50 protein-coding genes and 5 tRNA genes (1 of these 55 only partly in view) are annotated in these 56889 nt (G+C 70.9%); 17 read left to right on the top strand and 38 right to left on the bottom strand.

Translation table 11 applies throughout. The features are described 5' to 3' along the window. The 4 genes from ABZ453_RS11210 to ABZ453_RS11195 all read right to left on the bottom strand — a co-directional run. Positions 1–2337: the 5' portion of a [protein-PII] uridylyltransferase gene (locus ABZ453_RS11210; RefSeq protein ID WP_359013843.1), read on the bottom strand. It extends 111 nt beyond the left edge of the window; the window shows 2337 of its 2448 coding nt (coding positions 1–2337); its start codon is at positions 2335–2337; the stop codon falls past the left edge of the window. A 25-nt stretch (positions 2338–2362) separates the two neighbouring features. Then, entirely contained in the window at positions 2363–2701 is a 339-nt protein-coding gene (locus ABZ453_RS11205) for a P-II family nitrogen regulator (protein WP_133046785.1), read from the bottom strand. Beyond that, positions 2698–4038 (bottom strand): ammonium transporter, encoded by a 1341-nt coding sequence (locus ABZ453_RS11200; protein ID WP_359013841.1) that lies wholly within the window; start codon positions 4036–4038, stop codon positions 2698–2700. Before ABZ453_RS11200 ends, ABZ453_RS11205 begins: the two co-directional genes overlap by 4 nt. 333 nt (positions 4039–4371) lie before the next feature. Then, positions 4372–5850, bottom strand: a complete 1479-nt coding sequence (locus ABZ453_RS11195) for a hypothetical protein (RefSeq protein WP_359013839.1) — start codon at positions 5848–5850, stop codon at positions 4372–4374. 446 nt (positions 5851–6296) lie between these two features. On the opposite strand from ABZ453_RS11195, the gene ABZ453_RS11190 reads away from it, so the two are divergent. Beyond that, positions 6297–6953 (top strand): bifunctional DNA primase/polymerase, encoded by a 657-nt coding sequence (locus ABZ453_RS11190; RefSeq protein ID WP_359013837.1) that lies wholly within the window; start codon positions 6297–6299, stop codon positions 6951–6953. Positions 6954–7067: 114 nt separating this feature from the next. Here ABZ453_RS11190 and ftsY read toward each other — a convergent pair whose 3' ends face one another. Next, positions 7068–8270, bottom strand: a complete 1203-nt coding sequence (gene ftsY, locus ABZ453_RS11185) for a signal recognition particle-docking protein FtsY (RefSeq protein ID WP_356772026.1) — start codon at positions 8268–8270, stop codon at positions 7068–7070. 105 nt (positions 8271–8375) lie between these two features. Here ftsY and ABZ453_RS11180 point away from each other — a divergent pair, with 105 nt between their 5' ends. Then, on the top strand, positions 8376–9347 hold the full coding sequence (locus ABZ453_RS11180) for an LLM class flavin-dependent oxidoreductase (RefSeq protein ID WP_359013835.1): 972 nt from the start codon (positions 8376–8378) through the stop codon (positions 9345–9347). A gap of 117 nt (positions 9348–9464) precedes the next feature. Here ABZ453_RS11180 and ABZ453_RS11175 read toward each other — a convergent pair whose 3' ends face one another. The 4 genes from ABZ453_RS11175 to ABZ453_RS11160 form a co-directional block, all read right to left on the bottom strand. Next, positions 9465–10886 carry a sugar porter family MFS transporter gene (locus ABZ453_RS11175; RefSeq protein ID WP_359013833.1) on the bottom strand — a complete coding sequence of 474 codons (1422 nt, stop codon included), beginning with the start codon at positions 10884–10886 and terminating at the stop codon, positions 9465–9467. A 185-nt stretch (positions 10887–11071) separates the two neighbouring features. Then, complete coding sequence (gene smc / locus ABZ453_RS11170) at positions 11072–14659, bottom strand: chromosome segregation protein SMC (RefSeq protein ID WP_359013831.1); 3588 nt, start codon at positions 14657–14659, stop codon at positions 11072–11074. Positions 14660–14879: 220 nt separating this feature from the next. Continuing rightward, complete coding sequence (locus ABZ453_RS11165; protein ID WP_016432419.1) at positions 14880–15083, bottom strand: hypothetical protein; 204 nt, start codon at positions 15081–15083, stop codon at positions 14880–14882. Positions 15084–15466: 383 nt separating this feature from the next. Beyond that, positions 15467–15748, bottom strand: coding sequence for an acylphosphatase (locus ABZ453_RS11160; RefSeq protein ID WP_133046777.1), 282 nt, complete (start codon positions 15746–15748; stop codon positions 15467–15469). 169 nt (positions 15749–15917) lie between these two features. Here ABZ453_RS11160 and ABZ453_RS11155 point away from each other — a divergent pair, with 169 nt between their 5' ends. After that, positions 15918–17042, top strand: coding sequence for a CAP domain-containing protein (locus tag ABZ453_RS11155; RefSeq protein ID WP_359013827.1), 1125 nt, complete (start codon positions 15918–15920; stop codon positions 17040–17042). Positions 17043–17054: 12 nt separating this feature from the next. On the opposite strand, the gene ABZ453_RS11150 is transcribed toward ABZ453_RS11155, so the two are convergent. Continuing rightward, entirely contained in the window at positions 17055–17636 is a 582-nt protein-coding gene (locus ABZ453_RS11150) for a flavodoxin family protein (protein ID WP_359013825.1), read from the bottom strand. Between the two features lie 135 nt (positions 17637–17771). Between ABZ453_RS11150 and ABZ453_RS11145 the strand changes: the two genes are divergently transcribed. After that, the gene (locus tag ABZ453_RS11145) at positions 17772–18173 is read left to right on the top strand and encodes a helix-turn-helix domain-containing protein (RefSeq protein ID WP_133046774.1); all 402 of its coding nucleotides are present in this window, start codon (positions 17772–17774) and stop codon (positions 18171–18173) included. Here ABZ453_RS11145 and mutM read toward each other — a convergent pair. The 8 genes from mutM to recG all read right to left on the bottom strand — a co-directional run bounded on the left by mutM (position 18146) and on the right by recG (position 25340). Beyond that, positions 18146–19006, bottom strand: coding sequence for a bifunctional DNA-formamidopyrimidine glycosylase/DNA-(apurinic or apyrimidinic site) lyase (mutM, locus tag ABZ453_RS11140; protein WP_359013823.1), 861 nt, complete (start codon positions 19004–19006; stop codon positions 18146–18148). The two genes, ABZ453_RS11145 and mutM, sit on opposite strands and share 28 nt — an antisense overlap. Positions 19007–19086: 80 nt before the next feature. Beyond that, a complete protein-coding gene (gene rnc, locus ABZ453_RS11135) occupies positions 19087–19926 on the bottom strand; it encodes a ribonuclease III (protein ID WP_359013821.1) in 840 nt (279 codons plus the stop codon). 7 nt (positions 19927–19933) lie between these two features. After that, positions 19934–20107: a 50S ribosomal protein L32 gene (rpmF, locus tag ABZ453_RS11130; RefSeq protein ID WP_003951102.1), complete on the bottom strand. Its 174-nt coding sequence runs from the start codon at positions 20105–20107 to the stop codon at positions 19934–19936. A gap of 2 nt (positions 20108–20109) precedes the next feature. Then, entirely contained in the window at positions 20110–20754 is a 645-nt protein-coding gene (locus tag ABZ453_RS11125) for a YceD family protein (RefSeq protein WP_359013819.1), read from the bottom strand. A 132-nt stretch (positions 20755–20886) separates the two neighbouring features. Then, complete coding sequence (locus ABZ453_RS11120) at positions 20887–21945, bottom strand: ATP synthase F0 subunit B (RefSeq protein ID WP_359013817.1); 1059 nt, start codon at positions 21943–21945, stop codon at positions 20887–20889. 58 nt (positions 21946–22003) lie between these two features. Continuing rightward, positions 22004–22483: a pantetheine-phosphate adenylyltransferase gene (gene coaD, locus ABZ453_RS11115; RefSeq protein ID WP_356772047.1), complete on the bottom strand. Its 480-nt coding sequence runs from the start codon at positions 22481–22483 to the stop codon at positions 22004–22006. A gap of 26 nt (positions 22484–22509) precedes the next feature. Continuing rightward, positions 22510–23094: a 16S rRNA (guanine(966)-N(2))-methyltransferase RsmD gene (gene rsmD, locus ABZ453_RS11110; protein ID WP_359013815.1), complete on the bottom strand. Its 585-nt coding sequence runs from the start codon at positions 23092–23094 to the stop codon at positions 22510–22512. 38 nt (positions 23095–23132) lie between these two features. Continuing rightward, positions 23133–25340 (bottom strand): ATP-dependent DNA helicase RecG, encoded by a 2208-nt coding sequence (gene recG / locus ABZ453_RS11105; protein WP_359013813.1) that lies wholly within the window; start codon positions 25338–25340, stop codon positions 23133–23135. Positions 25341–25506: 166 nt separating this feature from the next. Between recG and ABZ453_RS11100 the strand changes: the two genes are divergently transcribed. After that, positions 25507–27375: an HSP90 family protein gene (locus ABZ453_RS11100; protein ID WP_359013811.1), complete on the top strand. Its 1869-nt coding sequence runs from the start codon at positions 25507–25509 to the stop codon at positions 27373–27375. Next, entirely contained in the window at positions 27375–30383 is a 3009-nt protein-coding gene (locus ABZ453_RS11095) for a tetratricopeptide repeat protein (RefSeq protein WP_359013809.1), read from the top strand. The genes ABZ453_RS11100 and ABZ453_RS11095 overlap by 1 nt, the downstream gene beginning before the upstream one ends. A gap of 232 nt (positions 30384–30615) precedes the next feature. Here the strand turns inward: ABZ453_RS11095 and ABZ453_RS11090 are convergent, their stop codons facing one another. Beyond that, positions 30616–32463, bottom strand: coding sequence for a DAK2 domain-containing protein (locus ABZ453_RS11090; RefSeq protein WP_359013807.1), 1848 nt, complete (start codon positions 32461–32463; stop codon positions 30616–30618). 251 nt (positions 32464–32714) lie between these two features. On the opposite strand from ABZ453_RS11090, the gene rpmB reads away from it, so the two are divergent. From rpmB to ABZ453_RS11075, 3 genes are all read left to right on the top strand, one after another. Then, on the top strand, positions 32715–32900 hold the full coding sequence (rpmB, locus tag ABZ453_RS11085; protein WP_003993230.1) for a 50S ribosomal protein L28: 186 nt from the start codon (positions 32715–32717) through the stop codon (positions 32898–32900). Positions 32901–32996: 96 nt separating this feature from the next. After that, positions 32997–36053 carry a BTAD domain-containing putative transcriptional regulator gene (locus tag ABZ453_RS11080; protein ID WP_359013805.1) on the top strand — a complete coding sequence of 1019 codons (3057 nt, stop codon included), beginning with the start codon at positions 32997–32999 and terminating at the stop codon, positions 36051–36053. Between the two features lie 34 nt (positions 36054–36087). Continuing rightward, complete coding sequence (locus ABZ453_RS11075; RefSeq protein ID WP_359013803.1) at positions 36088–37284, top strand: FAD-dependent monooxygenase; 1197 nt, start codon at positions 36088–36090, stop codon at positions 37282–37284. On the opposite strand, the gene thiD is transcribed toward ABZ453_RS11075, so the two are convergent. Beyond that, entirely contained in the window at positions 37259–38065 is an 807-nt protein-coding gene (gene thiD, locus ABZ453_RS11070; protein WP_359013801.1) for a bifunctional hydroxymethylpyrimidine kinase/phosphomethylpyrimidine kinase, read from the bottom strand. The genes ABZ453_RS11075 and thiD overlap by 26 nt on opposite strands. After that, positions 38062–39027 (bottom strand): thiamine-phosphate kinase, encoded by a 966-nt coding sequence (locus ABZ453_RS11065; protein WP_133046760.1) that lies wholly within the window; start codon positions 39025–39027, stop codon positions 38062–38064. The genes thiD and ABZ453_RS11065 overlap by 4 nt, the downstream gene beginning before the upstream one ends. 206 nt (positions 39028–39233) lie before the next feature. Between ABZ453_RS11065 and ABZ453_RS11060 the strand changes: the two genes are divergently transcribed. Further along, on the top strand, positions 39234–39467 hold the full coding sequence (locus ABZ453_RS11060) for an Lrp/AsnC ligand binding domain-containing protein (protein WP_057616476.1): 234 nt from the start codon (positions 39234–39236) through the stop codon (positions 39465–39467). 20 nt (positions 39468–39487) lie between these two features. After that, on the top strand, positions 39488–39970 hold the full coding sequence (locus ABZ453_RS11055; RefSeq protein ID WP_359013798.1) for a DUF3515 domain-containing protein: 483 nt from the start codon (positions 39488–39490) through the stop codon (positions 39968–39970). A gap of 52 nt (positions 39971–40022) precedes the next feature. On the opposite strand, the gene ABZ453_RS11050 is transcribed toward ABZ453_RS11055, so the two are convergent. Genes ABZ453_RS11050 through ABZ453_RS11040 form a run of 3 tightly spaced genes read right to left on the bottom strand, consistent with a single transcriptional unit; the run spans position 40023 to position 43008 of the window. Continuing rightward, on the bottom strand, positions 40023–41177 hold the full coding sequence (locus tag ABZ453_RS11050) for a D-alanine--D-alanine ligase family protein (RefSeq protein WP_359013796.1): 1155 nt from the start codon (positions 41175–41177) through the stop codon (positions 40023–40025). Positions 41178–41236: 59 nt separating this feature from the next. Next, positions 41237–42247: an NAD(P)H-dependent glycerol-3-phosphate dehydrogenase gene (locus ABZ453_RS11045; RefSeq protein WP_359013794.1), complete on the bottom strand. Its 1011-nt coding sequence runs from the start codon at positions 42245–42247 to the stop codon at positions 41237–41239. Beyond that, positions 42244–43008, bottom strand: coding sequence for a 1-acyl-sn-glycerol-3-phosphate acyltransferase (locus ABZ453_RS11040; RefSeq protein ID WP_359013793.1), 765 nt, complete (start codon positions 43006–43008; stop codon positions 42244–42246). The genes ABZ453_RS11045 and ABZ453_RS11040 overlap by 4 nt, the downstream gene beginning before the upstream one ends. A 182-nt stretch (positions 43009–43190) precedes the next feature. On the opposite strand from ABZ453_RS11040, the gene cofC reads away from it, so the two are divergent. Together cofC and ABZ453_RS11030 are read left to right on the top strand one after the other, a co-directional pair. Next, positions 43191–43829 carry a 2-phospho-L-lactate guanylyltransferase gene (cofC, locus tag ABZ453_RS11035; protein ID WP_359013791.1) on the top strand — a complete coding sequence of 213 codons (639 nt, stop codon included), beginning with the start codon at positions 43191–43193 and terminating at the stop codon, positions 43827–43829. Positions 43830–43839: 10 nt separating this feature from the next. Continuing rightward, on the top strand, positions 43840–44043 hold the full coding sequence (locus ABZ453_RS11030) for a hypothetical protein (protein ID WP_359013789.1): 204 nt from the start codon (positions 43840–43842) through the stop codon (positions 44041–44043). A gap of 75 nt (positions 44044–44118) precedes the next feature. Here the strand turns inward: ABZ453_RS11030 and ABZ453_RS11025 are convergent, their stop codons facing one another. The 4 genes from ABZ453_RS11025 to leuC all read right to left on the bottom strand — a co-directional run bounded on the left by ABZ453_RS11025 (position 44119) and on the right by leuC (position 47410). After that, positions 44119–44748, bottom strand: coding sequence for an HU family DNA-binding protein (locus ABZ453_RS11025; protein ID WP_359013787.1), 630 nt, complete (start codon positions 44746–44748; stop codon positions 44119–44121). A 137-nt stretch (positions 44749–44885) separates the two neighbouring features. Beyond that, the gene (locus ABZ453_RS11020) at positions 44886–45116 is read right to left on the bottom strand and encodes a hypothetical protein (RefSeq protein ID WP_356772077.1); all 231 of its coding nucleotides are present in this window, start codon (positions 45114–45116) and stop codon (positions 44886–44888) included. A gap of 264 nt (positions 45117–45380) precedes the next feature. Next, positions 45381–45974, bottom strand: coding sequence for a 3-isopropylmalate dehydratase small subunit (gene leuD / locus ABZ453_RS11015; RefSeq protein ID WP_359013785.1), 594 nt, complete (start codon positions 45972–45974; stop codon positions 45381–45383). Between the two features lie 5 nt (positions 45975–45979). Further along, positions 45980–47410 (bottom strand): 3-isopropylmalate dehydratase large subunit, encoded by a 1431-nt coding sequence (leuC, locus tag ABZ453_RS11010; protein WP_359013783.1) that lies wholly within the window; start codon positions 47408–47410, stop codon positions 45980–45982. 189 nt (positions 47411–47599) lie between these two features. Between leuC and ndgR the strand changes: the two genes are divergently transcribed. Further along, the gene (ndgR, locus tag ABZ453_RS11005) at positions 47600–48316 is read left to right on the top strand and encodes an IclR family transcriptional regulator NdgR (RefSeq protein WP_015036427.1); all 717 of its coding nucleotides are present in this window, start codon (positions 47600–47602) and stop codon (positions 48314–48316) included. Positions 48317–48412: 96 nt separating this feature from the next. Here the strand turns inward: ndgR and ABZ453_RS11000 are convergent, their stop codons facing one another. Then, positions 48413–48922 carry a DUF4188 domain-containing protein gene (locus ABZ453_RS11000; protein ID WP_359013781.1) on the bottom strand — a complete coding sequence of 170 codons (510 nt, stop codon included), beginning with the start codon at positions 48920–48922 and terminating at the stop codon, positions 48413–48415. A 115-nt stretch (positions 48923–49037) separates the two neighbouring features. Here ABZ453_RS11000 and ABZ453_RS10995 point away from each other — a divergent pair, with 115 nt between their 5' ends. After that, on the top strand, positions 49038–49682 hold the full coding sequence (locus ABZ453_RS10995) for a MerR family transcriptional regulator (protein WP_359013779.1): 645 nt from the start codon (positions 49038–49040) through the stop codon (positions 49680–49682). A gap of 60 nt (positions 49683–49742) precedes the next feature. Here ABZ453_RS10995 and ABZ453_RS10990 read toward each other — a convergent pair. The 6 genes from ABZ453_RS10990 to ABZ453_RS10965 form a co-directional block, all read right to left on the bottom strand. Continuing rightward, positions 49743–49815, bottom strand: a tRNA-Glu gene (locus ABZ453_RS10990). 43 nt (positions 49816–49858) lie between these two features. Next, positions 49859–49930: transfer RNA gene (locus ABZ453_RS10985), tRNA-Gln, on the bottom strand. A gap of 20 nt (positions 49931–49950) precedes the next feature. After that, positions 49951–50023: transfer RNA gene (locus tag ABZ453_RS10980), tRNA-Glu, on the bottom strand. A 29-nt stretch (positions 50024–50052) separates the two neighbouring features. Continuing rightward, positions 50053–50125 (bottom strand) — tRNA-Glu (locus ABZ453_RS10975). A 37-nt stretch (positions 50126–50162) separates the two neighbouring features. Further along, positions 50163–50234, bottom strand: a tRNA-Gln gene (locus ABZ453_RS10970). Between the two features lie 91 nt (positions 50235–50325). Beyond that, complete coding sequence (locus ABZ453_RS10965; RefSeq protein ID WP_359013777.1) at positions 50326–51054, bottom strand: HAD family hydrolase; 729 nt, start codon at positions 51052–51054, stop codon at positions 50326–50328. 25 nt (positions 51055–51079) lie between these two features. Here ABZ453_RS10965 and ABZ453_RS10960 point away from each other — a divergent pair, with 25 nt between their 5' ends. Beyond that, positions 51080–51364, top strand: a complete 285-nt coding sequence (locus ABZ453_RS10960) for a hypothetical protein (protein WP_359013775.1) — start codon at positions 51080–51082, stop codon at positions 51362–51364. Positions 51365–51424: 60 nt separating this feature from the next. Here the strand turns inward: ABZ453_RS10960 and gltX are convergent, their stop codons facing one another. The 3 genes from gltX to ABZ453_RS10945 form a co-directional block, all read right to left on the bottom strand. Next, the gene (gene gltX / locus ABZ453_RS10955; protein WP_359013773.1) at positions 51425–52909 is read right to left on the bottom strand and encodes a glutamate--tRNA ligase; all 1485 of its coding nucleotides are present in this window, start codon (positions 52907–52909) and stop codon (positions 51425–51427) included. Continuing rightward, the gene (locus ABZ453_RS10950; RefSeq protein ID WP_208784304.1) at positions 52902–53687 is read right to left on the bottom strand and encodes a fumarylacetoacetate hydrolase family protein; all 786 of its coding nucleotides are present in this window, start codon (positions 53685–53687) and stop codon (positions 52902–52904) included. The genes gltX and ABZ453_RS10950 overlap by 8 nt, the downstream gene beginning before the upstream one ends. Before the next feature lie 146 nt (positions 53688–53833). Next, a complete protein-coding gene (locus ABZ453_RS10945; RefSeq protein ID WP_359013771.1) occupies positions 53834–54022 on the bottom strand; it encodes a hypothetical protein in 189 nt (62 codons plus the stop codon). A gap of 576 nt (positions 54023–54598) precedes the next feature. On the opposite strand from ABZ453_RS10945, the gene ABZ453_RS10940 reads away from it, so the two are divergent. Continuing rightward, positions 54599–56889, top strand: a 2291-nt coding sequence (locus tag ABZ453_RS10940) for a nitrate- and nitrite sensing domain-containing protein (protein ID WP_359013769.1), incomplete at its 3' end; no start/stop codon positions are given.

Here is a 56889-nt window from a genome sequence, read left to right as displayed (position 1 = left end):
CAGGGTCGACACATGCATGCTGCGCACCCGTACCTTCGCGTCGTCCAGCGCCCGTCCGATCCGGTGCAGCAGTCCTGGGGCGTCCTGGGCGCGCACCTCGATCACCGTGGCGTGCCGGGACGCGGCCGGGGCGACCGTCACCCGGGGCGGCGGGGCCACGACTCCTCGGCGGCGCGGATAGGCGGCGTCCCGCTCGGCCAGGCGTCCCGCGATGTCCAGGGAGCCGTCCAGGGCCCGGACGAGGTCCGCCCGCAGCCGCGCGGCCTGCGGCAGGGAGCCGTACTCGGCGGCCACCCGCCAGTCCAGCAGCAGCACCGAGCCCTCGACGCCGTCCGGCAGCTCCAGGGTCCGCAGTCCCGCCGTGCGCACGGTCAGCCGGTGCACGGCGAGGACGCCGGCGACCGCGGGCAGCACGCCCGGCTGGTCCGGCACGGCGATCAGCAGCTCCACGCCGAGCGGTTCGGGGTCCCCGGTGGGCTGGTCCTCGGCCGGCGGCTCGGTCTGCGCACGCAGGGACAGCACGGGAGAGCCCGTGGCGACCGCCTCGATGGCGAGCCGTTCCTGCTCGGCGGTGGGCGCGGCGGCCTCGGGCTCGTCGGGGACGTCCCCGGCGAGGACCGCGGAGACCCGCTTCACGAGCTCGGCGACGAGCGAGGCGCGCCAGGACGACCAGGCGGCCGGGCCGGTGGCCAGCGCGTCCGCCTCGGTCAGCGCGTGCAGCAGCTCCAGCGTCCCCTGCGAGCCGACCGCGTCGGCGACCGACCGTACGGTGGCCGGGTCCTCCAGGTCACGCCGGGTGGCGGTGTCGACGAGCAGCAGATGGTGCCGTACCAGGGTCGCGAGCACGGCGACCTCGTCTCGGTCGAAGCCGATCCGCGCCGCCACGTCGCGCGCGATGATCTCGCCGGCCACCGAGTGGTCGCCGGGCCAGCCCTTGCCGATGTCGTGCAGCAGCGCGGCGACCAGGAGAAGGTCGGGGCGGTGGACGCGGCGGGTGAAGTCGGAGGCGCGCACGGCCGTTTCGATGAGGTGCCGGTCGACGGTCCAGATGTGCACGGCGTTGCGCTGCGGCCGGCAGCGCACCCGCTCCCAGTCCGGCAGCAGCCGGGTGATCAGCCCCTCCGCCTCCAGGGCCTCCCAGACGTCGATCGTCGGATGACCGGAGCCGAGCAGGGTCACCAGCTGCTCGCGCGCCTCGGCGGGCCAGGGCGCGGGCAGGGGGCGCGCGATGGCCGCCATGCGCCGCACGGCGTGCAAGGAGAGCGGGAGTCCGGCCTGTGCGGCGGCGGCCGCGGCGCGCAGCGGCAGGACGGGATCGCGCTCGGGGCGCGCTGCACGGGCGAGCACCACCTCGCCGTCCTGCTCCACCACGCCCTCGGCCAGCGGGGAGCGCTCGGGGACCGGTTTGCCGCCGCCCAGCATGGCGCGCAGCCGCGGCCGCACGGCGCGCGATCTGAGCACGCGCCCCACCTCGCGCCAGGTGACGTCACTGGCGTACGAGATCACGCGTGCCGCCTCGTAGACCTGGCGCAGCAGCGTGTCCGCGTCGAGCAGGCCGAGTTCGGCGGCGACCTGGTCCTGCTCCTGGAGCGCGAGCCGGTCCGTCGCGCGCCCCGTCGTGAGGTGGAGCGCGTCACGGACGTCCAGGAGCCGGCGCCGGGCGTCGTCGAGGCCCTCGCGCGGGGCGTCGGCCAGCCAGGAGGCGGCGACGGCGCGCAGGGTGGTGGCGTCGCGCAGCCCGCCGCGCGCCTCCTTCAGATCCGGTTCCAGCAGGTACTGCAGCTCGCCCTGGCGTTCGGCCCGCTCGGCACACAGTTCCTGCAGTTCGGGCAGGCGCTTGGGTGCCTGGTTGCGCCAGTCGGCGAGGACGGCGGTGCGCAGACCGGCGGTGAGACCGAGGTCGCCGGCGATGTGACGGGCGTCGAGGAGACCGAGTTGGACTTTCAAATCCTCCCCGGCGGTCCTGCGGGCCTCCCCCGGCGTGCGCACCGAGTGGTCCAGGGAGAGACCGAGGTCCCAGACGGGGTACCAGAGGCGGTCGGCGAGCGCGGCGACCGCCTTGCTTTCGCTGCCGTCATGGAGGAGCAGCAGGTCCAGGTCGCTGCGCGGGGACAGCTCGCCGCGTCCGTAGCCGCCGACGGCGACCAGGGAGACCCCGCGCAGCCCCTCGGCTCCGGCGGCGAAGAGTCCCGTCAGCCAGTCGTCCGTCAGCGCGGACAGGGCCGAACGGCGCGGCGGCCCGGACCGCTCCCCCTCGGTGAGGAGGTGCAGCCGGGCCGCCGCGTAGCCGCTGGGTCCCGAGTCTTCTGCTTCGTTGTGCACGTCCGTACTCGACACCCAGGAGCTCCTGTTCTTTTTTCTGTCAGAGCGCGTCGGGGCCGCGCTCGCCGGTCCGCACCCGGACCGCCGTCTCGACCGGGATCGACCAGACCTTGCCGTCACCGATCTTGCCGGTGCGGGCCGCCTTGACAACGACCTCGATCAGCTGCTCGGCGTCGTCGTCCTCGGCCAGCACCTCGATACGGATCTTGGGCACCAGGTCGACGGTGTACTCGGCACCGCGGTAGACCTCGGTGTGGCCCCGCTGACGACCGTAACCGCTCGCCTCGGTGACCGTCAGGCCGTGGACGCCGAACGCCTGGAGGGCTTCCTTGATCTCGTCGAGCCGGTGCGGCTTGACGACGGCGGTGATGAGCTTCATGCGTCCACCTTCTTGCTCTCCGTGGCGGCCAGGACCGAGGCGGCGGATCCGGCGATGCCACCGCCCGCGCCGCTGAAGTCGTATGCGGTCTCGGCGTGCTCGGCCTGGTCGATACCACCGACCTCCTCGTCCTCGGTGACCCGCATTCCGATGGTCTTGTCGAGGAGGAAGGCGAGGACCGCGGAGGCGATCAGGGAGTAGGCGAGGACCGCGCCGACACCGGCGAACTGCTTCCACAGCTGGGTGAAGGAGTGGTCGCCGTAGAAGACGCCGGTCGCGGCGGACTGGCCCTTGCCGGTGGCGAAGAAGCCGATGAGCAGGGAGCCGATGATGCCGCCGACCATGTGGACGCCGACCACGTCGAGGGAGTCGTCGTAGCCGAACTTGAACTTCAGGCCGACCGCGGCGGCGCAGGCGACACCGGCGATGGCACCGACGGCGATCGCGCCGATCGGGGAGACCGCGCCACCGGACGGGGTGATCGCGACCAGACCCGCGACCGCGCCGGAGGCGGCGCCCAGCGTGGTGAACGCGCCGTGGCGGATCTTCTCGTAGGCGAGCCAGGCGAGCATGGCGGCGGCGGTGGCGACCTGCGTGTTGACGAACATCAGCGCGCCGACGCCGTCGTCGTTGCCGAGCCAGGAGCCCGCGTTGAAGCCGAACCAGCCGAACCACAGCAGACCGGCACCGAGCATCACCAGCGGGAGGCTGTGCGGGCGCATCGGGTCCTTCTTGAAGCCGACGCGCTTGCCGATGACCAGGATGACGCCGAGGGCGCCGGCACCGGCGTTGATGTGGACCGCGGTACCACCGGCGAAGTCGATCACACCGAGCTTGAAGGCCCAGCCGTCGGCGCCCCACACCCAGTGGGCGACCGGGACGTAGACGACCGTCAGCCACAGGGCGACGAACAGCGACCAGGCGGAGAACTTGACACGGTCCGCGAGGGCGCCGCTTATCAGGGCCGGCGTGATGATCGCGAACATCATCTGGAAGACCATGAACACGAAGATCGGGATGGTGTAGCCGGGCCAGAGCTCGGTGAGGCCGACCTTGTGGAGTCCGAACCAGTCGGTGTCCCAGCCGATCAGGCTGTTGTTCGTGCCGAAGGCGAGGGAGAAACCGTAGAGCACCCACAGAATGGTGACGATGCCGATACTGATGAAGCTCATCATCAGCATGTTCAGGGTGCTCTTGACCCGGACCATGCCTCCGTAGAAGAAGGCGAGCCCGGGGGTCATGATCAGCACCAGGGCGGATGCGATCAGCATGAAGCCTGTGTTGGCGGATGACAGCTTGGGTGCCTCCGCGGCAAGCGTGATGGCGGCTGATGCCATCGGCGTCTCCTCGTCGGTTGTACGGCCCCGTGCGGGTCGGAGCGTGTGAGCGGTCCGGTCAAGAGGGGTGGGCCGGTTATGCGCCATGAGATTGGCGCAGCGCGGTTTCGGTCGAAGCCCCTGGTTGTTTCACCGGAGTGACGAAGACGCCCTGCGTGTTACGCGTCGATGAACTGCCGGATGTCCGGCCGCGCGATCGTTATCGTGGCGCAACCTTCGCGAAGGACGGGAACCGGCCGCGGTCGGCCTTCCGACGACCTGGCATGGGGGGAGCCGAGTCGGGCAGTTCGGGAGGGCCGGCCGCGGCCGGGGTTCAGGTGTTTTCCGGTCGGGTCAGACCGCTTCGGCGTTCTCCGGGAGCTCGATGGCGAGCTTCTCGGTGAGGTCGACGACCTCGGCCAGCTCTCCGAAGTCGCGTACGGCCGTGTCGACCGTCTTTCGGATACGAGTGTTCACGCGCTCGGAGCGGACCTTCTTGGCAATGTGCATGGCCCGCTCGGCCAGCACCGCGCTCTGCTCGGGTTCACGCCGCAGCAGGTGCACGGTGGCCATGCCGATGAGGTTGAGTGCGTACGACCGCTGGTGCTCGCTGTCCGCCGCGAACAACTCGACCGCCCGCTGCATCAGCGGCTCGGCCAGCGAGGCGTAGGTCGGGCTGCGGCCGGCGACATAGGCGAGGTCGCGGAAGGAGTGGCTGTTCTCCCCGAACAGCTCGGCCTCGGAGAAGAAGCGGATCCAGTCGGGATCCGGGTCGTCCCACTCGTCGACGTCGGCGAAGGTGTCCTCGGCCATCCGCACGGCCCGCTTGCACTTGCCGGGCTGGCCCATGTTGGCGTACGCGCGGGCCTCCATCGCATACAGCATCGACTGGGTGCGCGGGCTCGCGCAGTCCCGGCTGCCGTACTGCGCGAGGTGGATCAGCTCCAGTGCGTCGTCGGGCCGGCCGAGGTGGATCATCTGACGGCTCATGCTGGACAGGACGTAGGAGCCGAGGGGCTTGTCGCCGGCCTCCTTGGCCGCGTGCAGGGCGAGCACGAAGTACTTCTGGGCGGTGGGCTGCAGCCCGACGTCGTACGACATCCAGCCGGCCAGCTCGGCCAGCTCGGCGGCGACCTTGAACAGCTTGCGGGTGGTCTCCTCGGGCTGGGGCTCCTGGAGCAGGTCGGTCACCTCGTGCAGCTGGCCGACGACCGCCTTGCGGCGCAGGCCGCCGCCGCACTGGGCGTCCCACTGGCGGAACATGATCGTGGTGGACTCGAGGAGGTCCAGTTCGGGCCTGGAGAGCCGGCCGCGGGCCCGGCTGACGGGCTCGGGCTCCGGCTGCGGGGTCTGCGGCGCGGGCACCAGCCAGCGCTGCATCGGCTCGATGAGGGACGGGCCCGCCGACAGCACCAGCGAGCTCCCGAGGAAGCCGCGCCGCGCCAGCATCAGGTCGCTGCGCGAGAACTCGCTGAGCAGAGCGACTGTCTGCGGGCCCGTCCAGGGCAGGTCGACGCCGGACACGGACGGTGACTGGCGTGCCGCGCGCAGGCCGAGGTCCTCGACGGAGACCACGCATCCGAAGCGCTCGGAGAACAGCTCGGACAGGATTCTGGGGATGGGTTCGCGGGGGTTCTCGCCGTCCAGCCAGCGGCGCACCCGGGAGGTGTCGGTGGAGATGTGGTTGGCGCCCAACTGGCGGGCCCTGCGGTTGACCTGACGGGCCAGCTCGCCCTTCGACCAGCCGCTGCGGACGAACCACGACGTGAGCAGCTCGTTCGGGCGCTTGTCCGTGCTGGTCGCGGTCGTCCCGCCTCCGCCGTTGCCGCTCACTGGAACGCCCCCATCCCTGAGACCACTTGTCGCTGAGTGCGCCAAGCCCTATCAGAATGCCGGTAAATACGGCCGCCCGTCCGCCGGTTCTCATCCTTCGAACGCGATGCCGAGTTGCCTCCGGCATACCCACGAGTGCATGTGCCCCCAGGACTCGTGCACTCAAAGTAATCCTACGATCACGCGTCCAGCCATGGCGATCCCTGAAACGCCACCATTCGCCACCCCTTCGAATGAACTCACGGTCGCCTCCACGCGATTCACTTGACAGAGGATGGCCGGGAGTAGGCGGAGCGATGCACTCGGGGGCGCACACGGTCGAGTTCACCACCCGGGGCACTTCCGAGCGCCGCTCGGGGCCGAGCGGAACGGGGCATCCGAACACAGAGGGTCACGTTCCGCATTCGCGCCGTAACCACCGACGCGTCGGAAACGTTGGAGGGGGCATGGGGTTCACGATCGGCGGCATCCGGGAGATCCGGTCCGGCACGCGCAGGCGCGGTCGCTCCTCGGAGTGCACCGCCGTCGCCGAGTACACCGGACTGTGGGGCTGGGATGTCGTGGCGGGCGCGCGGGCCGCGGGCGGCCAGTGTTCCTGCGGCCGTGCCGACTGCCCCGCGCCGGGCGCGCACCCGCTGGACTTCGCACCCCCTGTGCCGGCCGGCGCCACCCTCGACGAAGTGACCAAGATCTGGGGCGAGTTCCCCGGCGCCGCGGTGATGCTCGTGGTCGGTCGGGCGTTCGACGTCATCGAGGTGGCAGCGCCCGCCGGGCACCGCGCCCTCGTCCGCCTCGAGCGCATGGGCCTCCCCCTCGGCCCGGTCGCCGCCACCCCCGAGGGCCGCGCCCACTTCTTCGTCGCCCCGGGCGGCGCCGCCGAACTCCCCGCGCTTCTCTACCGCATGGGCTGGGACGACCCGACCTCCCTGGACCTGCGCGGCCTGGGCCCCGGCACCCACATCACCGCTCCCCCGTCGGACCGGGCCGGACTGGGCCCCGTCCGCTGGCTGCGCCCCCCGGCCCTGGACTCCGCGACGAGGCCACCGGCGGCCCGCCTCCTGCTGGGCACCCTGGCGTACGTGGCGCACCGGTCGCGGGCATAGCCGTACCTGCCACACCGGTCGCGGGCGTAGCCGTACTCCCTGCGCCGTACACAGCGAAGCGCCCGCTCCCGACTGCACCTCGGGGCGGGCGCTTCTTCGTGTGGTGGGGGCCGGTCAGTCACCGATAAGGGCATCCACGAACGCCTCCGCCTCGAACGGGGCCAGGTCGTCCACGCCCTCGCCGAGACCGATCAGCTTGACCGGTACGCCCAGCTCGCGCTGGACCGCGACCACGATGCCGCCCTTGGCCGTGCCGTCGAGCTTGGTCAGGACGATGCCGGTGATGTCGACGACCTCGGCGAAGACCCGGGCCTGGACCAGGCCGTTCTGCCCGGTGGTCGCGTCCAGCACCAGCAGCACCTCGTCCAGCGGGGCCTGCTTCTCCACGACGCGCTTGACCTTGCCGAGCTCGTCCATGAGGCCGGTCTTGGTGTGGAGACGGCCGGCGGTGTCGATGAGCACGACGTCCACGCCCATCTCCTTGCCCTCCTTCACCGCGTCGAAGGCGACGGAGGCGGGGTCGCCGCCCTCGGGCCCGCGCACGGTGTAGGCGCCGACGCGCTCACCCCAGGTCTGCAACTGGTCGGCGGCGGCGGCCCGGAAGGTGTCGGCGGCGCCCAGCACCACGCTGCGCCCGTCGGCGACGAGGACCCGGGCGAGCTTGCCGGTGGTGGTGGTCTTGCCGGTGCCGTTGACGCCGACGACCATCACGATGCCGGGCTTGCTGGTCTCCGGCTCGGTCTTCACCGTGCGGTCCATGCCGGGGTCGACCAGCTTGAGCAGCTCCGCGCGCAGCAGGCCGCGCAGCTCCTCGGGGGTGCGGGTGCCGAGCACCTTCACGCGCTCGCGCAGGCCGTCCACCAGTTCCTGCGTGGGCTGCACTCCGACGTCGGCGGTGAGCAGGAGGTCCTCGATCTCCTCCCAGGTGTCCTCGTCCAGATGCTCCCGGGACAGGAGCGCGAGCAGCCCCTTGCCGAGCGCGTTCTGGGAGCGGGAGAGGCGGGCGCGGAGGCGGACGAGCCGGCCGGCGGTCGGCTCGGGCACCTCGATCTCGGGGACTTCCAGAGCCGGCGGTTCCTCGACGGTGACCGGCGCCGAGCCGTCCGGAAGATCCACCTCCTCTATCGTCCGGCGCGGTTCGTCGCGGGGCGTCTCGGCCTCGTCGCCGACGTGCGGCTCGGCCGGAGGGGCGGTGATGTCGGGCGCGGAGGGGGGCGGCGGGGGCAGCGACTTCCTGCGCCGACTGCCGACGACGAGCCCACCGAGCGCGCCGAGCACGACCACGGCGATGACTACAGCAAGGATGACGGTTTCCATAACCTGTCCAGTATCGGCCATGGAGTCCTGCGACACCGCTCTGGATGTCTGACACACCGTCAGCTAACGTCCCCCTCCACACCCGCTCTGTGAAGGGGGACCCCCATGCCCGTCACGGTCGTCCGCTTCAACCTCGTCGAGCCCGGCGCCACCCCCGCCACGCTCTCCGCCCGCTACCGGGCGGCCCTGGAGATGGCCGCCTACGCCGACGAGCACGGGATCACCACCGTGCAGACCGAGGAGCACCACGGTGCCGACAACAACTGGCTGCCGTCGCCGTTCACCTTCGCGGGCGCGGTCTTCGGCGCGACCCGGCGGATCGCGGTGACCGTGTCGGCGATCATCGGCCCGCTGCACGATCCACTGCGACTGGCCGAGGAGATCGCCGTGCTGGACCTGCTCAGCGGCGGCCGGCTGGTGACGGTCGCGGGCATCGGGTACCGCCCGGAGGAGTACGCGCTGTTCGACGTGGAGTGGAAGCGCCGCGGTCGGATCCAGGACGAGGTGCTTGAGACGCTCCTGAAGGCCTGGACCGGCGAGGCGTTCGAGTACCGGGGCCGTACGGTGCGGATCACCCCGCGCCCCTTCACCGACCCGCACCCCCTGCTGCTGGTCGGCGGCTCCTCGAAGGCCGCCGCCCGCCGGGCCGCCCGCCTCGGTCTCCCCTTCTTCCCGAGTGCGCATCTGCCGGAGCTGGAGGCCTACTACAAGGAACGGCTCGTGGAGTACGGTACCGAGGGCTGGACCATGATGCCGACCGCCGAGACCCCGCTGCTGCACATCGCCGAGGACCCGGACCGGGCCTGGGCCTCCTACGGCTCGCACTTCCTGCACGAGGCCCGGACCTACGCCTCCTGGCAGTCCGGGGACATTCGCTCAGCGGTGAAGTCGGCGGCCACGAGCGTGGAGGAACTGCGCGCCGAAGGGGTCTACCGGATTCTGACGCCGGACCAGTGCGTGGAGCAGGGACTCGACAACCTCGTCCTGCATCCGCTGTCCGGTGGCATGCCGGTGGAGGAGGGATGGCGCAGCCTGCGATTGTTCTGCGAGGACGTACTGCCCCGGCTCGGTGAGTGAGCCGGGGCAGTACGTCCGGCGGCTACGGGGAGAGGGGCGGCGGGGACTTGGCCCTTCTCCCCGAGCCGGGGGGGCCTAATCCCCGAGCCGGGGGCTCTTCTTCCCGAGCCGGGGGCCTCAGCCCATCTCCTCCAGCGCCTTGCCCTTCGTCTCCTTGACGAACTTCAGCACGAACGGGATGGAGAGCGCCGCGAAGACCGTGTAGATCACGTAGGTCGCGGAGAGGTTCCAGTCGGACAGCGACGGGAAGCTCGCGGTGATGGCCCAGTTGGCGATCCACTGCGCGGAGGCGGCCACACCCAGGGCGGCGGCGCGCAGCTTGTTCGGGAACATCTCGCCGAGCATGACCCAGACGACCACACCCCAGGACAGGGCGAAGAAGAGGACGAAGACATGGGCGGCGACCAGGGCGGTCCAGCCCTGCGCGGCCGGCAGCTTGCCGTCGATGAGGTGGTACGAGAACGCCCAGGCCTCCAGCGCCAGACCGACGACCATGCCGACGGAGCCGATCAGGGCCAGCGGCTTACGGCCGATCCGGTCCACGAAGATCATCGCGATCACGGTGCCGACGATGTTGATGATCGACGTCGTGAAGGAGTAGAAGAACGAGTCCGTCGGGTCGACGCCGACCGACTGCCACAGCGTCGAGGAGTAGTAGAACGCGACGTTGATGCCGACGAACTGCTGGAAGACCGACAGGCCGATACCGACCCAGACGATCGGCTTGAAGAAGAAGCCGCCGCCGAGCAGGTCCCTGAACGACGACTTGTGCTCGCTCCGCATGGCCTGCTCGATCTCGGCGACCCGGGCGTCGAGGACCGCGCTGTCGCCCCCCTCGACCTCCGCGAGGATCTCGCGGGCGCGCTCGTGCCTGCCGACGGAGATCAGGAAGCGCGGCGACTCGGGGATGGCGAAGGAGAGCAGGCCGTACAGGACGGCCGGGATCACCATGACGCCGAGCATGACCTGCCAGGCCTCCAGGCCCATCAGCTTGCCGCGCTGGTCGCCGCCGGCCGCGTTGAGCAGGCCCCAGTTGACCAGCTGGGAGATGGCGATGCCGACGACGATCGCGGCCTGCTGGAAGGAGCCGAGCCGGCCGCGGTACGCCGGCGGGGCGACCTCGGCGATGTAGGCGGGGCCGATGACGGAGGCCATGCCGATGGCGAAGCCGCCGACGACGCGCCACAGGGCGAGGTCCCACAGGGCGAAGGGCAGCGCGGAGCCGACGGCGCTGATGGTGAACAGCACGGCGGCTATCTGCATGCAGCGGATCCGGCCGATGCGGTCGGCGATCCGGCCCGCGGTCGCGGCGCCGATGGCGCAGCCGATCAGGGCGATGGCGATGACCTGGGCGAGGGCCGCGGAGCCGATGCCGTAGCGGCCCCGGATGGCCTCGACGGCGCCGTTGATCACGGAACTGTCGTAGCCGAAGAGGAAACCGCCCATCGCGGCCGCCGCCGCGATGAAGATGACATGCCCGAGATGATCGGGATGAGCCGTACCGGCTCCTGACTTCTGTGCCTGCGCTGTGCTGGTCACGTTCAACTCCTCGGGCCACCGGCAACGCCGCCGGTGCGGTCAGCTCTCCAGATAGGTGGTATCTGAAGCTAAATCCAACTCTGCTGACCTTATGCCTTCAACTCCCAAAATCAAACACGGCAAAATGTGAGGGATGAGACAGGATTCCGTGACTTACGTTCACTTCTTGAAGGGATGAGGTCAGGTCAGCGCAGTCGCTGGCTGATGACCTTCGAGACACCGTCGCCCTGCATGGAGACGCCGTACAGCGCGTCGGCGACCTCCATCGTGCGCTTCTGGTGCGTGATCACGATGAGCTGCGAGGCCTCCTGCAGCTCCTGCATGATGCGGATGAGCCGCTGGAGGTTGGTGTCGTCGAGGGCGGCCTCGACCTCGTCCATGACGTAGAACGGGCTCGGACGGGCCTTGAAGATCGACACCAGCAGCGCCACGGCGGTCAGCGACCGCTCGCCACCGGAGAGCAGGCTCAGCCGCTTGACCTTCTTGCCGGGCGGCCGGGCCTCGACGTCGACGCCCGTGGCGAGCATGTTGTCGGGATCGGTCAGCACGAGCCGTCCCTCGCCGCCGGGGAAGAGACGGCTGAAGACGCCCTCGAACTCCCGGGCGGTGTCCCGGTAGGCCTCGGTGAAGACCTGCTCGACCCGCTCGTCGACCTCCTTCACGACCTGAAGCAGGTCGGCGCGGGTTTTCTTCAGGTCCTCCAGCTGCTCGCTGAGGAACTTGTGCCGCTCCTCCAGCGCGGCGAACTCCTCCAGCGCCAGCGGATTGACCTTGCCCAGCTGCTGGTAGGCGCGCTCGGCCGCCTTCAGCCGCCGCTCCTGTTCGGCCCGGTGGAACGGCTTCGGCCGGTTGCGCGGATGCTCCGGGTCCTCGGGCAGCTCCTCGCCCTCGGCGGGCGGGGAGGGGGGTACGAGCTGGTGGGGGCCGTACTCGGAGACGAGCCCGGCGGGTTCGACGCCCAGTTCCTCCAGCGCCTTGGTCTCCAACTGCTCGATGCGCAGCCGCTTCTCGGCGCCGAGGACCTCACCGCGGTGTACTGAGTCGGTGAGCTTGTCGAGCTCCGCCTTGAGGTCACGGCCGGCGTTGCGGGCGGCGGTCAGCTCCTGCTCACGCCGGGCCTTGGCGGCCTCCGCGGCGGTGCGCTCCTCGTCGGCGCGGGTGAGCGAGACCTCGACGTGCGCGAGCAGCTGGCGGGCACCGGAAGCGACGGCTTCCGCGACGGCCGCCTCGTGACGCAGCCGGGCCCGCCGCTGCTCGGCACGCGCGCGTGCCTCGCGCTCCGCGCGGGCGGCGCGGTCGAGGGAGTCGGCGCGGCCGGCCAGGCCCTTGACGCGTTCCTCGTGCGTACGGACCTGGAGGCGGGCCTCCATCTCGGTCTGGCGGGCGTTGGCGCCGTCGGCGGCGAGACGGTCCCGGACGGAGGTGTCGGGCTCCTCCTCGACGGGCATCTCCTCGGCCACGGCCAGCCGTTCGGCGAGTTCCTCGACGTCCTGGAGTGCCTTGTCGAGGGCGTCCTGGGCGCGGGCCGCCGCCGCGACGGACCGCTCGGCCTCGCCCGCGGCGCCTCTGGCCTGCCCCGCGAGACGGCCGAGCTGCTGGGCCACGGTCGACTTCTCGCGGTCGGCGGCTCGGCGGCGGTCGGCCAGTTCCTCGGCTCGGGCGGCGCATTCCTTGCGTCGCTCCTGGGCCGCGTGCTGGGCCTCGGTGAGTTCCTCGCAACGGACGGCCAGCTCTTCGAGTTCGGCGGCGGCCTCGTCGACGGAGGCCTGTACTTCGAGGAGGCTGGGGGCACCCGCGGAGCCGCCGTGGGCGAAGTGGGCGCCGAGGAGGTCGCCTTCGGCGGTCACGGCGGTGAGGTGGGGCTGGGAGTAGACCAGTTCCTCGGCGTCTTCGAGGGTGGGGACGACGACGATGCCGTGCAGGAGGCGACGGACCGCCGGCATCAGGTCGGAAGGGCCGCGGACGAGATCAGCCGCGTGCTGATGTGTGGCGTCTGCGGGTGCGTCGGGGCTGGTCGCACCATTCGCCGCGCCCCTGAGGGGCGGGTCTTCGGAGCCCCCAGCCACCATCAGTGCCGCCCTCCCCCCGTCCTGCTTGCGCAGCAAGCGGATCGCGTCCGCCGCCGCCGCCGGTGACGTCACCGCCAGTGCGTCCGCCGCCGCGCCGAAAGCCGCCGCCAGGGGCACCTCGTAGCCCGGGGTGATGGTCAGGAGTTCGGCCGCCGGGCCCAGCAGGCCGGAGAGACGATCCTTCGCCCCCAGCAGGGCGCCCGTGCCGTCCTTTCTGCGCAGGCCAAGTGCCAGCGCCTCATGGCGGGCCTGTGTCGCCGCGCGCCTGCGTTCCGCCGCCGTCGCCGCCTCACGGGCCGCCGACAGGGCGGTCTCCGCCTCCGTCAGCTGCTGTCTGGCCGACTCGTGCCGCTCCGCCAGTTCGACGTCGCCGGCGTCCAGGCCGTCGACCTCGGCCTTGAGCGCCTCGTACTCCTCCTGGGCGGCGACCGCGCGCTCCTGTGCCTCGTCCCTCGCCGCGGCCAGCCGGTCGATCTCGGCCTGGGCCGAGGCGGCGCGTGAACGGGCCGCGTTGACCTGGCCGTTGAGGCGGGCGAGGCCCTCACGGCGGTCGGCGATGGCGCGGGCCACGTCCTTCAGGCGCCGTTCCTCCTGCGTGAGTTCGCGTTCGAGCTCGGCGCGGTGGGCGACCGTGTCCTCCAGGGCGCGTTCGGCCGCCTCCAGGGCCGCCTCCAGCTCGGCCTCCTGCTCCCTGATCCGGGCGGCCTCGCGCTCCATGTCCTCCGGGTCGCGTCCGCGCCGCTCCTCGGGGGGCGCGGAGGTGGCGCTCTTCACGCGGGCGTCGGCCAGCGAGATCGTGCCGCGCACGCGCTCGGCCAGCTGGGAGAGCTCGTACCAGGTCTGCTGGGCGCGCTGCAGGCGCGGGGTGAGCTGCCGTACCTCGTCCTCCAGGAGGGCCTCGCGCTGGAGGGCCTTCTTCAGTTCCTGCTCGGCGGCTTCCTTGCGCTCCTTCAGCGCGGCCTCGTCGGCGACCTCGGCCTGCAGTGCCTGGCGCAGTCGTACGAGATCGTCGGCCAGCAGACGCAGCCGGGCGTCGCGGAGGTCGGCCTGGATGACGGCGGCCCGGCGGGCGACGGCGGCCTGCCGGCCCAGGGGCTTGAGCTGGCGGCGGAGTTCGTCGGTCAGGTCCTGCACGCGCGCGAGGTTGGCCTGCATCGCGTCGAGCTTGCGGAGGGCCTTCTCCTTGCGCTTGCGGTGCTTGAGGACGCCCGCCGCCTCCTCGATGAAGGCGCGGCGGCCCATGGGGTCGGCGTGCAGGACGGAGTCGAGCTGGCCCTGGCCGACGATGACGTGCATCTCGCGGCCGATGCCGGAGTCGGAGAGGAGTTCCTGGATGTCCAGCAGACGGCAGGTGTCGCCGTTGATCTGGTACTCGCTGCCGCCGTTGCGGAACATGATCCGCGTGATGGTGACCTCGGCGTACTCGATGGGCAGCGCGCCGTCGGAGTTGTCGATGGTCAGGGACACCTCGGCGCGGCCCAGCGGCGGTCGGCCGGTGGTGCCGGCGAAGATGACGTCCTCCATCTTGCCGCCGCGCAGCGACTTGGCGCCCTGCTCGCCCATCACCCAGCTGAGGGCGTCGACGACGTTGGACTTGCCCGAGCCGTTCGGTCCGACGACGCACGTGATCCCCGGTTCGAACCGGAGCGTGGTCGCCGAGGCGAACGACTTGAACCCGCGGAGGGTCAGGGCCTTGAGGTGCACGCCGCTGGACTCTACCTTCCGGGGGTGTCTCACTCCATGAACGTGCTGTCTCCCGCGGTTTCACCTTTGAACATGCAGGGCACATCAAACGTTGTAGAAGGTGAAAGGATGCGCGGGGGCAGGTAAGAAAGAAGGGACGCCGAAGCGTCCCTTGCAAATCTGACAACTTAGCGGTTGATACGGGCGGCCCAACCACTGCTGTCGTGGTGCGATGCAGTGATCAGGTGAGCGCAGGCTCCGCCTGGTGTGCGTCGATGCTCTCCATGATCCTGTCGTGAGAAGCGGCAGCCGCGAGCGCGTCGTTCTCGGCCTGGATCCGTACGAGCTCGGATTCCAGGTCCTGGACACGCTGCTGAAGCCGTCGCATCTCGGCGAGGAGTCGAGGGTCGGAGCCGCCGACGTAACCGAGAAGCGCCTTTGCCATGATGGATGGTCCTCCACACTGAGTGACCGACCGAAGCGGTGTGGGTCGTGAGGGAATCGCACCCGGGGTGCTTGACACTATGGAGTTCATGCTGCCGTTCATCCATGCCAAACAGCTAAGGTGCGCGGGGTGCTTTCAGCGTCTCACCAAAAAGTTTGACGGTCAACACGATCACGCCCCGTATTGGCGGGCATCCCGGGGGCGCGCGGCCTGAGAGCGGCTGCGCTGCGACTCCTGCGGGCCCCTCGGGGCGTGGCGATCATCTTTGCGTGCGCAGCCTGCCAGAGCAAGCGGTTCTTGGCAACCACCAGCGTCTTTCCGCTCCCGGCAGCTGCCGGTGGCATGTCCGTCCGCTTCCGCCTGGGCCTCTTTACAGAAAGCGGTCAGCGGATGGCGAAGCCGTCGTAACCCCCGCGAGGTGTGTCCCAGATCTCGGTGACGCCCTCCACGCGCCCGGGCGTGTCGTCACCCTGGAGCCAGTCCAGAAGTCCTTCACAGGACTCCCGCGAGCCCTCCGCGACCACCTGGACCCGGCCGTCGCCCAAATTGAGAGCAAAACCACTCAGGCCGCCGAGCTCCAGCGCCTTGGCCCGCGTGAACCAGCGGAAACCCACACCTTGGACGCGTCCGCGCACCCAGGCGACCAGTCGTACATCCTCGCTCATGGGGGCAACCTAACCGGCCAATGTCTCTCCGGACACTTCCTCCTCTGGCGCCATGCGGTACCGTCCCCACCCAATGAATCTCAGATAAAACTCACTCGAAGGAGTGAGCTGGGTCACCCGCAAGATCGTATCCGGCGGGTTGACCGCCAGGACGAGGAAGGCCAGAAACATGGGACGCCACCGACGCTCCGCCGCCGGCCGCGCCGCCACGGGCCGCGCCACGGGGGTCACAGCGAGGAACGGCTCGCACGCCGGCAGTTACGACCCCCGGCAGTACTCGTACAGCTATGACCCGCCGGAGGCCTTCGGGTCCGAGGACCCGACCACGCTGGGCACGGCCCCGTATCTGAGCACGGACGAGTACGCCGAGGTCTCCGCTCGCAGTGCCGCCTACCTGTTCGCCAACGAGGCCGACTACCGCACCGTCTTCCCGGACGACGGCTTCACGCCCGACGGCGGACGCGGCGGGTCGCACCGGCGCCGGAAGCGGACCGTGACGCCGGTGAAGACCGGGCTGCTCGGGGTCTCCGCGGCGGTCGCGATCGGCACGGTCGCGGTCGCCACGGGTGCGGTGCCCGGGCTGGACAACTACAAGCTGGGTGGCGGTGGCGGCGGCGGAAAGGTGCAGGCCGCGAGCACGCCGAGCAACTCGGCGGCCGAGCAGGGCGGCACCTCCGGCAGCGTCCAGGGCCGGGACGACGGCTCCTCGACGAGTCGCGACGCCGACCGCTCGCCCACGCCCTCCGCGGTTGCCTCCACTCCGGCCGCCTCCGCGGCCGCCCCGACCGAGGTGCCGACGAAGAAGCCGAAGGCGCCGCCGAGCAAGAAGCCGAAGACGAGGCCCACGAAGCCCTCGCAGAAGGAGACCGCGCCGCCGAAGCAGTCCGCGACCGCCCCCGCGGTGACGGTCTCCGCCCAGGCCGCGGCCGAGGCGGAAGTGCTCAAGCTCGTCAACGAGGAGCGGGCCAAGGTCGGCTGCAGCGCGGTGTCCGCGAACAGCACCCTGTCGGAGCTGGCGGAGAGCTTCAGCGACGCCATGGCCGCGCTGAACTTCTTCGACCACACCGACCCCAGCGGCGCGACGCCGTGGGACCGGGCCGCCAAGCTCGGCATCACCAACCTCGGCGGCGAGAACATCGCCCGGGGGCAGGCCGACGCGGCCGCGGTGATGGAGGCCTGGATGAACAGCCCCGGCCACCGGGCGAACATCCTGAACTGCGACTTCAAGACCCTGGGGGTCGGTGTCCACTTCGGCACCGGGGGCCCCTGGTGGACGCAGGACTTCGGCTACTAGAGGTCACGAGGCTCAGGCGGCGCGGCCCCGGAGGAACACCCGCGCCGTCTCCGTCACCCGGCGCCCCAGGTGCTCGGCGGTCTTGACGTCCGCCTTGTGGACGGCGTCCGGGCCCTCGTCGACGTTGGTCTGGGCGGCGGCGCCCGCGAAGACACCGAGGCGGTTGAGGTCGTGCTCGCTGCCCTCGCTGTTGTTCCAGCCGGGGTGCAGCCCGAGGTTGACCCAGTGCATGCCGTGCTGGCCGGCGAGGATCTGGAAGAACTGCAGGGTGTGCAGCTTGTCGCCGCTCTTGGAGCCGGAGTTGGTGAAGCCGGCCGCCAGCTTGTCCTTCCAGTCCTGCCCGAACCAGCGCTTCGAGGACGCCTCGGCGAAGACGTGGAAGGCGCCGGACGCGGTGCCCATGTAGGTCGGCGAGCCGAAGACGATGGCGTCCGAGCCGTCCAGCAGCGCCCACTGCTCGTCGGTGATCTCGTCGACGTTGATCAGGTGCACCTCGGCACCCGCCTCGAGGGCACCGGCGCGGACGGCCTCGGCGAGCACGGTGGTGTGACCGTAGCCGGAGTGGTAGGCGATGGAGACAACAGGGGTGGTCACGATGAGTACTCCCGAGATGAGCATGGATGAGCGTTCACAGCCAATGACCAGCTCACTGGCGGTAACGAAAGGAAAGCACTAACTTCAAGTTAGTGCAACCTGTTGGTTAGCGCTGTGTTCGAGTACGCTTGTGCTATGGACAGCACGCAGGAGCGCCCGTCGGCGCACGACCTCCCGTTCAATGTGTTCGCCAAGGCGTGTCCCTCGCGCGGCACCCTCGAACACGTCACGGGACGCTGGGGCTCGCTCACGCTGGGCGCGCTGTACGAGGGTTCGCTGCGCTTCAACGAGCTGCGCCGTCGGGTCGACGGCGTGAGCGAGAAGATGCTCTCCCAGACCCTGCACGCACTGGAGCGCGACGGCCTGGTGCACCGCGAGGCCCAGCCGACCAACCCGCCCCGCGTGGACTACGAACTGACCCCGCTCGGCCGCCAGGTCGCCGAGCGACTGCTGGACCTGATCCACCTGGTGGAGGGCCGCATGAACGACGTCCTCACGGCCCGCGAGCGTTACGACGCCACGCGCGGCGCCCTCTGACACTTCGGGCAGAAGTAGCTGGACCGGTTCATCCAGGGGCGCCTGCGCATGGGCGTACCGCACCTCTTGCACGGCAGACCCGCACGGCCGTACGCGTCGAGGGACCGGTCGAAGTAGCCGGACTCCCCGTTGACGTTGACGTACAGGCTGTCGAAGCTGGTGCCGCCGACGGCGAGGGCCGCGCTCATCACGTCCCGTACGTGGCCAAGCAGTTCGGCCGTGCGCGGGCGGGTGAAGCCGGCGGTGGGGCGTTCGTAGTGGACGCGGGCCCGCCAAAGGGCCTCGTCCGCATAGATGTTGCCGACCCCGCTGATCAACGACTGGTCCAGCAGGGCCCGTTTGATGGTGGTCCGCTTGCGGCGCAGCGCCTGGTGGAAGGCGTCCTCGTCGAACAGCGGGTCGAGGGGGTCGCGGGCGATGTGCGCGATGACGTCGGGCAGACCCTCGGGGGTGTTGTCGTGCAACGACAGCCCGCCGAAGGTGCGTTGGTCGACGAAGCGGAGTTCCGTCGCGAGGGCGTCGGCGAAGCGGACGCGGATGCGCAGATGCTTCTCGTCGGGGGCCGTGTTCGGCTGGACCAGCAGCTGGCCGCTCATCCCGAGGTGCGCCAGGATCGACTGGCGGGTGTCCTCCAGGGGCAGCCACAGATACTTGCCGCGGCGGCTCGGGACGCCGACGCGGTGGCCCTTGAGACGGTGCGCGAAATCGTCGGCGCCCGCGATGTGGCGCCGTACGGCACGCGGGTGCAGCACCTCGGCGTCGGCGACGACACGGTGGGCGACCCACCGCTCCAGGCCGCGCCGGACGACCTCGACCTCGGGCAACTCGGGCATGACGACTCCCGTACCGGACTGTGGATGAGCCGAGCGCCCGCCCCGGTGGTGCGGGACAGGCGCTCGGGACGCGCTGTTCGTCAGGCAGAGACGGACGTCGGGCCTTCGTCGCCGTCCAGGGCGGCCTTCTCGGCCGCCGCCTTCTCGGCGCGCTCGTCCGCGGCGGCCCGGATGGACCGCCAGGCGGACTCGGCGGCCTGCTGCTCCGCCTCCTTCTTGCTGCGGCCGGTGCCGGTGCCGTACGAGACGCCTCCGACGCGGGCGGCAGCAGTGAAGGTCTTCTCGTGGTCGGGGCCGGTCTCCGTGACCAGGTACTCGGGGACACCGAGCCCCTCGGTCGCGGTGAGCTCCTGGAGACTGGTCTTCCAGTCCAGGCCGGCACCGAGGTTCGAGGACTTCTCGATCAGCGGGTCGAACAGGCGGTGCACCAGTTCGGAGGCCGCGTCGAGGCCCTGATCGAGATAGACCGCGCCGATCACCGCTTCCAGGGTGTCGGCGAGGATGGACGCCTTGTCCCGGCCGCCCGTGCCCTCTTCACCGCGGCCCAGCCGGATGAAGGAGCCGAGTTCCAGACCGCGACCGACCTCCGCCAGCGCACGCGAGTTGACCACCGCGGCCCGCAGCTTGGCCAGTTGGCCCTCGGGCAGGTCGGGGTGGGTGTTGTACAGCGTGTCCGTGACCACGAGACCGAGCACGGAGTCCCCGAGGAACTCCAGCCGCTCGTTGGTCGGCAGACCGCCGTTCTCGTACGCGTAGGAACGGTGGGTCAGCGCACGCACCAGAAGGGCGGACTCGAGCTTGTACCCGAGCCGCCCTTCCAGAAGCGTGTGGGACGAGGCCGTGCTGTCCGCTTTCTTCTTGCCGGACAGGTCCGCCTTGGCGTCATCCGCCTTCTTGGCAGTGGACACGGTGCCTCTCACCAGCCGCTCAGACCTCGAGGACCTGGCGCTTGTTGTAGGTGCCGCAAGACGGGCACGCGATGTGCTGCTGCTTGGGCTCGTGGCAGCGCTCGCACGCAACCAGGGTGGGGACCGCAGCCTTCCACTGCGACCGGCGGTGGCGCGTGTTGCTGCGCGACATCTTCCGCTTCGGAACAGCCACGGCTACTTCTCCTGCTTCTCGTCGACGCCCGCTTCGGCGCCGCTCATCTCGTCCTTCTCGCCGTCCGTCATGGTTTCGGCGAGTCCCTGCAGTGCCGCCCAACGGATGTCGACGGCGTCGTGGTGGTGGTCCGGGTCGTCCGCCAGCCGCGCTCCGCACTCGGAGCACAGACCCGGGCAGTCTTCCTGGCACACCGGCTGCATCGGCAGTGCGAGCACCACCGCATCGCGCAGCACGGGCTCGAGGTCGAACAGGCCGTCCTCGATGAAGAGCCTGTCCTCGTCTTCCTCGGCGTCGTCGGCCGGCTCCGCCTTGGGGCGGCCCCGGTCGTCGGCGTCAGGGTACGAGAACATCTCCTGGAATTCCGCTTCGACGTCGAGCTGAAGCGGCTCCAGACACCTTACGCACTCCCCCTCGGCCTGTGCACGGGCGGTGCCTGTGACAAGCACCCCTTCCATGACCGACTCGAGCCGGAGTTCGAGCTGCACCGGAGCGCCTTCCGGCACTCCGACGACCCCCTGGACACCGAAGTCCTTGGGGGCGTCGACCGTGCGGGACAGCCGCTGCAGCGCACCGGGACGTCGACCCAGCTCGTGCGTGTCGAACACGAGGGGGTTGCGGTGGTCGAGGCGAGCGTTGGGAGCCATCCTGCTTTCGATCTTCTGAGCTCAGAGGGACGCCGCCCTGCGGTGTCCCCGGGCAGCGTTGATCGCGGACGTACGCGCGACCGAAGAGCCAGGATACTGGACCTTTCGCTCACGGCCCAATCCGGTGGTCCCTTACTGGCCGCGGCCCTGCTCGTAGGCCCTCAACTGCTCCGGCGTGATCATGCCGGTGTCGAAGAGGCTGGTCTCGTCAAGGGCGTACGACTGGTGCGGCTGGTGCTGCTGCGACTGGTGCTGCTGGGCCTGGTTCGGGTCGTACGAGGCCTGCTGCTGGGCGTCGTAGCCCTGGTACCCGTAGGGGTCGGCCTGCTGGTAGCCGTACGCGTCCTGCTGACCGTACGTCTGCTGCTGGTAACCGGCCGCTGCGTAGGTGTCCGTCTGCTGATAGCCGTAGGCCGGCTGCTGGTCGTACTGCTGCGGCTGCGGCTGTTGCTGCTCGGCCGAGTTCTCCCGCTGGGAGAGCGCGGCGAGGTCGGCCAGGTAGTCGGCGTCGCTGGAGTGCTGGAAGGACGTGGTGTCGTCGGCGAGGGCGCCGAGGTCGTCGGTGGCGATGCGGCCGTGCAGCTTGGCGCGCCCCTTGCCGACCGCCTCCAGCGTCTTGGCCAGCACCGCCTCGAAGGCGCCCAGCTTGACGTCCACATAGGCGTCGGCGTCCTTGCGCAGCGTCTCCGGGTCGTGGCTGCGCTCGGGGGCGTCCTCGTCCTCGTAGCCCTGCTCGTCCAGGCCCGGGCCGGTGCCCAGCAGCTTCTCGCGGCCGCGGCCGACGGAGCCGAGGGTCTTGGTGAGGACGACCTCGAAGTTGGCGAGCTTGGAGTCGACGTAGTCGTCGGCCTCGGCGCGGACCTCCTCCGCCTCCCGGCGGGCCTCGCTCAGGATCCGGTCGGCCTCGGCCTGGGAGCGGCGGGCGATCTCGGTGTCGGAGATCAGCGAGCCGCGCTCGGCGTGCGCGCCCTGGATGATCCGCTCGGCCTCCTGGCGGGCCTGCTCGACCATCTCCTCCCGGCCGCCGATCAGCTCCTGCGCCTGGGCCAGGGAGTCGGGCAGGGCCGCACGGACCTCTTCGAGCATCGCGAGCAGTTCCGCGCGGTTGACCACGCACGACGCCGACATGGGCATCGACCGGGCGCTGGAGACCGCCGCGACGATCTCGTCGAGCTTCTTCTGCACGTCCACCGTGTGCTCGCCACTCTCTACCGATGTGTTGGAGACGGACGGGACGACTGTAGCCCCATCAGTCCTGGCGGAGGCGCTCGTTCAGGGCTTCGAGGACGGTCGGCGGCACGAGGTGGGAGACGTCCCCTCCCCAGGTCGCGACCTCCTTGACGAGGGAGGAGGAGAGGAAGCTGTAGGTGGGGTTCGTCGGTACGAAGAGCGTCTCCACGCCGGACAGGCCGTTGTTCATCTGGGCCATCTGCAGTTCGTAGTCGAAGTCGCTGACGGCGCGCAGGCCCTTGACGATGGCCGGGATGTCACGCTGCTTGCAGTAGTCGACGAGGAGTCCGTGGAAGGCCTCGACCCTCACGTTGCCGTACTCGGCGGTGACCTGGCGGATCAGGTCGATCCGCTCGTCGATCTCGAACAGGCCCTTCTTGGACTTGTTGATCATGACCGCGACGTAGACCTCGTCGTACAGACGGGAGGCGCGGGAAATGATGTCGAGGTGTCCGTTGGTGATGGGGTCGAACGACCCGGGACAGACGGCGCGGCGCACTTGTGATCCCTCGCTCTCCGGTCCGGTCATCGTGCGTCTTCGCACGTAGAGGCGGCGCGACCGTACCAAAACGTTCCCTCGCCGTAGCGACGGGCCTTGACCGCTTCGTAGCCCTGCGGCCACGTGAATTCTCCGCCTCTGGTGCTGCGCTCCACGGTGACCAGAGCCTCCGGCGCGAGCCAGTGTTCGGTACGGAGTGTGAGCAGAATCTCCCGAAGATCGTGGTCCGTGACACGGTACGGGGGGTCGAGGAAGACCAGGTCATACGGGGCTGCGGGCGCCGACTGGATGATCTGCTCGGCCTTGCCCGACCTGACCTCCGCGCCGGGGAGGCCGAGGGCTTTGACGTTCTCCCTGATGACGCGGGCGGCCCTCGCGTCGGCCTCGACGAGGAGGGTGTGGCTCGCGCCTCGGGAGAGGGCTTCCAGGCCCACGGCTCCCGAGCCGGCGTACAGGTCCAGGACGCGTTCGCCCTGGAGGGGGGCACCGAGGAGGGACTGCCAGGTCGAGAAGAGGCCCTCGCGTGCGCGGTCGGAGGTGGGACGGGTGCCGTTGCCTGGCGGCACGGTGAGTCGACGTCCGCCGGCTACGCCGGCGATCACGCGGGTCATCTTCGGTTCCTCGGTTGTGGGCGGCTACCGGTTCATTCTCAGCCCTTTTCCAGGTACTGCTCCCTCTCCTCGTCCAGGAGGGCGTCCAGCGCCGTCCGTAGCGCCGGGAGGTCGGTGAGCTCCGGGTCCGCCGCCACGACCGCCGCCGCCTCCTCCCTCGCCTCCGCGATGACGTCCTCGTCCTCGATGACGGCCAGCACCCGCAGGCTGGTGCGGGCGCCCGACTGGGCCTGGCCGAGGACGTCGCCCTCGCGGCGCTGCTCCAGGTCGATGCGGGAGAGCTCGAAGCCGTCCAGGGTCGACGCCACCGCGTTCAGCCGCTCGCGGGCCGCGCTCGCCTCCGGCATCTCGGTGACCAGAAGGCAGAGGCCGGGGGCGGAGCCTCGGCCCACCCGGCCGCGCAGCTGGTGGAGCTGGGAGACGCCGAAGCGGTCGGCGTCCATGATGACCATGGCGGTGGCGTTGGGGACGTTGACACCGACCTCGATGACGGTGGTGGCGACCAGGACGTCGGTGTCGCCGGCGGCGAAGCGGCGCATGACCGCGTCCTTGTCGTCGGGGTGCATACGTCCGTGCAGGACCTCCACACGGAGGCCGTGCAGCGGCCCTTTCGCCAGCTGGTCCGCGACGTCCAGGACCGCGAGCGGCGGGCGCTTCTCCGCCTCGTCCTCGGGGGACTTGTTCTTGCCGGACTTCTTCGGGTCGTCCTCCTCGTCGCCGATGCGGGGACAGACGACGTACGCCTGGTGGCCCTTGCCGACCTCCTCGCGGACCCGCTCCCAGGCGCGGGCCAGGAAGTGGGGTTTGTCGGCGGCGGGGACGACGTGGGAGGCGATGGGTGAGCGGCCGGCGGGGAGCTGGTCGAGGACCGAGGTCTCCAGGTCACCGAAGACCGTCATGGCGACCGTGCGCGGGATGGGGGTGGCCGTCATGACGAGGAGGTGCGGAGGCTGTTTGCCCTTGCCGCGCAGGGCGTCGCGCTGCTCGACGCCGAAACGGTGCTGTTCGTCGACGACGACCAGGCCCAGGTCGTGGAACTGGACCTTGTCCTCGATCAGCGCGTGCGTGCCGATCACGATGCCGGCCTCGCCGGTGGCCAGGTCGAGCATCGCCTGGCGCCGGGCCGCCGTGCCCATGGAGCCGGTCAGCAGCACCACCTTGGTGGCGTGCTCGGAGCCGCCCAGCATCCCGCCCTCGGCCAGCTCGCCCATCATCTCCACGACGGAACGGTGGTGCTGCTGGGCCAGCACCTCGGTGGGCGCGAGCATGGCGGCCTGCCCGCCGGCGTCGACGGTGGCGAGCATGGCGCGCAGCGCCACCATCGTCTTGCCCGAACCGACCTCTCCCTGCAGCAGCCGGTGCATCGGGTGGTCGGTGGCAAGGTCGTCGAAGATCTCCTTCGAGACCTTCCGCTGGCCGTCGGTGAGGGTGAAGGGGAGGCGGCCGTCGAAGGCGGTGAGGAGGCCGTCGGGCTTGGGTTTGCGGGCGACGGCGGGGAGTTGGGCGTCGGCGTGCCGACGTCGGGCCAGGGCGACCTGGAGGACGAAGGCCTCGTCCCACTTGAGGCGGGAGCGGGCGTCGGCGATGTCGGCCTTGGTGTGGGGCTGGTGGATCTTCAGGAGGGCCTCGGGCAGGGTGACCAGGCCGCGCCCCTCACGGAGGGTGGCGGGCAGGGGGTCCAGGGCCTCCTGGGCCCTGGGCAGCACCGTCTGGATCGCCTTGCCGATCTTCCAGGACTCCAGCTTGGCGGTGGCGGGGTAGATGGGAATCAGGGCGCCGGCCCAGGTCTCGACCGTCTCCTCACTGTCGCCGCGAAGCAACTCGTACGCCGGATGAGCCAGTTGGAGGCGGCGGTTGAAGAGGGAGACCTTGCCCGCGAACATCGCCCGGGTGCCCGGCAGCAGTTCCTTGTGGGGCTTGTGCACGCCGTTGCCGAAGAAGACCAGTTGGAGCCGGCCGCTGCCGTCGGTGATCGTCACCTCCAGGCGCTGGCCCTTGCCGCGGGGGGCCCGCGCGGAGGCGAAGGTGTGCAGCCGGGCGTCGGCGACCATGGCGACCACCGTGACGTGCTCGTCCATCGGCAGGTCGGCGAGGTGGGTGAGCTGGCCGCGCTCCTCGTATCTGCGCGGGTAGTGGTGCAGGAGGTCGCCGACGGTGTGCAGGCCGAGGGACTCGGCCATCACCTTCGCGGTGGGTGGTCCGAGCACCTTCTTCAGTGGTTCTTCCAGTGCGGGCACGAGATCCATTGCACACCACGCCACTGACATCGCCGTATACGTCTGTCGAAACCCCTGGTCAGACGGCTCGTTCCGGCTTTAGGATGGCGCGCTCCGGCCATCCCCCGCGGTCACCGCCCCATCGGGACCGCCCGACCCCGCGCCGGCATGCAGTCCCCCCACCGGCGCTGCGACGATGGACTCCCAGACCTCACAGTCATCCCAGCCGTCCCAGCCACCTCATACGTTCCAGGTCGACCTGCGTGGACTGGTGGACCTGCTCTCCCATCACCTCTACTCCAGTCCGCGGGTCTATCTGCGCGAGCTGCTGCAGAACGCCGTGGACGCCATCACCGCCCGGCGCGCCGAGCAGCCCGACGCCCCGGCGCGGGTGCGGCTGTACGCGGAGACGGGCGCGCTGCGGGTGGAGGACTCCGGCATCGGGCTCACCGAGGCGGACGTGCACAGTCTGCTGGCCACCATCGGGCGCAGTTCCAAGCGCTCCGAGGGGATCGCCGGCGGGATCCAGGAGGTCCGTTCGGACTTCCTCGGGCAGTTCGGCATCGGGCTGCTGGCCTGTTTCGTGGTGGCCGAGCGCATCAGGGTCGTCAGCCGCAGCGCCCGTACCCCGGACGCGCCGCCCGTGGAGTGGACGGCGAGCGACGACGGCTCCTACACCGTGCGGACGCTGCCCGACGCGGCGCGGCCCGAACCGGGCACCACCGTGCATCTGGTGGCGCGGGCGGGGGCCGCGGAGTGGCTGTCGCCCGAGCGGGTGCTCACGCTGGCGCGGGACTTCGGTTCGCTGCTGCCGTACGACGTCCGGGTGGGCGAGGAGGCGGTCACGGACCTGCCCGCGCCCTGGAACCGTCCCTACCCCTCCCCCGCCGCCCGCCGGGTGGCCCTGGCGCGGCACTGTCACGAGCTGTTCGGGTTCACCCCGCTGGACTCGATCGAGCTGGACGTGCCGCTCGCCGGGATCCGGGGGGTGGCGTACGTGCTGCCGTCGGCGGTCAGTCCGGCGCAACGGGCGACGCACCGGGTGCACCTCAAGGGCATGCTGCTGACCGAGCGGGCCGAACAGCTGCTGCCGGACTGGGCGTTCTTCGTGCGCTGCGTGCTCGACACGGACAGTCTGCGGCCGACGGCCTCGCGCGAGTCGCTGTACGAGGACGAGACGCTGGCGGCCGTGCGGGAGGCGCTCGGCGAACGGATCCGCGCCTGGCTGACCGGGCTCGCGGCCGGTGATCCGGAGCGGCTGGCGGCCTTCCTGTCGGTGCACCACCTGGGCGTGAAGTCCCTGGCGCGGCACGACCGGGAGATGCTGCGGACGATGCTGCCGTGGCTGCCGTTCGAGACGACCGACGGGCGGCTGTCGCTGGAGGAGTTCGCACAGCGGCACCGGGTGGTGCACTTCACGCGAACGGTGGAGGAGTACCGGCAGGTCGCGCCGATCGCCTCCGCGCAGGGCATCGGGGTGATCAACGGCGGTTACACGTACGACAGCGAGCTGGTCGAGGCGTTGCCGTCGGTGCGGCCGGGGACGGTGGTCGCGGAGCTGGACGCGGACACCGTCACGGCGCATCTGGACGCCGTGGACGCGGCTGAGGAGCTGGCGCTGTCGGGGTTCCTGGCGGCGGCGCGGGCCCGGCTGGACGCGGTGCAATGTGACATAGTACTGCGCGCCTTCCACCCCGTCTCGGTCCCCGCCCTCCACCTCGACGACCGCTCCGCCCGGCATGAACAGGCCCGCGCGGACGCCGAGGAGCAGGCCGACGACCTCTGGGCGGGCATCCTCGGTTCGCTGCGCGGCAGCGCTCCTCGCGCGCGTCTGGTGCTCAACCATCTCAACCCCCTGGTCCGCAGGATCAGTTCGCTGGGTGACGCGGAACTGATCGGCACGGCCACGGAGTCCCTGTACGGGCAGGCCCTGCTGATGGCGCAGCGGCCGCTGAGGCCCGCGGACACCGCCCTGCTGAACCGGGCGTTCATCGACCTGCTGGAATGGGCCACCCACGGAGAGTCCGCAGACGGAGAGTCCGCACACGGGGAGGACGGCCGCTGATGGCTGGGATCACGGACTTCGACTCCCTGCGCCGGGCGATGGCGGAGAACTCCGAACGGCCGGAGGGGCCGGCGCGCAACGCGCGAGCGGAGCAACTGCTCGTCGAGGCGGAGAAGCTGGGCATCCCCCTCGCCGTCATCGAGGCGCTCGGGCACCAGCTGAAGGTCTACAACTACAGCTCCGAGAAGGACAGGATGTTCGTCCCCTTCGCGCGTCTGCTGCGCATGTGGGACGAACGGCCAGAGGACTTCGACGAGTACGAGACGCACTCACTGCACTGGGTCTTCAAGTGGATGTCGTCCGGCATGCTCGACCAGCCGCACGTCCCGCTCGCCTCGATCGAGAAGTGGCTCGGCGAGATGGAGCACCGCTACCGGCTCGCCGGGCACTCCGAACGGGCCGTGCGCAGCGCCGAGTTCAGCGTCGCCGCGCACGTGGGTGACATCCCGCGCGCGGAGCGGGCGTACACGGCCTGGCTCGCGGCGGACCGGGACAGCATGGCCGACTGCCACGCCTGCGAGCTGCACGGGCAGGGCTGGTGGCAGGCGGAGCGGGGCCGGGACGCGGAGGCGCTGCTGCTGTGGCGGCCGGTCCTGGAGGGCGAGTTCACGTGCGCACACGAGCCGCACACGGTGCTCGCGTCCTCGCTGGTGCCGCTGCTGCGGCTGGGCCGCGTGGACGAGGCGCGCGCCAACCATCTGCGGGGCTTCCGGCTGGTGCGGCCCATGGAGAGCATGCGGGGCGCGTACGCGGACCACGTGGAGTTCTGCGCGCTGACCGGGAACGAGGCGCGGGGCCTGGAGCTGCTGGCGGAACGGCCCGCGTACTTCACGGACACCGGGCAGCCGCGCAGTCGGCTGGACTTCCTGAGCGTGGTGGCCCTGCTCATGGACCGGCTCGTCGAGATGGGGCTCGCGGACCGTGAGGTGCCCGGGCCGGCCGGACGGTCCTGGACGGCCCGCGAACTCGCCACGCACGCGCGTACCGAGGCCCTGGCCCTGGCGGCCCGCTTCGACCAGCGCAACGGGACGACATACGTCAGTGAGCGGGCACGCGCGCGTACGGCCCAGAGTCCTCTGGTGGAGCGGCTGCCGCTCGGCGTCCGCGCGGTGCGCCCGGCGCCCGCTGGACCGGTGGCGACGCCGGTCACGGTGTCCCCGGAGGAGGAGCGGGACCTGCCGGCCCTGCTGACTCAGGCGCGGCGCCTGTCGGACACCCTGCGGCCGAACGCCGTGGAGGCGTGGGCGGCGGTGGCGCGGGCCGCCGAGGGCTTCGAACTGGACGTCCGCGACCGCGCCGAGATCGTCGACCACGAGGCGATGGGCCGGGGCCCCGAGGGCGTCGAGCTCTTCGAGCGGGCCGCCGAGCTGTACGCCGAGGCGGGCGACCCGGGCGAGGCACTGGCGGCACGCACGCGTGCGGCGTACGTGCGCGCCCTCACGGGCCGCGTCGACGAGGCCGTCGCCGCGGTCGCCGAGCCCTACGACGAGATCCTCGCCCTGTACGCCGACGAGGCGACGGGGCTGAGGCAGACGGCGTCGGTGCTGATGGGCCGGGCGCGGGTGCTGATGCGCCGAGTGCAGGAGCTGGCCGAGACCGGGGCGGTGAACGGGGAGGACGGGGCAGTCCGCGGGGTGCCGGACGAGACCGGCGCGGCCTCCTCGCGGGCCCCGTCCGCGGACGGCGTGCTCGCCGAGGCCGAGCGTGCCGTGCGGGAGTTGCTCGCGCTGGTCGGTGGGTATGCCGGGGACGACGTGCGGATCGCCGCCCGGGAGGCCGAGGGGCTGGCCATGCTCGCGGAGCTGGCGTTGCAGGGCGGGGATCCGGAGGGGGCCGTGGAGTTGTTCACGCGGGCCTCGGACGGGTTCGTGGCGGCCGGGCTGCCGTGGTTCGCGGTCGAGTACGAGGCCCGGCTGGCGGGGCTGTCGCACCACCTGGGCGACATCGCCGGTACGGAGCGGGCGCTGCGGGCAGCCCTGGAGCACGGCGGGACGCAGCTGGAGGCGGTCGGGCGGGCGCAGCTGCATCTCCAGCTCGCCGAGGTCGTCGGCGGCCGGGGACTCGCCGTGGAGGCCGCCGAACACTCCCTGGAAGCCGCGCACTGGGCCGACGAGGCGGGCGAGGGGCCCACGCTCGGTGCCTGGGCCCGGCATCAGCTGGGCGGCTTCCTGCTGCGGCAGGGACGATTCGCCGAGGCCGCGGAGGTGCTGGAGTCCGCGCTGCCCGACCTGAGCGTCGAGACCCACGGCGACGGCGCGGTCGTCCAGGCGCAGTGGTGGCTCGGTGACTGCCTGAGCGAGCTGGGCGAGCACCGGGAGGCGGCCGAACGGCGGCTGATGGCCGCCGAGATCGCCCGGCACTGGCCCGAGCAGCACGACCACGCCACGCTCGCCCACCTCGCCGCCGAGTCCCTCGGGGCCGCCGGACTGCCCGCCGAGGCCGATCAGGCGTACGCGCGTGCGGGCGAGCTGTGGCGCTCGCTCGGCAACGTCCACGGCCTGGTGCGCTCCCTGCGCGCGCGTGCGTGGCTCGCGCTGCGCGCGGACGACGGGGCGGACGCGGCACGGGAGTTGATGTCGGCCGCGGTCGGGGAGTGCGAGCGGGTGCTGGGCGCCGGCGAGGCCGAGGATGAGGCGCGGGAGCGTCTGCTGGCCGAACTGGGCCACACGCACCGCCAGTTCGGGGATCTGCTGGCCCGTTCCGCCGCCGAGGACGCCGACGACGACGCGATCCGGGCCGCGCTGGAGGACGCGCTGGTCCAGGTCGGCGAGGCGGTCGCGGTGTTCGCCTCGCTGGCGGACGAGGACGCCCTGCACAGCCGAACCGGCGCCGAACTCGCCGCGGGCTGGCTGGAGGCCGACCTCGGCCGCCCGGCCGACGCGGCGGCCCGCGCCCGTGCCGTGCTCACGGCGTACGACGGAGCCGGCACCGAGGACGAGACGGTCCGGGACCGCCGCGCGGAGGCCGCCCAGTTGCTGCAGGTGACGGAGGAGCAGGCCGGCGGCTAGGGCCGGTTGCGAAGGTCCCGCCTGCCCCGCGACGTCCGGCACGCTCCCCCAGAGGGGGCACCCCCACTCGCCGCACCGGGCACATCCCCGAGTACGTCCAGTACGAGGGCTTGCACCCGGCACGCCGAGAACACGCTCCCCCGCGCTGGAACAACCTCGCGCGGGGGACCCCCATGACGCCGCAGGGCGCGCCCTCCGGGCGGACGACGGGACTTTCGCAACAGGCCCCAGGTCACTCCACGCCGATCAGCAGCAGCGCGCCCTGGCGGCCGCCGCGGTAGACCACCGTGTCGACGGCGAGGTAGGACTCACGCACGCGTGCCTGCAGTCGGGCGGCCACGGACTCCGGGGCCTCGTCGCCGAGGACGAGGGTGACGAGTTCGCCGCCGGCCTGGAGCATGCGGTCCAGGACGGTTTCGGCGGTGGCGGTGACATCGGTGCCGATCACCGCCACGTCCCCGTCGATGAGGCCGAGGACGTCGCCGGCCTGGCAGATGCCGGCCATGGTCCAGGACTGGCGCTCGGCGACGGCGACCTCGGCGTAGCGGGTCGCGCCGGCCGCCGAGGTCATCGACACCACGTCCTCGTCGAAGCGGCGCTCGGGTTCGTGCACGGCGAGCGCCGCGATGCCCTGGACCGCGGACCGCGTGGGGATGAGGGCGACCCGGATGCCCTCGGCGCGGGCCTGCTCGGCCGCCGCGGCCGCGGTGTGCCGCAGATCGGCGTCGTTGGGCAGCAGCACGACCTCACGCGCGTGGGCACGCCGTACGGCGTTCACCAGCTCCCCGCTCGCGGGCGGCTCCCCGGGGCGCGCGAGCACGGGGGTCGCACCGGCCTCCGCGTACAGCCCGGCCAGGCCCTCGCCGGGCACGACCGCCACCACGGCGCGCTGCACCCGTTCCCGGGGCGGCCGCTCGGCACCGGTGGTGTGCACGTCACCGGCCCCGAAGTGGGTGATCCGGATCCGGTACGGCCGCCCGGCCTCGACGCCCGCCTCCACGGCGGCGCCCGCGTCGTCCACGTGCACGTGCACGTTCCACAGCCCGTCGCCGCCGACCACGACCAGGGAGTCCCCGAGCGCGTCGAGCCGGTCCCGCAGCCGCGCCACGGCCGCGTCCTCGGCCTCCAGGAGGTAGATCACCTCGAAGGCGGGTCCGGCGTCCGCCACCGGGTCGGCGCACTCCTCGACCGCGGTGTTGGAGAGGCCCGGGACGAGCTCCACGCGCGCGTGGAGCGCATCGGAAACGAGGTCGCCGAGTTCGACGTGCGGATGCGCCGCCGCGTCGGACTCCACGCGCGCGTGCGTCACGCCGGAGTCCACGCGCGCGTGGAGCGCGTCCGAGTCCACACGTGTGTGGGCGGCACCCGCATCCGCACGCCCGTACCCTTCGCCGCCCGGCACCGGTACTCCCCCGGACGTCTCCCCCGTGAACGTCTCCACCAGCGCGCCCAGTACCGCCACCAGCCCGCGTCCGCCGGCGTCGACCACGCCCGCGCGGCCCAGGACCGCCAGCTGGCCCGGCGTCGCGGCCAGCGCGGTGCACGCGCCCGTGTGGGCGGCCCGGGCGACCGACCCGCAGTCGTCCTCGGCGTCGTCCCCGGCCGCGTCGGCGGCGGCCGAGGCGACCGACAGGACCGTGCCCTCGACGGGGTGGGCGACGGCCTGCCGGGCCGAGTCGGCCGCGTGCCGCAGGGCGAGCCGCAGCCCGTCGCCGTCGGTGTGAGGCGTCTCACCGTCCTCGGCGAGCACCTGCGCCATGCCCCGCAGCAGCTGCGCGAGGATCGTCCCGGAGTTGCCCCGGGCGCCGATCAGCGCCCCGTGCGCCATCGCGCGCACGGCCTCCGCCAGGGTCGGCTTCCCGGCGTCCACGCCGGCCTCGTGACCGGCGAAGACGGCCTCGACCGCGGCCGCGGCGGACTCCATGGTCAGATACAGATTGGTGCCGGTGTCCCCGTCGGCCACGGGGTAGACGTTGATCGCGTCGATCTCCTCGCGCGCGCGTCCCAGCGCCTGCAGAGCGAGACCGCACCAGGTGCGCACCGCGAGAGCATCGAGGAATGTCTGCGGCACCCGCGCCACCTGCGCCTCCCTGAGCTGGACTGGACGCAGCGTAGACCCAGGGACGGTCGGTGCCGGAAGAGGGCCGGGGCCGGGGGTGTCAGCAGCCATGGTAGTTTCGTTGTACTGGCGCAGTCGTTGTATGCTGCTCCGGTTGCCCGATCCAGATCGGGCCATTCCCCCGGCAACGCCACTCAGATCTGATCCTGCGATCGCGATCCCGGCATGCCGGGATCCAACCGTAAGTGCATCTGAAGTCTTTGGAGTGACCCGTGGCTGCCAACTGCGACGTCTGCGGCAAGGGGCCGGGCTTCGGCAACAACATCTCGCACTCGCACCGCCGTACGTCCCGTCGCTGGAACCCGAACATCCAGCGCGTCCGTACCGTGGTCGGCGGGACGCCGAAGCGCGTGAACGCTTGCACCTCGTGCATCAAGGCCGGCAAGGTCTCGCGCTGACGCACAGCTAAGCGCGCGGCCACCGCTGGTTCGCTGCACTGAGCCGGTCCACCTCGTGTGGACCGGCTTTTTGCTGTGCCCTGACAAGCTGTACCCATGCGCTTCGGCATCCTGGGCCCCCTGGAGATACGCACCGACGACGGCACCCCCGTCGACCCCGGCGGCCCCCGCCCCCGCGCCCTGCTCACCCTGCTGCTCCTGGACGCCGGCCACCCCGTCTCCACGCAGCGGCTCACGGACCGCCTGTACGGCGCCGAGCCGCCCGCCGGGGCCGCCAACGCGCTGCAGTCCCAGATCTCCCGGCTGCGCCGCCGCCTGGCCCCGCACACGGACGTCGAGGCGGGGCCGGCGGGGTACCGGGTCGCCGTACCGCCCGAGTCCGTCGACGCGCACCTTTTCGAACAGTTGACCAGTGAGGGACGGGCCGCCCTCGCCGACGGTGACCACAGGCGCGCGGCAGCCCGGCTGCGGGAGGCGCTCGCGCTGTGGCGCGGGCCCGCGCTGCCCGACCTGCCGTCCGCGCACGCGGAGTGCGCCCGGCTCGAGGAGCTGCGGCTGGCCGCCGTACAGGACCGGATCGAGGCGGACCTGGGGCTCGGTGGCGGTCCCGAGCTCGTGCCGGAGCTACGGGCGCTGCTGCGCGACCATCCGCTGAGCGAGCGGCTGTACGGGCAGCTGATGCGGGCCCTGCATGCGGGCGGACGGCCCTCGGAGGCGCTGACGGTGTACGAGGAGGCCCGGCGCACCCTCGCGGACGAGCTGGGCGCCGACCCGTCGCCGGAGCTGTCCGCGCTGCACCTGGAGCTGCTCCAGGGCACCGAGCCCGAGCGCCGCCGCCTCCCGGTCCAGCTCACCCGTTTCGTCGGCCGCGAGCCCGAACTCGCCCGCATGGCCGCCCTGCTCGCCGAGGCCCGCCTGATCACCCTGACGGGCCCGGGCGGCGCGGGAAAGACCCGTCTGGCGATCGAGGCGGCAGCCACTCTCACGAACCGCACGAGCACCAGTGCTCGCTCCTTCGCCGGCCAGCCGTCCCCCTCCCCCGACGTCTGCTTCGTGGAGCTCGCTCCCGTCGCCGACGGGCAGCAGATCCCGTACGCCGTTCTGACCGCCCTCGGGGTGCGCGAGGGGTTTCGCAGCCGGGCCGCCGACAGTACCGACCGGCTGCTGGGGACGCTGGAGAACCGGGAGATGCTGCTGGTGCTGGACAACTGCGAGCATCTCGTCGAGGACGCCGCCCGGGTCTCCGCCCTGGTGCTCGCCGCCTGCCCGGGCGTCCGTGTCCTCGCCACCAGCCGGGAGTCGCTCGGCATCACCGGCGAGGTCCTGGTCCCCGTACCGCCGTTGCGGCCGGAGCCCGCCGAGCGGCTCTTCCTGGACCGGGCGCGCGCCGTGCGCCCCGGTTTCGACGGCCACGCGCGCGTGCCCGACATCTGTGCCGCCCTCGACGGGCTCCCGCTCGCCATCGAGCTGGCGGCCGCCCGGCTGCGCACCCTCACCCCGGACGAGCTCGCCGAGCGGCTGGACGACCGGTTCCGGCTGCTCTCGCGCGGCGACCGCTCCAAGGCGCCCCGGCATCGCACGCTGCGCGCCGTCGTGGAGTGGAGCTGGGAGCTGCTGGACGAGGAGGAGAGGGCGCTGGCGCGGCGGCTGACGGTGTTCTCCGGCGGCGCCACCCTGGAGGCGGTCGAAGCGGTGTGCGGGCTGCCGTATCCCGAGGACGTGCTGGCCTCGCTGGTCGAGAAGTCGTTCGTGGAGGTGTCCGAGGGGCGCTACCGGATGCTGGAGACGATCCGGGCGTTCGCCGCGGAGGGCCTGAGCGATCCGGGCGCTCTCGCCGGCGCGCACGCCGCGTACTTCCTGCGGCTGGCCGAGGAGGCGGAGCCGAACGTCCGGGGCGGCGGTCAGCTGCCGTGGCTGGAGCGGCTGTCCGCCGAGCACGACAACCTGGACGCCGCGCTCCGCCACCTCGTACGCCACGGCCCCGGGGACGCCCTTCGGCTGATGGCCGTCCTGTCGTGCTTCTGGCGACTGCGCGGGCTGCACGGCGGACAGGTGGCGTCTGCGCGTGAGCTGCTGGCCGCTGTCGGGGACGCGCCGCCTCCGGGGCTGACGGAGGAGTACGTGCTGTGCGCGATCAACGTGCTCCTCGGCGACGGCGAGGACGCGGCCGGCCGCGACGGGCTCGTCGCGCGCGTGGACGCCCTCCTGGCCGCCTACGAGGGTTCGCTGCGGCTGCCGTACATCCTCATGCTGTGGTCGCTGGCGGTCGGCCCCCGGCCGGCGAGCAACGACCGGGCCATAGCCCTGGCCGGCGAGGACCCCTGGGCCCGGGCGCTGCTGGAGGTGGGCCTGGGTTTCCAGGAGCGGTTCGCGGGCCGGCCGCGGGAGGCCGAGGAGAGCTTCGCCCGGGCGCTGGAGGCGTTCCGGAAGACGGGCGACCGCTGGGGGATGGCCAACTGCCTCGATCCGCTCGGCATGTTCGCCCTCGCGCGCGGGGACGCGCGGCGCGCACTGGAGCTGGTCGACGAGGGACTGGCGTACATGCGGGAGGTGGCGGCCCCCGAGGAGACCGCCGACCTGCTGCGTACCCGGGGCGCCGTGCTGCTGCACCAGGGCGACACGGCCGGTGCCGAGATCCATTTCGGGCAGGCGCTGGCGCTGGCCCGTGACGCCGGTCTGCCCGACAAGATGGCGGGCGCCCGGCGCGGCCTCGGTGACGCGGCCCGGCTGGCCGGGGACCCGGCACGCGCGCGTGAGCAGTACGAAGCCGCGTTGGAGACCTGCGCCGCCAACTGGTTCAGCGTCGGTGAGACCGCACGGATCCTCATCGGGCTCGGCCGCACCGCCGTCGCCGAGGACCGTGCCGAGGAGGCCCGCGACTGGTTCCGGCAGGCCGCCGAACTCGCCGTCGAGGGCCCCGGAGAGCTCGAACTCGCCGAGGTGGCCGAGGCATTGGCGTCCGTCGCCGGGTCGCCCGAACGGGCCGCCGTCCTGCTGGGCGCCGCGACGGGCCTGCGGGGCGCCCCCGACGCGGGCACCCCCGACGTCGTACGCACCGCACGGGAGGCCCGCGCCGGGCTGTCGGCGGAGGCCTACGCGGCGGCCTTCGAGCGAGGCCGGAACCTGCGGTCAGCGGCGGTCAACGAACGGTAGGCGGACGGTCAGCGGCCCCGCCGAAGCTCACCGCATGACGAAGAACCTCAGCAACCTCAGTGTCCTGGTCTCCGGCGCGAGCGTCGCCGGCCCCGCCGTCGCCCTCGACCTGGCCCGTCTCGGCGCCCGGGTGACCGTCGTCGAGAAGGCCCCCGAGCTGCGCGGCGGCGGCTTCGCGGTCGACTTCCGCGGCCACGTCCACCGCAAGGTCCTCACCTCCATGGGCATCTGGGACGAGATCCACGCCCGTCAGACCCACATGGGCCGCCAGACCGTCGTCGACGCGGACGGCACCCCGCGCGTGGACCTGCCCGCGGACATGATGAGCGGCGACGTGGAGATCTTCCGCGGCGAACTCGCGCGGATCATGTACGAGCGGACGAAGGACGACGTCGAGTACGTCTTCGGGGACTCGATCGCCACCCTCGCCGAGGACCCGCAGGGCGTGGACGTCACCTTCGAGCGGGGCGCTCCCCGACGCTTCGACCTGGTCGTCGGCGCGGACGGACTGCACTCCCACACCCGACGGCTGGTCTTCGGCGACGAATCCCGCTACCTGCGCTTCTTCGACCACTACGTGGCCGGCTTCGACGTCCCCAACCATCTGGGCCTCGACCGGACCGGTCGGGTCTACAGCGAGCCCGGCCGCGCGGTCGTCGTCGGCAACTACGACGGCGACCCGGACCGCGCCGGCGCGCTGCTGGTCTTCCGGTCCGAGGAACTGCGCTACGACCGCCGGGACGTCACCGCGCAGAAGCGGATCCTCAGGGAGCGTTTCGCCGGGCTGGGCTGGGAGGGGCCGGCAATCCTCAAGGCTCTGGAAGAGACAGGCGACCTGTACTTCGACGCCATCGCCCAGATCCACGTCGACCGCCTCACCAAGGGACGCGTGGCGCTGCTCGGCGACGCCGGGTACGGGGCGACCATGGGCGGCATGGGCACGGGCGTGGCGATCGTCGGCGCGTACGTCCTCGCCGGTGAACTCGCCCTAGCCGACGGCGACTTCCGCACCGCCTTCGCGGAGTACGAGACCCGGATCCGGGACTTCGCCAAGGGCTGCCAGAAGATCTCCGGGAACGCGGGCCCGTTCTTCGCCCCGGCGACCGAGCGGCGCATCCGCAGCCGGGACCGGATGTACCGGATCCTCGCCTCCCGTCCGCTGGCCCGCTTCTTCAAGCGGATGACCGAGAAGGCGGCCACAGACATCAAGCTGAGGGAGTACCCGTTCTGAGCGCCCAGGCGTGGTCCACGGGCCCGATCCCGCCGCCGAGCGCGAAGCCGGCGGCGACGGCCCCGGTGACGTACTCCTTGGCGGCGGCGACCGCCTCCGGCACCGTCCGCCCCTTCGCGAGCTGCGACGCGATCGCGGAGGCGAGGGTGCAGCCCGTGCCGTGCGTGTGCCGGTTGTCGTGCCGGGGCGCGCGCAGCCAGTACTCCTCGGTGCCGTCGGTGAGCAGGTCCACGGCGTCACCGGGCAGATGACCGCCCTTGACGAGCACCCATCGCGGTCCGTACGACAGCACGGCCGCCGCGGCCTCCTTGAGCTGTCCCTCCGACTCGACCCGCACACCGGTGAGTTGGGCGACCTCGTCGAGGTTCGGGGTCGCCACGGTCGCGACCGGCAGGAGCCGCTCGCGTACGGACTCCAGAGCGGAGGCGGCCAGCAGCGGGTCCCCGTGCTTGGAGACACCCACCGGGTCGACGACCGCCGGGGCGTCCGTCCCGGCGATCAACTCGGCCACGACCTCGACGAGTTCGGCCGAGGCCAGCATCCCGGTCTTGACCGCCTGTACGCCGATGTCGTCGACCACGCTCCGGTACTGCGCCCGCACCGCCTCCACCGGCAGCTCCCAGGCGCCCTGCACACCAAGGGAGTTCTGCGCGGTGACGGCCGTGACGACGCTCATGCCGTGCACGCCGAGCGCAAGCATCGTCTTCAGGTCGGCCTGGATCCCGGCGCCTCCGCCGGAGTCCGACCCGGCGACCGTGAGCACCCGGGGCGGGAGGCTCATGACTCGATGTCCCCGAAGTGGTCCCAGCCGCCCTTGCTCGTCCACGGCGCCCCGTCGACCGTCACCTGGGGCAGCGCCGAGGGGTTGAGTACCTCCCCGATCACCTTCCAGCGCGCCGGGAGCTTCACGTCCGGCGGGAAGGTGGCCACGATCGCGTGGTCCTCTCCCCCGGTCAGCACCCACTGCATGGGATCGACACCGACGGCCTGTCCGATGTCGTTCATCTGCGAGGGGATGTCGATCGCGCCGGAGCGGATGTCGATGCGCACCTTGCTGGCCTCGGCGATGTGCCCGAGGTCGGCGATCAGCCCGTCGCTGACGTCGCACATCGCGGTCGCGCCGAGTCCCGCGGCCGCCGGGCCCGCGTGGTAGGGCGGCTCCGGACGCCGATGGGCCTCCACGAAGGCGCGCGGCGAGCGGAAGCCGCGGGAGAGCACCGCGTAGCCGGCCGCCGACCAGCCCAGCCAGCCGGTGACCGCGACGAGGTCGCCGGGCTGGGCGCCGCCCCGGGTGATGGGTTCCTGGTTGCGCAGATCGCCGAGCGCGGTGATCGACACCATGATCGTGTCGCCGCGTACGACATCGCCGCCGACCACGGAGGCGCCCGCGACCTGGCACTCGTCGCGGATACCGTCCATCAGCTCGCTCGGCCAGGTCACCGGCAGCTCGGCGGGCACGACCAGGCCGAGCAGCAGCGCGGTCGGCACGGCGCCCATGGCGGCGATGTCCGCGAGGTTCTGCGCGGCGGCCTTGCGGCCCACGTCGTACGCCGTGGACCAGTCACGGCGGAAGTGCCGGCCCTCCAGCAGGATGTCGGTCGAGGCCACCACCCGTCGGTCGGGCGCGGCCACCACCGCGGCGTCGTCGCCGGGGCCGACCCGGACCGCCGGGGTGGTGGTGAGACGGGAGGTGAGCTCCCTGATGAGCCCGAACTCCCCGAGCTCACCAACAGTGCCCTTCATTGCCCTTGCTCCCCTTCTGTCCCTTGCCGTTCCCGGTCGCGCGTCATCAGTGTCCTCGATACGGTCGAGGTGTCCGTCAACCTGTGTCGTGCCCACACCCCGGCGCGTGAGCCACGGCCTTCGCGGGTCTCCCCGCGGCGCGCGGCGACGCGATACCGTGGCGTTCCTTTTCCCCACATGATCCTCGTGGCCGCCCTGGAGGTTCCGTGGTACAGGCGTACATCCTGATCCAGACGGACGTCGGCAAAGCGTCGACCGTCGCCGAGACGATCAGCAAGATTCCTGGGGTGATCCAGGCCGAGGACGTGACAGGACCCTATGACGTGATCGTGCGCGCGCAGGCCGACACCGTGGACGACCTGGGCCGCCTGGTGGTCGCGAAGGTCCAGCAGGTGGACGGCATCACCCGTACCCTGACCTGCCCGGTCGTCCATCTGTAGCCCCCGTCTACCCTTGGCCGGTGAACATCTTCCGTCACCGGCTCACCGGCCTGCCCGTGCTCGCCCTGCTGATCACGCTCGCGGGCTGCTCCTCGGCAGACGACAGTGCCAGAGCCGCGGTTCCCTCGCCGGGTGCGACGGTGACCGGGCTGTGCCAGAAGCTGGACAAGGTGCTGCCGGCCGAGGTGGACGGTCGGGATCGCCGGGATCCCGAGCCCGCGTCCGCGCTGACCGCGGGCTGGGGGAACCCGGCGATCATACTGCGCTGCGGTGTCGTACGGCCCGCGAAGATGAGCGATCCGGAGGCCGACGGGGTCGAGGTGAACGGGGTGGGCTGGCTGCTGGAGAAGCAGGGCGACGGCTCGTTCCGCTTCACCACGACCCTGCGCAGGGCGTATGTCGAGGTCACCATCCCCAAGGGCCGCACGGGAGACGGCCTGTCCCCGCTCGTCGACCTGGCTCCGGGGATAAAGAAGGCGATCCCCGAAGGGATCGCCGACTAACCGTGCCCGATTGACTGTGCCCGACTGACTGTGCCCGACCGACTGTGCCCGGCTAGCGAAGGCCGGTCGACCTGCGCAGGGCCGCCTGGATGAGCCGGTCCACCAGCTCCGGGTAGCCGATGCCGCTCGCCTGCCACATCTGCGGGTACATCGAGATGGGCGTGAAACCGGGCAGGGTGTTGATCTCGTTGATGACGAAGCCCTCGTCGGTGAGGAAGAAGTCCGCGCGCACCAGGCCCTCGCAGGAGGCCGCCTCGAAGGCCTCCACCGCCAGGCGCTGGACCTCGGCCGTCTCCTCCGGGGTCAGGGGCGCGGGCACGATCCCCGGGGTCGAGTCGATGTACTTGGCCTCGAAGTCGTAGTACGCGTGCGCGTCCGGCGGCGGGATCTCCGCGGGGACGGAGGCCCGCGGACCGTCCTCGAACTCCAGCACCCCGCACTCGATCTCGCGCCCCACCACCGCCGCCTCGACCAGGATCTTCGGGTCGTGGCGCTGGGCCTCCGCGATCGCCTCGTCCAGCCCGGACAGGTCGTCGACCTTGGTGATGCCGATCGACGAACCCGCGCGCGCGGGCTTCACGAACAGCGGCCAGCCGTGCTCGCCGGCGAAGTCCACGATCTTCCTGCGGGCCGCGGACTCGTCCCGCTCCCACTCCCGGGGCCGGATCACCACGTACGGGCCGACCTTCAGCCCGAAGGAGGTGAACACCCGCTTCATGTACTCCTTGTCCTGGCCGACGGCCGAGGCGAGCACGCCCGCACCCACGTACGGGACACCGGAGAGCTCCAGCAGGCCCTGCAGGGTGCCGTCCTCGCCGTACGGGCCGTGCAGGACGGGGAAGACCACGTCGACCTCGCCGAGCGCCTTGGGCACCGATCCGGGCTCGCTGACGACGACTTCGCGGTTGCCGGGGTCGAGGGGGAGCACCACGCCGCCCTCGCCCGACTCGGCCACGTCCTCGACCTCCGGGGTACGGCGGTCGGTGATCGCCATGCGGTCCGGCTCGTCTGCGGTCAGGGCCCAGCGGCCTTCCCGCGTGATGCCGATCGGCAGGACGTCGTACTTCGTCCGGTCGATGGCCTTGAGGACGGCGCCGGCGGTGACCACGGAGATCCCGTGTTCGGAGCTGCGCCCGCCGAACACGACGGCCACGCGCGGCTTACGAGGCGGCTGCTCAGGGCTCTGGGGAAGGTTCTCGGTGCTCATATCGCGTTGAGAGTACCCGTTGGTAGTGCCCTGAGACAGCGTGCGCCGCGGGGGGTCGCTCAGTGTCGTTCCGGCTTCGCGCTGCGCGACATCAGTTCCTTCAACGCCACGACGGGCGGCTTGCCTTCGTGAACGATGTCGACGACCGTCTCCGTGATCGGCATCTCCACACCGTGTCGGCGGGCCAGATCCGCCACCGACTCGCAGGACTTGACGCCCTCCGCGGTCTGCTTGGTGACCGCGATGGTCTCCTGCAGGGTCATGCCCTTGCCGAGGTTGGTGCCGAAGGTGTGGTTGCGGGACAGCGGCGAGGAGCAGGTGGCCACCAGGTCGCCCAGGCCGGCGAGCCCGGAGAAGGTCAGCGGGTCGGCGCCCAGCGCGAGACCGAGCCGCGTGGTCTCGGCGAGGCCGCGCGTGATGAGCGAGCCCTTGGCGTTGTCGCCGAGCCCCATGCCGTCCGCGATGCCGACCGCGAGCCCGATGACGTTCTTGACCGCGCCGCCCAGTTCGCAGCCGACCACGTCGGTGTTCGTGTAGGGCCGGAAGTACGGCGTGTGGCAGGCCGCCTGGAGCCGCTGGGCCACCGCCTCGTCGGTGCAGGCGACCACGGCGGCGGCCGGCATCCGGGCGGCGATCTCACGGGCGAGGTTGGGCCCGGTGACGACGGCGACACGGTCCGCGCCGACCTTGGCGACGTCCTCGATCACCTCGCTCATCCGCATGGCGGAGCCGAGTTCGACGCCCTTCATGAGGGAGACGAGAACCGTGTCCGGGGCGAGCAGCGGGACCCAGTCGGCGAGGTTGGCGCGCAGGGTCTGGGAGGGGATCGCCAGTATCGTGAAGTCGGCGTCGCGCGCGGCCTCGGCGGCGTCCGCGGTCGCCCGGAGGTTCTCCGGGAGTTCGACTCCGGGGAGGTAGTCGGGGTTCGTACGCGAGGAGTTGACCGCTTCGGCGAGTTCGGCGCGGCGGCCCCAGAGGGTCACCTCGCAGCCCGCGTCGGCGAGCACCACACCGAAGGCGGTGCCCCATGAACCGGTACCGAAGACCGCCGCCTTGACGGGCCTGCTCACTTGCTCGTCTCCCCCTCGTGACCGGACTGCGCCTGGGTCCTGCGCCGCTGCTCGACGCGCTCGCGGCGCGGGTCGTACGGCGTCTCGGGCGCCTTCTCGCCGCGGATCTCCTCCAGCAGGCGGGTGATCGCGGCCATGATGACCTCGGTGGCCTCCCTGAGCACGTCCGCGGTCATCTCCTTGCCGTAGAACCGCGTGAGGTCCACGGGCGGGCCCGCGAGCACGTGGTGGGTCTTGCGCGGCAGGATGTGCGGCTTGGTGCTGTACGGCGGCAGCAGTTCGTTGGCGCCCCACTGGGCGACGGGGATGACCGGGCACCGGGTCTGCAGGGCGACGCGCGCCGCACCGGTCTTGGCGGTCATGGGCCAGCCGTCGGGGTCGCGAGTGATCGTTCCCTCGGGGTAGAACACCACGCACTCACCGCGCTCCACGGCGTCGACCGCGGCGCGAAAGGCGCTGAGCGCGTCGGTGGACTCGCGGTAGACGGGGATCTGTCCGGTGCCGCGCATCGCGGCACCGACGAATCCCTTCTTGAAAAGCCCGCTCTTCGCGAGGAATCGCGGGACCCGTCCGGTGTTGTACTGGTAGTGCGCGTACGCGAAGGGGTCCACGTGGGAATTGTGGTTCACCGCGGTGATAAATCCGCCCTCGGCCGGAATGTGCTCCATTCCGTGCCAGTCCCGCTTGATCAGAACCACCAGCGGCGGTTTGCAGAGCACCGCGGCGAAGCGGTACCAGAAGCCGATTCTGCGGCGGGGCACGCGCACACCTTCCTCTAGGGGCCAAGGACGTCGGCCCGGTACATCGGGCCGGGGGGCCGCACAAGTCTCGCCCCAGGCCGCCGGTCTGTCGAGAACACCGTACGCCCCGACGCCCGGACCACCAGATGGTCCAGGTGACGGCTGAGTGACAATGACCGCGACTAGAGAGGGACGGAACGCTCGTGCAGTGGACGTTGGTCATACCCGTGAAGCCCCTGGCGCGGGCCAAGAGCCGGCTCTCGGACACCGCCCACGACGGGGTGCGCCCGGGCCTCGCCCTCGCGTTCGCCCAGGACACGGTGGCCGCGGCGCTGGCCTGCCCGGCGGTGAAGGATGTGGCGGTCGTCACGGACGACGCCCTGGCCGGCCGCGAGCTGGCCGCGCTGGGCGCCCGTGTCGTCACCGACGAGCCGCGCGGCGGGCTGAACGCGGCCCTGGCGCACGCGGTGGCCGCCGTGCGCGCCGACCGGCCCGCCGCCCCGGTGGCCGCCTTGAACGCCGACCTCCCGGCGCTGCGCTCCCTGGAATTGGCCCGGGTCCTGGACACGGCGGCGGAATTCCCGCGCGCATTCATGCCGGATGCCGCGAATATCGGCACCACTCTGCTGGCCGCTGCCCCGGGCCGGGAATTGCTGCCGGCATTCGGTACGGATTCCCGGGCCCGGCATCGCGCGTCCGGCGCCGTGGAACTGACGCTCGACGACGTGGACTCGGTGCGCCAGGACGTGGACACCGGCGACGATCTGCGGGCCGCGCTGGCCCTCGGGGTGGGTCCCCGGACGGCGGCCGTGGCCGCGCGGTTGCTGATCCCGGGACAGTAGGCTGCGCTTCATGCAGGCGACCGCGTACACCTACGACGCCGTGACGCGCAGCGGCAGTGTGCTGCTCGACGACGGAACCCCCGTCCCGTTCGACGCCGAGGCGTTCGACGCGGGCGGGCTGAGGCTGCTCAGGCCCGGTCAGCGGGTACGGATCGAGGTCGAGGGAGCCGAGGACGGCCCGCACATCACTCTGGTGACGCTGCAGACCTTCTGACCCGGCCGTCCCACAACGCGCCGCGGGCCGGACTCCACGGGGAGTCCGGCCCGGCGCGTGAGTGCCCCTGTGCCCTTACCTGGTGCGGGCCGTGGCCTTCTTGGCGGTGCTGCGGGCGGCCGACTTCTTGGCGGGGGCCTTCTTGGCCGGCGCCTTCTTGGCCGTCGCCTTCTTGGCGGTGGTCTTCTTCGCCGCGGAGGTCTTGGCGGCGCCCGTGGTCTTCTTGGCCGTCGTCTTCTTCGCGGTCGTCTTCTTGGCGGTGGCCGTGGTCTTCTTGGCCGTCGTCTTCTTCGCGGTGGTCTTCTTCGCGGCGGCCGCCTTCGTGGTCGCCTTCTTCGCCGCGGCCTTCTTCACGGTCGTCGAAGCACCGCCGGTCAGGCTGCCCTTGGGCGCCTTCTTGACGGCGACCTCGCCGCCGCGGGGGAGCTTCTTCGAGCCGCTGACCAGGTCCTTGAAGCCCTGGCCCGCGCGGAAGCGCGGAACGGAGGTCTTCTTGACCCGAACCCGCTCGCCCGTCTGGGGGTTGCGGGCGTAGCGGGCCGGACGGTCGACCTTCTCGAACGAACCGAAGCCGGTGACCGAGACCCGGTCACCCCCGACCGTCGCGCGGACGATGGCGTCCAGGACCGCGTCGACAGCGTCGGCTGCCTGCTGGCGGCCGCCGAGCTTGTCGGCAATCGCTTCTACGAGCTGCGCCTTGTTCACGTCTTCCCCTTCGGAGACATCGCCAGAACGAAAGTGTTCAAGCTTTTTCGCACGTTAGGCAGATATATACCGCAAATCAAACACGAAACGGGCTAATCACCCGTGCGCCGCAACGAACTCGACTGCCCCGGCTGCGATCAGTGGTCCTCTTCGGGGATTCGCCCCTCGTCGAGGTCCGCTCCGAACGCCTCCAGACGCCTTGCCGCGTCGGCGAGATCGTGCTTGGCCGCGGCCGTAATGACCAGCAGCTTCCGGGTCAGCGCCATCCGTACGCCCTCCGGGACTTGCAGTGCGCGCACTCTTGCGTGCGCTTCCTTGAGTTGGCCCGCGACCGCCGCATAGAGCTCGAGTTGGCCGTCGTGTTCCATGCACAGATTGTGCCATCTGGGGCGAGTTGTCGCCTGCCCAGGGGGCAACTGCCACCTCAAACGGCCGTCCGGGCGTCTGCGGAAGTCACGGCTACAACCCTCGCGTACCCCGGCAACCCCCTTTCTAACGTGGGAAGTTGAACGAAGTCCAAGAGCCACGCGGGGCCGATCGGGTGCAGACATGGCAGTACCCCCGATCGGGCTGATCGGGGGTACCGGGTGGCTGAAACCAGCCGTGTTCAGATGCTCCGGAGGGGGCCGGAATCAGACCTGGAGCGTCTTCGGCTTGTACGAGGGCCGCTTCGCCTCGTAGGCGGCGATGTCCGACTCGTTCTGGAGGGTGATGGAGATGTCGTCCAGCCCGTTCAGCAGCCGCCAGCGGGAGTTCTCGTCCAGCTCGAAGGAGGCGGTGATCCCCTCGGCACGCACCTCGCGGGCCTCGAGGTCGACGGTGATCTCCGCCTCGGGGTCCTTCTCGGTGAGCTCCCACAGGGCGTCCACGATCTTCTGCTCCAGAACCACGGTGAGCAGGCCGTTCTTCAGCGAGTTGCCGCGGAAGATGTCGGCGAACCGGGAGGAGATCACGGTCTTGAAGCCGTAGTTCTGCAGCGCCCACACCGCGTGCTCACGGGAGGAGCCGGTGCCGAAGTCCGGGCCCGCGACCAGGACGCTGGCGCCCTTGCGCTCCGGGCGGTTGAGGATGAAGTTCTCGTCCTTGCGCCAGGCCTCGAACAGCCCGTCCTCGAAACCGTCCCGGGTCACCTTCTTGAGCCAGTGAGCAGGGATGATCTGGTCGGTGTCGACGTTGGAGCGGCGCAGCGGAACCGCCCGGCCGGTGTGCGTGGTGAATGCTTCCATGACTCTCAGACTCCAGCGGGCGCGGCGGCGGTTACGTCGGTCAGGTCGGCGGGCGAGGCCAGGTGGCCCAGCACGGCGGTCGCGGCGGCGACCTGCGGCGAGACCAGGTGCGTACGGCCGCCCTTGCCCTGCCGTCCCTCGAAGTTGCGGTTGGAGGTGGAGGCGGAGCGCTCACCCGGGGCCAGCTGGTCGGGGTTCATGCCGAGGCACATCGAGCAGCCCGCGTGCCGCCATTCGGCGCCGGCCTCCTTGAAGACGACGTCCAGGCCCTCGGAGACGGCCTGCAGACCCACGCGCGCGGAGCCCGGGACGACCAGCATCCGTACGCCGTCGGCGACTTTGCGGCCCTTGAGGAGCTCGGCCGCGGCCCGCAGGTCCTCGATGCGGCCGTTCGTGCAAGAACCTACGAAGACGGTGTCCACGTTGATGGAGCGCAGCGGCTGTCCGGCCGCCAACCCCATGTATTCCAGGGCCTTTTCGGCGGCGAGGCGCTCCGAAGCGTCTTCGTACGAAGCCGGGTCGGGGACGGACGCCGAAAGCGGCGCGCCCTGGCCGGGGTTGGTGCCCCAGGTGACGAACGGCGACAGCGAGGCGGCGTCGATGACCACCTCGGCGTCGAACTCGGCGTCCTCGTCGGTCCTCAGCGTCTTCCAGTACGCGACGGCCGCGTCCCACTCCTCGCCCTCGGGGGCGTGCGGACGGCCCTTGAGGTAGGCGAAGGTCGTCTCGTCGGGGGCGATCATGCCCGCGCGGGCACCGGCCTCGATCGACATGTTGCAGATGGTCATCCGGGCCTCCATCGAGAGCTTCTCGATGGCGGAGCCGCGGTACTCCAGGATGTAGCCCTGGCCGCCGCCGGTACCGATCTTGGCGATGATCGCCAGGATCAGGTCCTTGGCGGTGACGCCCTCGGGCAGCTCGCCCTCGACCGTGATCGCCATGGTCTTCGGGCGGGCCAGCGGCAGCGTCTGGGTGGCCAGCACGTGCTCGACCTGCGAGGTGCCGATGCCGAACGCCAGCGCGCCGAAGGCACCGTGCGTGGAGGTGTGCGAGTCACCGCAGACGACCGTCGTACCGGGCTGGGTCAGGCCCAGCTGCGGACCGACGACGTGCACGACGCCCTGCTCGACGTCGCCCAGCGGGTGCAGCCGGACCCCGAACTCGGCGCAGTTCTTGCGCAGCGTCTCCAGCTGGGCCCGGGAGACCGGGTCCGCGATCGGCTTGTCGATGTCGAGGGTCGGGGTGTTGTGGTCCTCGGTCGCGATGGTGAGGTCGAGACGGCGCACCGGGCGGCCGTTCTGACGCAGGCCGTCGAAGGCCTGCGGGCTGGTCACCTCGTGCAGGAGGTGGAGATCGATGAAGAGGAGGTCGGGCTCGCCCTCGGCGCGCCGGACGACGTGGTCGTCCCAGACCTTCTCCGCGAGTGTCCTACCCATCGCTTTCCCTCCGGCCGGCAAACGTCCACCGGCCCAACTAGAGATCTTGAGAGACGGCGCACCCGGCCCCTGTTCACGGGCGTCCGTCATCCGGCCCGTTCGGTCAGCGGGCCGCTGTGGATACAAGGGTTGCGCGTCTCACGAAAAAAGGAACTTGCGTTTCACAGAGTGAGACGTGAGTATCGTTGCATGGACAACAGTAGCGGCGTCGGCGTTCTGGACAAGGCAGCCCTTGTCCTGAGCGCCCTCGAGTCCGGCCCGGCCACCCTCGCGGGACTGGTGGCGGCCACCGGGCTGGCACGACCGACGGCCCATCGACTGGCCGTGGCCCTGGAGCACCACCGCATGGTGGCACGCGACATGCAGGGCCGTTTCATTCTCGGCCCCCGGCTGGCCGAGCTCGCGGCCGCGGCCGGCGAGGACCGCCTGCTCGCGACGGCCGGCCCGGTGCTCACGCATCTGCGCGACGTCACGGGCGAGAGCGCCCAGCTCTACCGCCGCCAGGGCGACATGCGCATCTGCGTCGCCGCGGCGGAGCGGCTGTCCGGCCTTCGGGACACCGTCCCGGTCGGCTCGACGCTCACCATGAAGGCCGGCTCCTCCGCGCAGATCCTGATGGCCTGGGAGGAGCCCGAGCGCCTCCACCGCGGCCTGCAGGGCGCCCGCTTCACGGCGACGGCCCTGTCGGGCGTACGGCGTCGCGGCTGGGCCCAGTCCATCGGCGAGCGCGAGCCGGGCGTCGCCTCCGTCTCGGCGCCCGTACGCGGCCCGTCCAACCGTGTGGTGGCCGCCGTCTCGGTCTCCGGCCCCATCGAGCGCCTGACCCGCCACCCCGGCCGTATGCACGCCCAGGCGGTCATCGACGCCGCCGCCCGTCTGTCGGAGGCCCTGCGCCGCACCGGCTGACGTGCGGGCACCCACGGGAACGTCGACGGGGAGGGCCCGCCTCAACGCCGCGGCAGACCCTCCCCGCTCCCCCGCCCCGCCTGTGCTCTCCCTATCTCAGCCGGTCTTCTCCGCCACCGGCGGCTGCTGCGAGCGGTGGGCGAACCGGTCCTTCGCGTACCGTCCGCGCCTCTCCAGCGGGATCTGCCCGTGTGCGGCGGCCAGCCCGAACGCGGGCATGTCGCCGTAGATGGACTCGTACGACCCCTCGGGCACGATGTATGTCTCGTGCCAGATGCCGACCTGCCCGCGTAGTTTTCCGGCGCGCTCCTTGTGGTTGACCGTGGCCCACGCCTTGTGATGGAAGGCGTCCGGCGCGGTCGCGTAGGCGTACAGCTTCTCCTTGGACTTCCAGTACTGCACGACGTAGTACGTGCGCGGCGAGGCCGTCAGCAGGACGTGGCCGAGCATTCCCCGCTCCGGGGCCTTCACCAGCTCGCGCAGCATGCGGAGCATCGCGAGCATCACCGGGAGCCACAGACGCACGGCCCGGAACTGATTGATCCGCATGCCGATCAGCAGGACGACGACATCGCCCTTCGCGTCGGCGGTCGTTCGGGACACCATGTGACCACTTCCCCCTGGTTGGTTCCTCTGGCTGGTGGGTTCCCCTGGTTGGCGAGCAGCGCTATCCGAGTGGCGATGATTGGATAGTGACGGTATCCGAGAAGGAGCGCAAGACATGCGGCTCGCCGAACTGAGCACCCGTAGCGGGGTGTCCGTCGCGACGATCAAGTACTACCTGCGCGAAGGGCTGTTGCCGCAGGGCCGTCAGATCAACGCGACGACCTCCGAGTACGACGAGGAGCATCTGCGCCGGTTGCGACTGGTGCGCGCGATGATCCAGATCGGCCGGGTGCCGGTGGCGACCGTGCGCGAGGTGCTGGGACACGTCGACGACGACTCCCTGGGCCGCACGATCCGGCTGGGCGCGGCCCTGTGGGCGCTGCCGCAGGTGCCCGAGCCCGACGAGGACGACGAGTACGTGCGGGCAGCGCACCGGGAGGTCGGCGCGCTGCTGGACCGGCTCGGCTGGCAGCACGCCCGGCAGCTGACGTCCATCTCCCCCGCGTACCGCTCGCTGGTGGTGGCGCTGGCCGCGTTCCGCCGGCTCGGCTTCGACTGGGGAGCCGAACAGCTCGCGCCGTACGCCGAGTTGATGCACCGGACGGCCGTGCTGGACCTGGACAGCATGGAGGCATACCCGTCGGACGCGGAGCAGGTCGAGTTCGCGATCCTGGGGGCGATCCTCAACGAGCCCGCTCTGCAGGCACTGCACCGGCTGGCCCAGGAGGAGGAGTCGGCGCGGCGGTACGGGTTCGAATGAACCCGGACAACCCCGGACAACACAGAAGGCCCTCCGCCGAAGCGAAGGGCCTTCTTGTTGTACCCCCGACCGGATTCGAACCGGCGCTACCGCCTTGAGAGGGCGGCGTGCTAGGCCGCTACACAACGGGGGCGTGGATCATGCAAGCGTTTAATGTGCAACGCCGCAGATCCGAGCTGGTCTACCTGGACTCGAACCAAGACTAACTGAACCAGAATCAGTCGTGCTGCCAATTACACCATAGACCAATGTGGTTTAGACCAGTTCGTACCCCCGACCGGATTCGAACCGGCGCTACCGCCTTGAGAGGGCGGCGTGCTAGGCCGCTACACAACGGGGGCCCTAGCGATCCCGAGTTGATCGAGATCAGTACCCCCGACCGGATTCGAACCGGCGCTACTGCCTTGAGAGGGCAGCGTGCTAGGCCGCTACACAACGGGGGCGATGCGGGTGCAGTGCTTCAGTCAAAACACCCGCGAGCTGGCCTACCTGGACTCGAACCAAGACTAACTGAACCAGAATCAGTCGTGCTGCCAATTACACCATAGGCCACTGGAACGCAAGCCCCTGCGGGGATCTTGTTCTAGTTTGCTCCTCCGGTTTCCGGCCTTTCGGCCCGCTCCCCGGCGGCGCAGGAAGAACATTACCCGAAGGTGGACGGGGCTCCAAAACGGGTATCCGCGCCGAGGACCGCGGGGAGTTCGGCGAGGGAGGCGATGCGGTGCGGGCCGGTGGGGGCGTCCCCGGCGGCGTACACACCGTTGCGATCGATCCACACGGACTTCAGCCCGGCCTCGGCGGCACCGCGCCCGTCGATCTCCGGATGGTCGCCGACGTACGCGACCTCGTGCGGAGCCAGCCCCAGGGCGTCGCAGGCGGCCAGGAACGCGGCGGCCTCCGGCTTGGAGACGCCGAGTTCGGCGGCGCACAGGATGACCTCGAAGCGGTTGTGCACGCCGAGGACGCGCAGCTTGCGGTCCTGGACGGTGAGGCTGGAGTTGGACAGCACGGCATGCCGGTGGCTGGCCGCGAGGGCGTCCAGGACGGGCAGGACGTCCGGGAAGAGGGCCCAGGCGGCCTCGTAGTGACGCAGGTAACGCGCGAACCAGTCGTCGGCCTCGGCGTCGCTCAGCGCCTCGCCCAGGAAGACGCGGATGCGCTCCCGGCGCTGTCCCTCGAAGGTGACCTCGCCCGCCGAGAACCGCGCCCACTGCTGGTCGGTGATCTCCCGCCAGCGCACGACGGCCTCCGCCACGGTGCCGTACCCGTCCAGCAACCCCTCGGCGGCGAGATGGGCTCCCATGCCGACGCGGTCAGCGGTGGTGTAGTCGAAGAGGGTGTCGTCGACGTCCCAGACAACGGCTCTGATCACCCTCACAGACTGGCACACTCGGGGCATGAGCGAGTATCGCGTCCAGTTCACCGTCGAGGCCCGTGCGGCCTACGACGCGCTGCCTCCCTCGCGCCAGGCTCACCTGGACAAGGCCGTGCGGATATTGGCGCGCGACCCGTTCCGGAAGCATGCGACCGCCCCGTTGGGTCCCGACGAGCATCTGCGCAAGGCGTACGTCGCACCCGGCGTGATGCTGGAGTACGTGGTGGCCGGGGCGATCATGGTCGTCGTCGTGCTGGAGATCTTCGACGAGAGCGCCTATCTGATCGACGAAACCGACGCGGAGTGACCGAAAGGCGAAGGGGCGGCACCCGGAATCTCCGGGTGCCGCCCCTTCCATGTGCGTGACCTACGCCGCCAGCTTCTCCAGCGCCGCGTCGATCCTCGCCAGCGTCTTCTCCTTGCCCAGGATCTGCAGGGACTCGAAGAGGGGGAGGCCGACCGTGCGGCCGGTGACGGCGACGCGGACCGGGGCCTGGGCCTTGCCGAGCTTCAGGCCGTGGGTCTCACCGGCGGCCAGGACGGCCTCCTTCAGGGCCTCGGGGGAGGTCCAGTCGGCCGACTCCAGCTTCTCGCGTGCCGTGCGGAGCAGGGCGTCGCTGCCCTCCTTCATCGCCTTGGTCCAGGACGCCTCGTCGAAGACCGGCTCGGGGAGGAAGAGGAAGTCGACGTTGTCGGTGATCTCGGAGAGGACCTTCAGGCGGGTCTGGGCGTGCGGGGCGATCGCCTGCCACTTGGACTCGTCGAAGTCCTCGGGGGCCCAGGGGGCGAACGGTGCCTTCAGCCACGGGGAACAGCGCTCCGTGAAGTCCTTCACGTCCAGCAGCCGGATGTGGTCGGCGTTGATCGCCTCGCACTTCTTGAGGTCGAAGCGCGCCGGGTTGGGGTTCACGTCCGTGATGTCGAAGGCGGCCACCATCTCCTCGACGGAGAAGATGTCCTGGTCCGCGGAGAGCGACCACCCCAGCAGGGAGAGGTAGTTGAGCAGACCCTCGGGCAGGAAGCCGCGCTCCCGGTAGAGGTTGAGCGAGGACTGCGGGTCGCGCTTGGACAGCTTCTTGTTGCCCTCGCCCATGACGTAGGGCAGATGACCGAAAGCCGGGATCTGCTTCGCGACGCCGAGCTCGATCAGCGCCTTGTAGAGGGCGATCTGGCGAGGGGTGGAGGAGAGCAGGTCCTCGCCGCGCAGGACGTGGGTGATCTCCATCAACGCGTCGTCGACCGGGTTGACCAGGGTGTACAGCGGGGCGCCGTTCGCGCGGACGATGCCGTAGTCGGGCACGTTCTCCGGGGTGAAGGTCAGCTCGCCGCGGACCAGGTCCGTGAAGGTGATCGTCTCGTCGGGCATGCGGAAGCGGACGATCGGGGTGCGGCCCTGCGCCTTGTACTCCTCGACCTGCGCCTCGGTGAGGTCGCGGCAGTGGCCGTCGTAGCCGGACGGCCTGCCGGCGGCGCGGGCGGCCTCACGGCGGGTGTCCAGCTCCTCCTGGGAGCAGTAGCAGTAGTAGGCGTGACCGGCGTCGAGCAGCTTGGCCGCGACGTCCCGGTAGAGGTCCATGCGCTGCGACTGGCGGTACGGCGCGTGCGGTCCGCCGACCTCGGGGCCCTCGTCCCAGTCGAAGCCCAGCCAGCGCATCGCCTCGAGCAGCTGGTTGTACGACTCCTCGGAGTCGCGGGCCGCGTCGGTGTCCTCGATGCGGAAGACGAGCGTGCCCTGGTGGTGGCGGGCGAAGGCCCAGTTGAACAGGGCGGTGCGGACCAGGCCCACATGGGGGTTACCGGTGGGCGAGGGACAGAACCGTACTCGGACGGCGGGGGCGGGTGCGCTAGCCACGCTTGACAACCTTGTTGGTGAGAGTGCCGATGCCTTCGATGGTGACGGCGACCTCGTCGCCGACGGTGAGCGGCCCGACGCCTGCCGGGGTGCCCGTGAGGATCACGTCGCCGGGGAGCAGCGTCATGGCCTCGGAGATGTTGACGATCAGGTCCTCGATGGGGTGGATCATCTCGCTGGTGCGGCCGAGCTGACGTTGTTCGCCGTTGACGGTGAGCTGGATGGTCAGGTCGGACGCCCTGGCGAGGTCGAGGTCCGTCTCCACCCAGGGACCGAGCGGGCAGGAGCTGTCGAAGCCCTTCGCCCGCGCCCACTGCTTCTCGCGCCGCTGCACGTCGCGGGCGGTGACGTCGTTCGCGCAGGTGTAGCCGAAGATCACGTCGGCCACGCGCTCGCGCGGGACCTCGCGGCACAGTCGGCCGATCACCACGGCCAGCTCGGCCTCGTGGTGCAGTTCCTCGGAGAAGGAGGGGTACTGGATGTCGTCGCCGGAGCCGATGACCGACGTCGACGGCTTGAAGAAGGCGAACGGCGCGTCCGGGACCTCGTTGCCCAGCTCCCTCGCGTGCTCCGCGTAGTTGCGGCCGAAGGCCACGACCTTGTTGGGGAGCACCGGCGGCAGCAGCCTGACCTTGCTCAGCGGGACCTTCGTGCCGGAGAGCTCGAAGTCCGCGAACGGGATGCCCTTGATGATGTCGAGGACGAGCTCGTCGGGCCTGTCGCCCTCGACCGCGCCGAAGGCGACGTTCCCGTCGATGGAGAATCTGGCGATGCGCACGGGATCCTTGCGCCCCTCACTGAGCCGGCTGGAGTCTGACGCTCCAGGCTAGCGCGGCAGCAGGAAGTCGCCTCGCGCATCACCGCCCGCAGGGGCGCCGGGAAAAGATCGCGGAGGCCCTGAGTGATCTACGCTGGGTGTGCGTACTAGTCCGCGACAGAAGCGGTGGCGGGGACGTCCACGAGGATGGTGCGCCTGGGGTTGGCGGTCTGCGTGGGAAGATCGACGGAGTGCTCCTGCTGCTCGGGGAGCTGCAGCGCGTCGGCGTCCTCGAGGTGGGCCAGCGTGGTACGCCGCGGGTTGGCTATGTTGCGGAACATCATCGTCGTCTTCACGGTTGCACTGGACCTTGTCGTCAGTCGCGGGTGGGTGGTTGGCAGTTGCCTGCTTGTTGTAAAGCGTCAGGCTAAACATCCAATTCCCCGCCGAAGCCGCGAAGTCCCCTTGATCAGCATGTGAGTTTGCTCACGGAGTCACGGGCAATCCGGTCAATTCAGGCCCGCAACCCACCTCGACGAAACGGACATTGACTCCCTGAAGCCATCATTCCGCTCCTGATCATGGCGACTGGGACACCCGTACCCGCCGAGGGACTCGCGGGTATTTGTCCGCTATGGCGCGGATCTCGCTCTACGTCCGGTGACCCGGCACTCACATGGTGTCACGTAGGTCACGGCATGGTCCGTGAGCCTTGTTGGAGATCCGGCACTGTGCTGGAATGCCACGGACCGCCGCAGGATCGAGCCGGCGCACAGGGGGCGCGAGGGAGCGCCGAGTGGCGGTGAGAACGGGGGAGCCAGCGCCGGTCACTCACGACTACCGGGGGGCGCGTTCAGGGCGCTTTCCACAACGCCGACACCGTGTCTTTCCGTTCACGCGGAGGGGCGCCTGGTCCAGAGGTTGCGACGCTAGTGCAGGGACGTTTCAAGAGGGATGGCAGTGCTCCGGCGGAGCCGGAGCCGCACGGCGGGACTGGCCCCGTAAAAGGCAGTTCCTCCCCCCAGCACGCCCAGAACCCGGGCCCGGCCCCGTCCGGCGACGGCGGTGAGCGCCCCGGGCGCCCCGGCGTGTCGGCATCTTCGGGTTCACCGGCCCCCACCCCGGCGGTCAAGCCGCCCAAGGGCCCGAGCGGCCCCGGCTCGCGCGTCGCGCTGCGCAACTGGCGCATCTCCACGCGTCTGGTCTCGCTGCTCGCGCTCCCCGTGGTCGCCGCCACCTCGCTGGGCGCGCTGCGCATCAGCGACAACATGAACGACATCCAGCAGCTCGACAACATGAAGCTGCTGACGGACATGACCAAGCAGGCCACCGAGCTGGCCGCCGCCCTCCAGGAGGAGCGCGACCAGTCCGCGGGTCCGCTGGCGCACGGCTCGAAGTCCAGCGACTACACGGTCAAGGGCTACCGGGACAAGACGGACCGGGCCAAGAACAACTTCATCGACGCGGCCGAGGAGATCGACGCCTCCGGCAAGGACGGCTCGCTGCAGGGCGTGCGCGACAGCCTCGTCGGTGTGGTCGGCGACCTCGAGACGCTGTCGAAGATCCGCGCCGGCGCCTACGAGACCAAGCTCAACTCCTCGCAGACGGTCGAGGCCTACCACCGCCTCATCACCCACCTGCTGGACCTCTCGCAGGACATGGCCGAGGCCACCAGCAACCCCGAGATGATCCAGCGCACCCGCTCGCTGGCCGCGTTCTCCTCCGCCAAGGAGTACGCGTCCATGCAGCGCGCGGTCCTCGCGGCGGCGCTGCCGGCGAACAACACCACCGTCGGTGACCTCTCGGAGAACGACCGCCTGTACGCCCAGTCGGCGCTGCAGAGCGAGACCTCCGACCTGCGCAGCTTCAAGAGCATCTACGGCACCGAGCAGGCCGTCTCGCTCCTCAAGCCCATCGAGGAGAACAACGCGACGATCACGGCGACCGACAAGTACGCCAGCCGCGCCCTCGCCTCCCAGGGCGGTCTGGACGACCTGCCCAAGCGCTCGTACCAGGACTGGGTGGACGACAGCTCGACCAAGATCGAGCAGATGAAGAAGATCGAGCACACGCTGCTCGAGGACATGGAGCAGAAGGCCCGCGCGCTGCGCTCCGCCTCCGAGCGCGAGGCGATCATCTCCGGTGCGCTGATCCTGCTCGTGCTCGGTGTCTCCCTCGTCGGCGCCTTCGTCATCGCCCGGTCCATGATCCGCTCGCTGCGCCGGCTGCAGGAGACCGCCAACAAGGTCGCCCAGGACCGCCTGCCCGAGCTGGTCGCGCAGCTGTCGGAGTCGGACCCGCAGGACGTCGACACCTCCGTCGAGTCGGTCGGTGTGCACTCCCGGGACGAGATCGGCCAGGTGGCCGCGGCCTTCGACGACGTCCACCGCGAGGCGGTCCGCCTCGCCGCCGAGCAGGCCCTGCTGCGGGGCAACGTCAACGCGATGTTCACCAACCTCTCGCGCCGCTCCCAGGGCCTCATCCAGCGTCAGCTCTCGCTCATCTCCGAACTGGAGTCCCGCGAGGCCGACCCGGACCAGCTGTCCTCGCTGTTCAAGCTCGACCACCTCGCGACGCGTATGCGCCGTAACGGTGAGAACCTCCTCGTCCTCGCCGGTGAGGAGCCGGGCCGCCGGTGGACCCGTCCGGTCCCGCTGGTCGACGTGCTCCGCGCCGCCGCCTCCGAGGTGGAGCAGTACGAGCGCATCGAGCTGGCCGCCGTGCCCACCACCGAGGTCGCCGGCCGCGTGGTCAACGACCTCGTGCACCTGCTCGCCGAGCTGCTCGAGAACGCGACCTCCTTCTCCTCGCCGCAGACCAAGGTCAAGGTCACCGGTCACGCGCTGCCCGACGGCCGCGTCCTGATCGAGATCCACGACACCGGTATCGGCCTCTCCCCCGAGGACCTCGCGGCGATCAACGAGCGGCTCGCCTCGCCGCCCACCGTGGACGTCTCCGTCTCCCGCCGCATGGGTCTGTTCGTGGTCGGCCGCTTGTCCCAGCGCCACGGCATCCGCATCCAGCTGCGCCCGTCCGACTCCGGTGGTACGACCGCGCTGGTCATGCTGCCCGTGGACGTCGCCCAGGGCGGCAAGAAGCCGCAGGGCAAGCCGGGCCAGGGCGGTGCCGGTGGTCCGGCCGCGGCGCAGGCCGCCGCCGGTGCGGCCGCGGCACGGCGCCAGGCCGGTGCCGGTGCGCCGGGCGGACCGGCTCTCGGGGCCGG

Origin of the sequence: Streptomyces sp. NPDC005799 (assembly GCF_040630525.1) — a bacterium.
In the GTDB taxonomy this organism is placed as follows: Bacteria; Actinomycetota; Actinomycetes; order Streptomycetales; family Streptomycetaceae; genus Streptomyces; species Streptomyces griseorubiginosus_B.
Note: the sequence above shows the minus strand (reverse complement) of the source record. Positions and strands in the feature narration are given on the sequence as shown.

Bases quoted from the DNA above. Each gene is read 5' to 3' on its own strand.
- ABZ453_RS11205 (WP_133046785.1), bottom strand. From the start codon at position 2,701: ATGAAGCTCATCACCGCCGTCGTCAAGCCGCACCGGCTCGACGAGATC.
- ABZ453_RS11200 (WP_359013841.1), bottom strand. From the start codon at position 4,038: ATGGCATCAGCCGCCATCACGCTTGCCGCGGAGGCACCCAAGCTGTCA.
- ABZ453_RS11190 (WP_359013837.1), top strand. From the start codon at position 6,297: ATGGGGTTCACGATCGGCGGCATCCGGGAGATCCGGTCCGGCACGCGC.
- ftsY (WP_356772026.1), bottom strand. From the start codon at position 8,270: ATGGAAACCGTCATCCTTGCTGTAGTCATCGCCGTGGTCGTGCTCGGC.
- ABZ453_RS11180 (WP_359013835.1), top strand. From the start codon at position 8,376: ATGCCCGTCACGGTCGTCCGCTTCAACCTCGTCGAGCCCGGCGCCACC.
- ABZ453_RS11165 (WP_016432419.1), bottom strand. From the start codon at position 15,083: ATGGCAAAGGCGCTTCTCGGTTACGTCGGCGGCTCCGACCCTCGACTC.
- ABZ453_RS11160 (WP_133046777.1), bottom strand. From the start codon at position 15,748: ATGAGCGAGGATGTACGACTGGTCGCCTGGGTGCGCGGACGCGTCCAA.
- ABZ453_RS11155 (WP_359013827.1), top strand. From the start codon at position 15,918: ATGGGACGCCACCGACGCTCCGCCGCCGGCCGCGCCGCCACGGGCCGC.
- ABZ453_RS11145 (WP_133046774.1), top strand. From the start codon at position 17,772: ATGGACAGCACGCAGGAGCGCCCGTCGGCGCACGACCTCCCGTTCAAT.
- mutM (WP_359013823.1), bottom strand. From the start codon at position 19,006: ATGCCCGAGTTGCCCGAGGTCGAGGTCGTCCGGCGCGGCCTGGAGCGG.
- ABZ453_RS11125 (WP_359013819.1), bottom strand. From the start codon at position 20,754: ATGGCTCCCAACGCTCGCCTCGACCACCGCAACCCCCTCGTGTTCGAC.
- rsmD (WP_359013815.1), bottom strand. From the start codon at position 23,094: ATGACCCGCGTGATCGCCGGCGTAGCCGGCGGACGTCGACTCACCGTG.
- recG (WP_359013813.1), bottom strand. From the start codon at position 25,340: ATGGATCTCGTGCCCGCACTGGAAGAACCACTGAAGAAGGTGCTCGGA.
- ABZ453_RS11100 (WP_359013811.1), top strand. From the start codon at position 25,507: ATGGACTCCCAGACCTCACAGTCATCCCAGCCGTCCCAGCCACCTCAT.
- ABZ453_RS11095 (WP_359013809.1), top strand. From the start codon at position 27,375: ATGGCTGGGATCACGGACTTCGACTCCCTGCGCCGGGCGATGGCGGAG.
- ABZ453_RS11080 (WP_359013805.1), top strand. From the start codon at position 32,997: ATGCGCTTCGGCATCCTGGGCCCCCTGGAGATACGCACCGACGACGGC.
- ABZ453_RS11075 (WP_359013803.1), top strand. From the start codon at position 36,088: ATGACGAAGAACCTCAGCAACCTCAGTGTCCTGGTCTCCGGCGCGAGC.
- thiD (WP_359013801.1), bottom strand. From the start codon at position 38,065: ATGAGCCTCCCGCCCCGGGTGCTCACGGTCGCCGGGTCGGACTCCGGC.
- ABZ453_RS11065 (WP_133046760.1), bottom strand. From the start codon at position 39,027: ATGAAGGGCACTGTTGGTGAGCTCGGGGAGTTCGGGCTCATCAGGGAG.
- ABZ453_RS11050 (WP_359013796.1), bottom strand. From the start codon at position 41,177: ATGAGCACCGAGAACCTTCCCCAGAGCCCTGAGCAGCCGCCTCGTAAG.
- ABZ453_RS11030 (WP_359013789.1), top strand. From the start codon at position 43,840: ATGCAGGCGACCGCGTACACCTACGACGCCGTGACGCGCAGCGGCAGT.
- ABZ453_RS11020 (WP_356772077.1), bottom strand. From the start codon at position 45,116: ATGGAACACGACGGCCAACTCGAGCTCTATGCGGCGGTCGCGGGCCAA.
- leuD (WP_359013785.1), bottom strand. From the start codon at position 45,974: ATGGAAGCATTCACCACGCACACCGGCCGGGCGGTTCCGCTGCGCCGC.
- leuC (WP_359013783.1), bottom strand. From the start codon at position 47,410: ATGGGTAGGACACTCGCGGAGAAGGTCTGGGACGACCACGTCGTCCGG.
- ndgR (WP_015036427.1), top strand. From the start codon at position 47,600: ATGGACAACAGTAGCGGCGTCGGCGTTCTGGACAAGGCAGCCCTTGTC.
- ABZ453_RS11000 (WP_359013781.1), bottom strand. From the start codon at position 48,922: ATGGTGTCCCGAACGACCGCCGACGCGAAGGGCGATGTCGTCGTCCTG.
- ABZ453_RS10995 (WP_359013779.1), top strand. From the start codon at position 49,038: ATGCGGCTCGCCGAACTGAGCACCCGTAGCGGGGTGTCCGTCGCGACG.
- ABZ453_RS10960 (WP_359013775.1), top strand. From the start codon at position 51,080: ATGAGCGAGTATCGCGTCCAGTTCACCGTCGAGGCCCGTGCGGCCTAC.